Origin of the sequence: Microcystis sp. CS-574, assembly GCF_028329095.1 — a bacterium.
Classification (GTDB): domain Bacteria; phylum Cyanobacteriota; class Cyanobacteriia; order Cyanobacteriales; family Microcystaceae; genus Microcystis; species Microcystis ichthyoblabe_A.
The window spans coordinates 1-46,349 of record NZ_JAQMSY010000142.1 but is presented as its reverse complement, the minus strand read 5'-3'; the positions used below and the strand labels follow the sequence as shown (position 1 = coordinate 46,349).

The 46,349-nt window shown below is 42.2% G+C and carries 43 protein-coding genes, 1 tRNA gene and 3 pseudogenes; 27 read left to right on the top strand and 20 right to left on the bottom strand.

Going from position 1 to position 46,349, the window contains the following annotated elements:
• Nucleotides 1-141: pseudogene (locus tag PN470_RS11425) on the top strand (ISAs1 family transposase); the annotation flags it as partial.
• 282 nt (nucleotides 142-423) lie between these two features.
• Here the strand turns inward: PN470_RS11425 and arsC are convergent.
• The 4 genes from arsC to PN470_RS11405 form a co-directional block, all read right to left on the bottom strand.
• Nucleotides 424-822, bottom strand: a complete 399-nt coding sequence (arsC, locus tag PN470_RS11420) for an arsenate reductase, glutathione/glutaredoxin type (RefSeq protein ID WP_271937164.1) — start codon at nucleotides 820-822, stop codon at nucleotides 424-426.
• Between the two features lie 23 nt (nucleotides 823-845).
• Nucleotides 846-1,493: an arsenical resistance protein ArsH gene (gene arsH, locus PN470_RS11415; protein WP_002750383.1), complete on the bottom strand. Its 648-nt coding sequence runs from the start codon at nucleotides 1,491-1,493 to the stop codon at nucleotides 846-848.
• A gap of 9 nt (nucleotides 1,494-1,502) precedes the next feature.
• Nucleotides 1,503-2,648 carry an ACR3 family arsenite efflux transporter gene (arsB, locus tag PN470_RS11410; RefSeq protein WP_104396895.1) on the bottom strand — a complete coding sequence of 382 codons (1,146 nt, stop codon included), beginning with the start codon at nucleotides 2,646-2,648 and terminating at the stop codon, nucleotides 1,503-1,505.
• Between the two features lie 125 nt (nucleotides 2,649-2,773).
• Nucleotides 2,774-3,112, bottom strand: a complete 339-nt coding sequence (locus PN470_RS11405; protein WP_002737698.1) for an ArsR/SmtB family transcription factor — start codon at nucleotides 3,110-3,112, stop codon at nucleotides 2,774-2,776.
• A gap of 175 nt (nucleotides 3,113-3,287) precedes the next feature.
• Between PN470_RS11405 and psb30 the strand changes: the two genes are divergently transcribed.
• From psb30 to PN470_RS11385, 4 genes are all read left to right on the top strand, one after another.
• Complete coding sequence (gene psb30 / locus PN470_RS11400) at nucleotides 3,288-3,407, top strand: photosystem II reaction center protein Ycf12/Psb30 (protein WP_002736367.1); 120 nt, start codon at nucleotides 3,288-3,290, stop codon at nucleotides 3,405-3,407.
• Nucleotides 3,408-3,795: 388 nt separating this feature from the next.
• Complete coding sequence (locus PN470_RS11395; RefSeq protein ID WP_272104561.1) at nucleotides 3,796-6,135, top strand: NACHT domain-containing protein; 2,340 nt, start codon at nucleotides 3,796-3,798, stop codon at nucleotides 6,133-6,135.
• Between the two features lie 10 nt (nucleotides 6,136-6,145).
• Nucleotides 6,146-7,732, top strand: coding sequence for a hypothetical protein (locus PN470_RS11390; RefSeq protein ID WP_272104560.1), 1,587 nt, complete (start codon nucleotides 6,146-6,148; stop codon nucleotides 7,730-7,732).
• Between the two features lie 563 nt (nucleotides 7,733-8,295).
• Nucleotides 8,296-9,852, top strand: a complete 1,557-nt coding sequence (locus PN470_RS11385) for a M16 family metallopeptidase (protein ID WP_272104559.1) — start codon at nucleotides 8,296-8,298, stop codon at nucleotides 9,850-9,852.
• Between the two features lie 294 nt (nucleotides 9,853-10,146).
• On the opposite strand, the gene PN470_RS11380 is transcribed toward PN470_RS11385, so the two are convergent.
• Complete coding sequence (locus PN470_RS11380; RefSeq protein WP_002735395.1) at nucleotides 10,147-10,548, bottom strand: hypothetical protein; 402 nt, start codon at nucleotides 10,546-10,548, stop codon at nucleotides 10,147-10,149.
• 72 nt (nucleotides 10,549-10,620) lie between these two features.
• Between PN470_RS11380 and PN470_RS11375 the strand changes: the two genes are divergently transcribed.
• Nucleotides 10,621-10,902 carry a DUF6439 family protein gene (locus tag PN470_RS11375; RefSeq protein ID WP_002735085.1) on the top strand — a complete coding sequence of 94 codons (282 nt, stop codon included), beginning with the start codon at nucleotides 10,621-10,623 and terminating at the stop codon, nucleotides 10,900-10,902.
• Here the strand turns inward: PN470_RS11375 and PN470_RS11370 are convergent.
• The 4 genes from PN470_RS11370 to menA all read right to left on the bottom strand — a co-directional run bounded on the left by PN470_RS11370 (nucleotide 10,899) and on the right by menA (nucleotide 15,868).
• On the bottom strand, nucleotides 10,899-11,300 hold the full coding sequence (locus tag PN470_RS11370) for an ATP-binding protein (RefSeq protein ID WP_002744122.1): 402 nt from the start codon (nucleotides 11,298-11,300) through the stop codon (nucleotides 10,899-10,901). The two genes, PN470_RS11375 and PN470_RS11370, sit on opposite strands and share 4 nt — an antisense overlap.
• Before the next feature lie 341 nt (nucleotides 11,301-11,641).
• Nucleotides 11,642-13,009, bottom strand: coding sequence for a 23S rRNA (uracil(1939)-C(5))-methyltransferase RlmD (gene rlmD / locus PN470_RS11365; RefSeq protein ID WP_272104558.1), 1,368 nt, complete (start codon nucleotides 13,007-13,009; stop codon nucleotides 11,642-11,644).
• An 82-nt stretch (nucleotides 13,010-13,091) separates the two neighbouring features.
• A complete protein-coding gene (locus tag PN470_RS11360) occupies nucleotides 13,092-14,786 on the bottom strand; it encodes a helicase HerA domain-containing protein (protein ID WP_002737662.1) in 1,695 nt (564 codons plus the stop codon).
• Nucleotides 14,787-14,959: 173 nt separating this feature from the next.
• Nucleotides 14,960-15,868, bottom strand: coding sequence for a 2-carboxy-1,4-naphthoquinone phytyltransferase (menA, locus tag PN470_RS11355; RefSeq protein WP_272104557.1), 909 nt, complete (start codon nucleotides 15,866-15,868; stop codon nucleotides 14,960-14,962).
• 229 nt (nucleotides 15,869-16,097) lie between these two features.
• Between menA and PN470_RS11350 the strand changes: the two genes are divergently transcribed.
• Nucleotides 16,098-16,391, top strand: coding sequence for a hypothetical protein (locus PN470_RS11350; RefSeq protein WP_002735877.1), 294 nt, complete (start codon nucleotides 16,098-16,100; stop codon nucleotides 16,389-16,391).
• Here the strand turns inward: PN470_RS11350 and hrcA are convergent.
• Complete coding sequence (gene hrcA / locus PN470_RS11345; protein ID WP_272104556.1) at nucleotides 16,378-17,454, bottom strand: heat-inducible transcriptional repressor HrcA; 1,077 nt, start codon at nucleotides 17,452-17,454, stop codon at nucleotides 16,378-16,380. The two genes, PN470_RS11350 and hrcA, sit on opposite strands and share 14 nt — an antisense overlap.
• A 352-nt stretch (nucleotides 17,455-17,806) precedes the next feature.
• Complete coding sequence (locus PN470_RS11340; protein ID WP_272071951.1) at nucleotides 17,807-18,145, bottom strand: rhodanese-like domain-containing protein; 339 nt, start codon at nucleotides 18,143-18,145, stop codon at nucleotides 17,807-17,809.
• 347 nt (nucleotides 18,146-18,492) lie between these two features.
• Here PN470_RS11340 and sbcC point away from each other — a divergent pair, with 347 nt between their 5' ends.
• From sbcC to recJ, 3 genes are all read left to right on the top strand, one after another.
• The gene (gene sbcC, locus PN470_RS11335) at nucleotides 18,493-21,516 is read left to right on the top strand and encodes an exonuclease subunit SbcC (RefSeq protein WP_272104555.1); all 3,024 of its coding nucleotides are present in this window, start codon (nucleotides 18,493-18,495) and stop codon (nucleotides 21,514-21,516) included.
• A 19-nt stretch (nucleotides 21,517-21,535) separates the two neighbouring features.
• Complete coding sequence (locus PN470_RS11330) at nucleotides 21,536-21,790, top strand: MoaD/ThiS family protein (protein ID WP_002737297.1); 255 nt, start codon at nucleotides 21,536-21,538, stop codon at nucleotides 21,788-21,790.
• A 65-nt stretch (nucleotides 21,791-21,855) separates the two neighbouring features.
• Nucleotides 21,856-24,138 (top strand): single-stranded-DNA-specific exonuclease RecJ, encoded by a 2,283-nt coding sequence (gene recJ, locus PN470_RS11325; RefSeq protein WP_271936924.1) that lies wholly within the window; start codon nucleotides 21,856-21,858, stop codon nucleotides 24,136-24,138.
• 41 nt (nucleotides 24,139-24,179) lie between these two features.
• Here the strand turns inward: recJ and PN470_RS11320 are convergent, their stop codons facing one another.
• Nucleotides 24,180-25,127 (bottom strand): fused MFS/spermidine synthase, encoded by a 948-nt coding sequence (locus PN470_RS11320; protein ID WP_002790803.1) that lies wholly within the window; start codon nucleotides 25,125-25,127, stop codon nucleotides 24,180-24,182.
• 350 nt (nucleotides 25,128-25,477) lie between these two features.
• Between PN470_RS11320 and accA the strand changes: the two genes are divergently transcribed.
• From accA to PN470_RS11305, 3 genes are all read left to right on the top strand, one after another.
• On the top strand, nucleotides 25,478-26,467 hold the full coding sequence (accA, locus tag PN470_RS11315) for an acetyl-CoA carboxylase carboxyl transferase subunit alpha (RefSeq protein WP_002737858.1): 990 nt from the start codon (nucleotides 25,478-25,480) through the stop codon (nucleotides 26,465-26,467).
• 165 nt (nucleotides 26,468-26,632) lie between these two features.
• The gene (locus PN470_RS11310; RefSeq protein ID WP_016516799.1) at nucleotides 26,633-26,923 is read left to right on the top strand and encodes a nucleotidyltransferase family protein; all 291 of its coding nucleotides are present in this window, start codon (nucleotides 26,633-26,635) and stop codon (nucleotides 26,921-26,923) included.
• Complete coding sequence (locus tag PN470_RS11305; RefSeq protein ID WP_103112027.1) at nucleotides 26,913-27,266, top strand: HepT-like ribonuclease domain-containing protein; 354 nt, start codon at nucleotides 26,913-26,915, stop codon at nucleotides 27,264-27,266. The genes PN470_RS11310 and PN470_RS11305 overlap by 11 nt, the downstream gene beginning before the upstream one ends.
• Before the next feature lie 32 nt (nucleotides 27,267-27,298).
• On the opposite strand, the pseudogene PN470_RS11300 reads toward PN470_RS11305, so the two are convergent.
• The 3 genes and pseudogenes from PN470_RS11300 to rplU all read right to left on the bottom strand — a co-directional run.
• Nucleotides 27,299-27,391: pseudogene (locus tag PN470_RS11300) on the bottom strand (PEP-CTERM sorting domain-containing protein); the annotation flags it as partial.
• 86 nt (nucleotides 27,392-27,477) lie between these two features.
• Nucleotides 27,478-27,747 carry a 50S ribosomal protein L27 gene (rpmA, locus tag PN470_RS11295; RefSeq protein WP_002744094.1) on the bottom strand — a complete coding sequence of 90 codons (270 nt, stop codon included), beginning with the start codon at nucleotides 27,745-27,747 and terminating at the stop codon, nucleotides 27,478-27,480.
• Nucleotides 27,748-27,781: 34 nt separating this feature from the next.
• On the bottom strand, nucleotides 27,782-28,168 hold the full coding sequence (gene rplU, locus PN470_RS11290; protein WP_016516800.1) for a 50S ribosomal protein L21: 387 nt from the start codon (nucleotides 28,166-28,168) through the stop codon (nucleotides 27,782-27,784).
• A 195-nt stretch (nucleotides 28,169-28,363) separates the two neighbouring features.
• Here rplU and murQ point away from each other — a divergent pair, with 195 nt between their 5' ends.
• The 8 genes from murQ (at nucleotide 28,364) to xth (ending at nucleotide 34,525) form a co-directional block, all read left to right on the top strand.
• A complete protein-coding gene (murQ, locus tag PN470_RS11285; protein WP_016516801.1) occupies nucleotides 28,364-29,284 on the top strand; it encodes an N-acetylmuramic acid 6-phosphate etherase in 921 nt (306 codons plus the stop codon).
• 27 nt (nucleotides 29,285-29,311) lie between these two features.
• A complete protein-coding gene (locus tag PN470_RS11280; protein WP_103112025.1) occupies nucleotides 29,312-30,802 on the top strand; it encodes a site-2 protease family protein in 1,491 nt (496 codons plus the stop codon).
• A gap of 180 nt (nucleotides 30,803-30,982) precedes the next feature.
• Nucleotides 30,983-31,360 (top strand): DUF4164 domain-containing protein, encoded by a 378-nt coding sequence (locus PN470_RS11275; protein WP_002744089.1) that lies wholly within the window; start codon nucleotides 30,983-30,985, stop codon nucleotides 31,358-31,360.
• 109 nt (nucleotides 31,361-31,469) lie between these two features.
• Nucleotides 31,470-32,048, top strand: a complete 579-nt coding sequence (locus PN470_RS11270) for an esterase/lipase family protein (RefSeq protein ID WP_002750357.1) — start codon at nucleotides 31,470-31,472, stop codon at nucleotides 32,046-32,048.
• 94 nt (nucleotides 32,049-32,142) lie between these two features.
• On the top strand, nucleotides 32,143-32,502 hold the full coding sequence (locus PN470_RS11265; RefSeq protein ID WP_016516804.1) for a hypothetical protein: 360 nt from the start codon (nucleotides 32,143-32,145) through the stop codon (nucleotides 32,500-32,502).
• Between the two features lie 69 nt (nucleotides 32,503-32,571).
• On the top strand, nucleotides 32,572-33,030 hold the full coding sequence (gene rplI, locus PN470_RS11260) for a 50S ribosomal protein L9 (RefSeq protein WP_002737358.1): 459 nt from the start codon (nucleotides 32,572-32,574) through the stop codon (nucleotides 33,028-33,030).
• 99 nt (nucleotides 33,031-33,129) lie between these two features.
• Nucleotides 33,130-33,714, top strand: coding sequence for a chromophore lyase CpcT/CpeT (locus PN470_RS11255; protein WP_002737599.1), 585 nt, complete (start codon nucleotides 33,130-33,132; stop codon nucleotides 33,712-33,714).
• A 22-nt stretch (nucleotides 33,715-33,736) separates the two neighbouring features.
• A complete protein-coding gene (gene xth, locus PN470_RS11250; RefSeq protein ID WP_002744083.1) occupies nucleotides 33,737-34,525 on the top strand; it encodes an exodeoxyribonuclease III in 789 nt (262 codons plus the stop codon).
• Between the two features lie 18 nt (nucleotides 34,526-34,543).
• Here xth and PN470_RS22160 read toward each other — a convergent pair.
• Nucleotides 34,544-34,756 (bottom strand): annotated as a pseudogene (locus PN470_RS22160) (transposase); the annotation flags it as partial.
• Nucleotides 34,757-34,999: 243 nt separating this feature from the next.
• Nucleotides 35,000-36,025: a phosphoribosylformylglycinamidine cyclo-ligase gene (gene purM, locus PN470_RS11240; RefSeq protein WP_002776365.1), complete on the bottom strand. Its 1,026-nt coding sequence runs from the start codon at nucleotides 36,023-36,025 to the stop codon at nucleotides 35,000-35,002.
• Nucleotides 36,026-36,615: 590 nt separating this feature from the next.
• On the opposite strand from purM, the gene lysA reads away from it, so the two are divergent.
• The 5 genes from lysA (at nucleotide 36,616) to PN470_RS11215 (ending at nucleotide 41,504) form a co-directional block, all read left to right on the top strand.
• Nucleotides 36,616-38,019, top strand: a complete 1,404-nt coding sequence (gene lysA / locus PN470_RS11235; RefSeq protein ID WP_123230298.1) for a diaminopimelate decarboxylase — start codon at nucleotides 36,616-36,618, stop codon at nucleotides 38,017-38,019.
• Between the two features lie 22 nt (nucleotides 38,020-38,041).
• Nucleotides 38,042-38,962, top strand: coding sequence for a diadenylate cyclase CdaA (gene cdaA, locus PN470_RS11230; RefSeq protein ID WP_272104554.1), 921 nt, complete (start codon nucleotides 38,042-38,044; stop codon nucleotides 38,960-38,962).
• Nucleotides 38,959-39,708, top strand: coding sequence for an isoprenyl transferase (locus PN470_RS11225; protein ID WP_103112020.1), 750 nt, complete (start codon nucleotides 38,959-38,961; stop codon nucleotides 39,706-39,708). The genes cdaA and PN470_RS11225 overlap by 4 nt, the downstream gene beginning before the upstream one ends.
• Nucleotides 39,709-39,946: 238 nt before the next feature.
• Nucleotides 39,947-40,261 carry a DUF1825 family protein gene (locus PN470_RS11220; RefSeq protein ID WP_002738222.1) on the top strand — a complete coding sequence of 105 codons (315 nt, stop codon included), beginning with the start codon at nucleotides 39,947-39,949 and terminating at the stop codon, nucleotides 40,259-40,261.
• A gap of 130 nt (nucleotides 40,262-40,391) precedes the next feature.
• Nucleotides 40,392-41,504, top strand: a complete 1,113-nt coding sequence (locus PN470_RS11215) for a hypothetical protein (RefSeq protein WP_272104553.1) — start codon at nucleotides 40,392-40,394, stop codon at nucleotides 41,502-41,504.
• A 158-nt stretch (nucleotides 41,505-41,662) separates the two neighbouring features.
• Here PN470_RS11215 and PN470_RS11210 read toward each other — a convergent pair whose 3' ends face one another.
• From PN470_RS11210 to speB, 3 genes are all read right to left on the bottom strand, one after another.
• Nucleotides 41,663-42,712 carry a Rieske 2Fe-2S domain-containing protein gene (locus PN470_RS11210; protein WP_002735996.1) on the bottom strand — a complete coding sequence of 350 codons (1,050 nt, stop codon included), beginning with the start codon at nucleotides 42,710-42,712 and terminating at the stop codon, nucleotides 41,663-41,665.
• Nucleotides 42,713-42,792: 80 nt separating this feature from the next.
• Nucleotides 42,793-42,866: transfer RNA gene (locus PN470_RS11205), tRNA-Val, on the bottom strand.
• A gap of 46 nt (nucleotides 42,867-42,912) precedes the next feature.
• Nucleotides 42,913-43,812, bottom strand: coding sequence for an agmatinase (gene speB / locus PN470_RS11200; protein WP_272104562.1), 900 nt, complete (start codon nucleotides 43,810-43,812; stop codon nucleotides 42,913-42,915).
• A gap of 637 nt (nucleotides 43,813-44,449) precedes the next feature.
• On the opposite strand from speB, the gene PN470_RS11195 reads away from it, so the two are divergent.
• The gene (locus tag PN470_RS11195; protein ID WP_133158925.1) at nucleotides 44,450-45,688 is read left to right on the top strand and encodes an AlbA family DNA-binding domain-containing protein; all 1,239 of its coding nucleotides are present in this window, start codon (nucleotides 44,450-44,452) and stop codon (nucleotides 45,686-45,688) included.
• The last annotated feature ends 661 nt before the right edge of the window (nucleotides 45,689-46,349 follow it).

The following is a 46,349-nucleotide window of genomic DNA, read 5'->3' as shown; positions in this document are numbered from 1 at the left end:
GATTTTCAAGCGGCAAGCAATTGGTCAATTCTCACAACTATAGGATTGAATCTTTTCAGAGGTTTGGGTTTTCTCTCAATCACGGAGGGACAGAAGTGGTTAGCTGAACGTTGGGAAAAACTGATAGTTTTATCGACGTAAGAAGCAGAAAAATTAGCTAAATTAACAGGATGTACTCTCAGACAACTTCAAGAGAGATAGGCTTTTAGTGGCTTGAGAACAAGTTTTATCAATTTATTCATAATAAATATTGGCAGAGGATTAAAGATTAGTTATTGTAACTAACTCTTTTGATTAGAAAAAGATAAACTTGAGAATCTTAAGTCAAATTTATTGACTCAAAATCAGCTGTACTTAATTTAAATGAATCAACCCTACCTTAATCCCCCCTTGATAAGGGGGGTGTCTGACAACTTTTAACAACTACCTACTTAACTGCTCGATTAATCCGATAACTTTAGCCTTAATTTCATCGCGAACTCGGCGAAAAGTTTCCATGGGTTGACCATCGGGATCATCAATTAACCAATCCTCGAAAATTTCCTGCAAAACCCATCCTTCCGGCAGATTGACACCGCAACCACATAGGGAGATAACGGCATCGTAATCTTCGGGATTAAAATCCCTAATTGGTTTAGAAGTTTGGTCGGTAATATCGATACCAATTTCCCCCATAACTTCGATTGCTCCGGGGTGAACTTTGGCCGCTTCTAATCCAGAACTGGTGACAGCAATTTTGCCCACACCTAAAGTTTTAGCGAAACCTTCGGCGATTTGGGAACGACAGGAATTTTTTCTACAGGCAAACATGACTTTTTTCATGATTTTAACTCCTAGAAATTGATTTAATTAATAGCTTTATGGGCAATTGTGGCTATTTCTTGGGCGGCTTTTTCCTTTCTTTCACTATAGCGATCAGTCAGATAATCTACCTGATCTCGCAGGAGAATGGTAAACTTATAAAGTTCCTCCATTACATCAATAACTCGATCTCGATAGGGGGAATCTTTCATCGTGCCATCCTCGTTAAACTCCTGATAAGCTTTAGCCACCGAAGACTGATTGGGAATAGTAAACATTCGCATCCAACGACCAAGAATTCGCAGGGTATTAACTGCATTAAAAGATTGGGAACCTCCGCTTACTTGCATAACTGCTAAGGTGCGGCCTTGGGTAGGTCTAACCGCACCAATACTCAAGGGAATCCAATCAATTTGGTTTTTGATAATGCCGCTAATATTGCCGTGAAGTTCAGGAGATGACCAGACTTGACCCTCAGACCATTGACTTAATTCTCGTAATTCTTGCACCTTGGCATGAGTATCGGGAACACTGCCATAAATCGGCAATTCACGGGGATCAAAAAAGCGCACTTCTGCCCCATATTCAGTGATAATTCTGGCCGCTTCTTCTGCTAATAAACGACTGTAAGAACGTGGCCGCAAAGAGCCATACAGAAAAAGAATTCTTGGTTTGTGAGTCGATTGTATCATGGTGAATAATTATTTGTAAGAACTCAAGCAACGAGGATCGAGAAGGGTGGCTTTTTCTGGATCTCTGGGAAACCAAAAGGCGGTTTTTTTACAGAATTCTACCAACATTAACATCACAGGTACTTCAATCAATACCCCCACTACTGTCGCTAAAGCAGCCCCCGAATTCAATCCGAATAACATCACCGCAGTGGCGATCGCTACCTCAAAATGATTACTAGCACCAATTAAAGCAGCGGGAGCCGCATCTTCGTAAACTAAATTGAGTTTGAGAGCGGCCACATAACTAAGTAAAAAAATCAGATTAGTTTGAATAAACAGGGGAATAGCAATCAGGAAAATATGCAGGGGATTACTAACAATTAAATCGCCTTTGAAAGCAAAGAGGAGGATTAAGGTTAACAATAAGGCAGTGATTGCCACAGGACTGAGATAGTGAAGAAAACGCGATTCAAACCAGGCCCGTCCTTTATGTTTAAAAATCCAGTGACGGCTATAGATACCGGCAATAAGCGGTAAACCAACGTAGATTAACACAGAAAAAACAATGGTCTGCCAGGGGACTACAAAATTATTAGCTGCCAGTAACCATTTACCTAGAGGAGCGTAGAGAAAAAGCATCGCTAGGGAATTGACTGCTACCATAATTAGGGTATGACCCTGGTTACTGTAGGAAAGATAGCCCCACATCAAGACCATGGCCGTACAGGGAGCAATTCCTAGTAAAATAGCTCCAGCAGTGTAGGAACTAGCTAAACTTACCGTCTGTCCTCGGATAATCTCCGTTTGACTCAACCAAGGCAGAAACAGCCAGCCGAGAAAAAATTGAGCCAGCGCCACCATGGTAAAGGGTTTGATCAGCCAATTAACCACTAAAGTTAAAATAACTGGTTTGGGAGTACGGGCAGCCCTAAGAGCCTGAGAAAAGTCGATCTTAACCATGATCGGATACATCATGAAGAAAAGACAGATGGCGATCGGAATAGAAACGTTATAGACACTCATGGCATCTAAAGTCCGCGCTACGTCCGGAAATGACCGACCGAGGGCAATTCCCGCCAAAATACAGAAAATAACCCAAAGGGTAAGATATTTTTCAAAAATACTAAGGCTACCGCCAGCTTTGGCGGCTTTAGGATTGATTTGATTAGTCATCGCACAAAGGTGGAAAGAGAATAATGGGAGATTGGGTAATCCACCTTTATTATTTCAAAAAAAGTTGATATGTCAAGTGGAAAAGCTAGTTATAAAGCTTTAATATTTCTAAAAATCTTGATTGGTTACTGATTTTCCTCGCAGAAACGAGCGGGGACAAGGGCGGCAAAACGACGATATTCGGATAGATATTCTTCTAGGAGAAGAAATTGAGATAGATTCAGGCTGTAGTAGATCCAACGACCTTCTTGACGACTGCGGACTAAATTGGCTTCTTTTAGCGTTTTTAGGTGAAAAGATAATTTAGATTGGGCGATATCGAGATGATCGCGCAATTCACAGACGCATAATTCCTGATGTCGCAACAGTTGCAGAATTTGCAGCCGTAGGGGATCCGAGAGTGCCTGAAAACCAGTATAAATCTGGGTTAACGAGTCGGGAGATGTGGTCAGAGAGTTGAACATTGAGATGGTCCCTCGGTGGGAAGGAAATAGGAAAGCGGGAAAATTCAGAATTGCAACAAAACTTTATGTATTTTTGTATCGAATCAGGAAAACCAGCGAATCATCCCCTGTATGATAGACAATGGTTTTGACCAGATTAGCCTTTTAAATCATTGTAAACAGGTTAGGAGACATCATGGAATTATTTGCGGCTCTCAATTTAGAACCCATTTTTCAACTCACCTTCGTGGCGCTAATCATGTTAGCTGGCCCCTTTGTCATTTTCCTACTAGCTTTTCGTGGTGGCGACCTATAAAAATCGCCTCCCACCCATTGTTATTCGTGCTTTTTTTGACTTCTCTCCTCTTTAGGGAGAGATTTTTTGTCTAAAAGTCAGGAGTCAGTTATCAGTCATCAGTTATCAGATGTGAGTTTTCAGTTATCATACTGAATCTGGTTATTAAGTAGGTAGGCGTTAAAAGTTGTCAGACACCCCCCTTATCAAGGGGGGATTAAGGGGGGATCCCCACGCCTATCGGCACCCCCCTTATCAAGGGGGGCAGGGGGGATCGAACCTAAAATCCATTTTTAATTTAATTATAACCAGCTACTTAAAAACTGATTATTTATTCCCCCTCGTGCATGAGTGCCTCTCCTTATATGTAGCCTATACTGTATAAATCAGTGTTATATTGGTAGCCAGGATGTGGGAAAAAGGCAAAGAAACGGTACAGACAATGAAGTTTATTCACTGGAAAAAGCAGCAGTTATTGATGATTTTTGTCCTAGCACTGGCAATTTCAGTCGCGTGGGGGACAATTTTGCCTGTTTCTACTAAAAAGCCTCCTGCACCTAATCCTTGTAACCAACTTAGGGGAAAGATTCAAAATCGGGCAAAAAAAGATGCAGAAGCTGACCGTTTGAATTTTTTCAATACTGATAAAAAGAAAAAGACAAGTAGTGATATTTTAAATTTGTATAAAGAGGCAAATTCTCAAGCTTCTTGTTTTCCACAGGATGAATTATGGGATATCTATGAACAACAATATGATATTAATAAATATCCGGACTGGATACCTTGGCCTTTTATTGTTGTTGTTTCTTTTATTCTTGTTGTTTTGGTGGCTTTTATTGGTGATACCTTAAAAAAATGGCTCAATCAGTCTTTAGATGCGATTCGTAAATGGATTTATAAAACCTTCGCTGGAACACCCTTATTTGAAAATATTGCTCTTAAAAAGTATCGACAGGCATTAATTGATAAATATCAAAAACTTAATATACCTTTTCGTCCTCATCGTCCCCTAGAAATGCGGGAGATTTATGTTTCTTTAAAAGCTTTTAAAGCGAGCGATCGCTCTTTAATTGAAGCAGAAAATGCGGTGCAAAAATACCGACGCTTAGTGGTTAAAGGTGCGCCTGGTTCGGGAAAGTCGATGTTATTAAAGTATCTAGCACTTTCCTATTCAGAAGGACGATTCAAAAATTTATCGGATCGTCCCGTGCCAATTTTACTAGAATTAAATCGGCTCAATGACGCTAATTTGACAGTAGAAAAGTTAGAACAACATTTAGTAGAAGCTTGCGATCGCCATAATTTTCCCAAAGCTAATCGTTTCATCTCTCAAGGTTTAAAAGACGGACGTTTGCTGCTGCTTTTAGATGGGTTAGATGAGGTTAGTAGTGGCGTTCGCTCTTCTGTTGTTCGGTGTCTTAAGGACTTTTTAGAATTAGAAAATTATAAAAAATGTCGAGTAATTATTACCTGTCGGACGGCTGTTTATCATAATGAGTTTGTCGATAATACCAAGGAAACTTTAGAGATTGACGAATTTAGTGACCAACAAATGCGCCGCTTTTTGCAAGCTTGGAAGTCGGAAATGCCGCCGGAGAAATCAGTAGAACAATTGATTCAAAACTTGCGAGCTAAACCGAAAATTATGGCACTGGCGCGGAATCCCCTACTGTTAACAATCATCGCCTATCTCTATACGGATACTCCCTTCGTTTTACCTCATTCGCGAGCCGAATTTTACACTAAAGCTACTGATGTTTTATTAGAATTGCGCGATCAAGAAAGAAATATCCCTAATCAATATAGTGGTGTCAACAAGCGGCGAGTTCTGCAACATTTAGCACTCTATGCTCAGAATAGCGCTAATCGACAACAGCAAGATCGCCGCAGTCTTCTTGATTCTGAAGTATGGGAACAAGTTAAACAAGTCTTACCTTCATTAAATCTAGAGCATAAAGAGGCTAATTCTATCGTTGATGAAATCGTCAAACGCAGTGGATTATTGCTTCGCATTGATGGCGGACAGCGTTATCGTTTTCCTCATCTCACTCTACAAGAATATTTCGTAGCAGCAGCTTTAACAGACAAACAAGATGAATTAATTCAAAAATGGCAAAATGCTTCTAGCGACTGGCTAGAAATTGTCAAGTTATGGTGTGGATTGGCAAACAATAGTACGGATTTAATTACGGCGGTATATCAACAAGATGCACTGACAGCATTTGAATGTCTAGCAGATGCTCAAGAAGTAAAACCAGAAGTTGCTCAGGAGATTATAGATTATTTTAAAACACAATTGAGAACCGATGAATCAATTTGTAGTGCTTTTGGCTCAGTAGCGGCTGATTTTCGTCCTAGAGGGAAAGCATTATTTGATTTTTTAGTTGCTAGTTTAGATGATTCAGCCAGTCAAAAAGCAGCGGCTCAAGCCTTATCCGCCACTAATTTGCCTCAAGCAGTAGAAAAATTAGTTATTTACTATGATCCCAATCAACCCCATTTTATAGAAGTGCGAGAAGCGTTAATCAGAATGGGAGGTTTAGCAGTCAATCAACTAGAATCTTTAGCTCGAAAAGGCTCTATAGAAGCAATGGATGATCTAGTTAAAATTGCCATACCAGAAGCGGCTGAGGCACTTGAAAGATTGCAGGAAGATCCGAACTTAAGCGGAAAAGTAAGTTTTCGACTTGCAGCACTGTTGAAGGAGTTAGAAGATAGTCAAGCTGAACGCAATCGCACTCTATCATGAAGGAAAACTAATGCTATTCAGATTCATTCGCCGACTAAAAAATCGAGCCGTCAAACAAAAGCGCCAGCCACAAGAGGTAATCGAAACGGACTTAAATTGGATTTGGCAACCTTTTGAAAATTCAAGCAATTTTCAGTTCTCTGCTACTGTCAAGAAAGTTGCTGCTGCAATTATTGAAAGCTCTGCTGATGATATTCCTAAAATCACTTTTGAACTCGATCCTCGGTTAGTCATTCCTTTATGTGCGATTCAGTTACAAGATGAAATTAATCTAACTCAATTAAGTTATTTTAAAAATGAATTGGAATCGGTTTCACTTGAAAATTTAGACAATAAAATAGAGTTTGTTGATCGAGTGTTAAGTAAAATCACTCCAAACCAGCGTTGGTTATATTTATTTAATAGTCTGACACCTGAATTAAAATTTGCCTTACTGTTTCGTTTAATCAACTACCGCCGCCCCACAAGAAACGACTGGCGCAATCTTTTTGAAAAAATAGAATATGAGTTTAAAAAAGGCCGAGAATATCTAATTGTTTTAACTGTTGTCTTCTTGCTCTCTCTTGCATCTGTAATTGAAATATTCGCTATCATGTACAGTCAGCCAAAAAGTTGGGTTAATGGCTTGATGGCAATCACAATTGCTGTTGTGCTGTATTTTTTGATAGTTTTATGGCGAGAAATTATACTCGAAAAAGATACATCAGAGCCAACTTTATTGATGCAATTGGGCTTACTGGGACCCTGGACGTTTTGCCAAGAATGGTATCGACAACTCAGAAAAAACCTACTTTGGGCAGGGGTGACAGAGTATGAGCTTGCGGATGTGAATGCGGCTGTGGCCGTGGTTGTGGCTGTGGTTGGGACTGTTTTTGTGCCTGTGGTTGGGGCTGTGGTTGTGGCTGTGGTTGGGTCTAGAGCTTGGTTTATAGCTGTAGTTGGGGCTGTGGTTGGGGCTATGTATGGGGCTATGTATGGGGCTGCTTTGGTTGGGGCTGGCTCTAAATCTAAATTTGGAATCTGGGGCGCGGCTGTGTCGGTTGGGATTGTGGCTGTGTATTGGGCTGTGGTTGGGTCTATATATGGGGCTGGTTTGGTTGGGTTTATAGATGGGTTTTGGGCGGTGACTGGGGCTTGGTTTGGCGCTGTAGCTGGGTTTTGGGCTGTAGCTGGGTTTATAACTGTGGTTTGGGCTGTAGCTTTGGTTTCGGCTGTAGTTTGGGCTGTGGTTGTGGCGGTGACTGGGGTGGTGGTGGTGGCTGGATCCGTTGGGGCGGCGGCTGTAGCTGTCGCGGTGGCTGGCACGGTGGCTGGAGTTATTGTCTTTGGTTTGGGAATTTGGTATCTGGCTAAAGAAAAAACAGATTTAGGATGGGTGCGATTCTTGTCGATATTGGCTTTTCCCTGGTTTTGTTGGTTTCCCATTGTATTTGGGTTTACCTCTTTTGCTCTGTATCATCGCCTATCTTGGGAATGGCAATCAATATCCCTATTTTGGCTAGTTATCTTCGGATTTTGTACTGTCCTTTGGGTGCGAGGTAAAAAATTAGAAGAAAAAGCCCGCAACCCCCTCAGAGGCATTTTAGATGGGCAGTAATAGTCGCCCAAACAGTAATAAACTTGACGATGTTATATAAATTCTTCTACTGTTGAGATACAGTGAACAGTAAACAATGAAATGACAACTGATAAGGGACTTGCGCTTTGATAATGTACCTTTTGGGCGAACGCAGTTCGCCCCTACATTGTGGACAAAATCCGTTACTGTAGGGGCGCAAAGCTTGCGCCCTCCGATCGATTGGGATATTATTCCCACGCAAGTCCCTAAGCTGTTCGTAATTTAAATTGCTTGTTGAGACGAGGCAAAAGGCAAGAGGCTTCGGCCGTGAGCTCAGCCGAACGGCAAAAGGCAACAGTAAAGGGATTGGGGGAGGTTCGGCTAATCTAAGAATAAGCGGTTTAAATGCGTCTTAGCTTAACTGTTTACTGTTTACTGTTTACTGAAAAGCCCCCATTGCCACTTCCCCACTTCCCCACTTCCCAATTCATAATTTATAATTCATAATTCATAATTCCCACTCCCCCTCTCCTAACAATCGACTGCTAAGATCGAACAGAGCGATCGATCTCTCGCTCCCACGATACCTGATAAAACTATCTATGATCATTAAAAATAACCCCTATTATCGGGCTGTAATCGGCTTTTGGGTCGCTTTCCTTGTGTTTTGGAGTTTTGGGAGTTTCTCACCCCTTCTTGCCCAAGCGAAAGAGCAACCAGCCGATGTACAATCGATTACCCCCTACCTTAAGCAATTTCAACAAAAAATTACCGAATTTCGCCTCGACAACGGACTAAAATTTATTATCCTAGAAAATCGCGATGCTCCGGTTATTTCCTTTGTCACCTATGCGGATGTGGGAGGTGCCGATGAACCGGACGGTAAAACAGGAGTTGCCCACTTTTTGGAACATTTAGCCTTTAAAGGCACAAAAACCATCGGTACTACCGATTATCTTAGCGAGAAAAAAGTCCTCGATCGCCTTGAAGCTATAGACAAAGAACTGCAAGCGGCCAAAAAAGCGGGTAAAAGCGCAGAAGTGGCTAAATTAACGGAAGAATTTCAAAAAACTAAGGCAGAGTCCGAGAAATTCGTCCAACGCAACGAATACGGGCAAATTGTCGAAACTCAGGGGGGAGTCGGTTTAAATGCCACCACTTCCAGCGATGCAACTAGCTATTTTTACAGTTTCCCGTCGAATAAATTGGAATTGTGGATGTCTTTGGAATCGGAACGATTTTTAGAACCGGTGTTCCAACGGGAATTTTACAAAGAAAAAGACGTAATTCTAGAAGAAAGACGGATGCGGACGGATAATAGCCCCTTGGGTCTATTAATCGAAGCTTTTCTCGATCAAGCTTATACTGTCCATCCCTACAAACGTCCCGTTATCGGCTACGATCGAGATATTCGCAATCTGGAACCCTCAGATATCCAAAACTTTTTCGATAAATTTTATCCTGCCAGTAATTTAACCATAGCTATCGCCGGGGATGTGGACCCAGAACAGGTCAAACAGTTAGCTAAAGTTTATTTTGGTCGTTTTCCCGCTAAACCGAAACCCCCACAGGTGAAAGTAGTGGAACCGAACCAAACCAAAACAAAGGAAATTACCCTAAAATTAGCCTCGCAGCCTTGGTATTTAGAAGGATACCATCGTCCCGCCCTCAATCATCCCGATCATGCGGTTTACGAGGTTATCGCCACTTTAATGAGTGAAGGAAGAACTTCGCGACTGTATAAAGCTTTAGTGGAGGACAAACAACTTGCTCTCGCTGCCCAGGGATTTAACGGCTTTCCGGGGGATAAATACCCGAATTTGCTGTTATTCTATGCTCTCAGCGCTCCTAATGTCAGCCTAGAGGAAGTAGCGCAGGGTTTAAATTTGGAGTTGGAAAGATTGAAAAATGAACCAGTTTCGGAACAGGAATTAGAACGGGTTAAAAATCAACTACGGGCAGCCCTATTAAGAGGTCTTGATTCTAACATGGGCATGGCGCGATCCTTGATTGAATACGAGGTAAAAACCGGCGATTGGCGTAATTTATTTGCCCAATTAGATGCTTATAATGCTGTCACGGCAGCCGATATTCAACGGGTGGCTAAAGAGACTTTTACCCCGGAAAATCGCACTATTGGCCGAATTTTACCGAAATAGAGAGATGGGGAGATAGGCGATTTTTCAGTGAGCGGTATTAAGTGAGCATTCCCTGAAAAAAAGCTACCTTCTCTCCTCTCCAGTGCCGTCTTAACAAGTAATTTATACTAAATCCTAAGACTTTTAGACTTTTTTCCCTCAAAAAGTGCCTACCATTGGAGTGATCGGGGGTAAAATTCAGGTACTTTTTCCCTGAAAATTAGGTACTTTTTACCTGAAAATCGGTAAAACCCCACACCCCACACCCCACACCCCACACCCTACACCCCAACACCCCACTTCCGGTGCAGTTAATCACCCACTGCAGGATCGCAGAATCCAACCCAGTAAGACTCCAATACCACCAAAGCGGACAATTTGCCAAAAAACTTCCCCCAGCAGTCCGCGACGGATTCCTTCCCAGAATAGGCGCTTTAATTCCCCTTCTTTGAGTAAATTGCTTTCTAAAATTACCTCTAATTCTTGAATCTGTTCGCGAATTTGTACCAATTCCTTTTCTAGTTCAGGTAGGGGATTTTCGCGCCATTGGGGTTCTATTTGGCTAAATTGTGCCTCTAGGTCTTTTTTTTGCTGTTCTGCTTCATTGATCTGTCGATAACGGTCTTTTAGTGATGCGATCGCCGCTTCGACTTCTTCAATCGCTTCGGTAAATTCTGCCGATTCATCGTTAGGGTAGGGGTTTTCTTCTAAGGACATGGACTCGATCCGATTGCCTGCGTCTAAACTATAGTTATAGACGATTTTACGGTTTTACGAAACCTTTTGATTATGATTCCATCCCCTGTCTCTTCCTCCTCTCAGACTGTTGATGATCTATCTACCCTGGAATTGGCGCGGATTTTGGCGGAACGTTTGGCAATCGCACCGATTGACTGGCATCGTCTGAAGGCCAATCGTAATGCTCGGGCTGCTGAACAATTGGGGACGGCTTTGGTGTTTTTATTAGATAATCAGCCAGAAGAAGCACTTCCTCGGCTACAACAGGCTACAGGCTGGCTTGATCGCTCGATTTCTGCTCCTCCCTGTCCTTCTCACGGTCATGGTCATTAATTCAACCAGCGTTCCTGTTTAATTTGTTTAGAAAGTTTCAGTTGGGTTCCTGTTTGATTCCAGTGAACTTGGTCGAAGATTTGATATAACATACACAGTCCTCGGCCATTTTCCGCTTCTTCAGGGGGAAAATTGGGGCAATCGCAACTACAGCCATGATGGTGACAACCTGGCGTAAATCCACAACCTTCGTCGGTAATTACCCAAGAATACTCGTCTTTACTGCTGGAAAATTGAACAACCACGGTTTTGCTGGGATCGAGATGATTGCCGTGTTTAGCGGCATTAACTAAAGCTTCTTGCAATCCTAATCTAATTTCTGGTTCTAATTCTTCGGGAATACTAGCGGTCAATAAATCTAAAATCGGACAAAGATACAAGGTGGAAGCGAAACTCATGGTGTTCCAGCTTCGTTTGCTTGTTGGCAGTGAAATAGCAATCACGCGCTTTACCTCTAGCTTTTATTCAATGACTGTTCTCTTGCAGAAAGATTAAGGTCTCTTAACCGTCGATCTAGATGATTGCCATACCTAATAAGTCATATTTTGTCCCTTTTCTGTCTCTGAGATTGATTAGATATTTTTATGATTGATCTACACACCAATCGAAAATCAAGGCAGCTTTGAGCGAGTAGTTAATCAAAAAAGTAGTTAACTGGAACGGGGCTTAATATGCTATTATCCTTACCCATTGACTTTTCGACCATAAACGGCTAAAGGGTCGGGTTTTTCCCCTTATTTCATCCTACCATATTTGTGTTTTTTTGTCTAAGAAAAGCAGCGCATTCGACGTGGGGAGTTTGGGGAAAGAAATCGGCGGTTTGCACTTCTAGCAGTTGATAATCGCCTGTTTTACAAAGATATTGCAAGTCTCTGGCTAAAGTTGCACTTTGACAACTGATATAAACAATGCGTTGACTTTGCAGCTGTAACAGGCTATCAAGGACAGAGCGATCGCAACCTTTGCGGGGCGGATCGAGTAGAATAATGTCGGGTTTAACTGTCAGTTGCGGTAAAGTTTTTTCTACAGCCCCTAAAATAAAGGTTGTGTTGGTAATATTATTTAATTGGGCGTTAATCTTGGCTCGATCGACGGAAAAGCTATAGGATTCTAGTCCAATCACCTCTTTAACCCGTTTAGCGAGGGGTAAAGTAAAAGTACCGATACCACAGTAAGCATCAATAAGAATTTCTTCACCTTTAAGCTCTAATTTCTGGCAAATAAGCGCCAATAAAGCTTCAGCAGCCTCTGTATTAATCTGAAAAAAGGTATCGGCAGCCAATTGATAGGTTAATCCGGCGAACTTTTCGTTAATATAGTCCCTTCCGGCGATAGTTGTGGTCTGAGTGCCAAAAATAGCATTACCTCGATCGGGGTTATAATTCAGGGTTACACCGACTAAATTGCCGTATTTTGCCAGCCATTGCCGCGCTTGGGTCTCAATTCCCTGTAAATTATTATCGGTACTAATCAGGGTTAATAAAATTTCTCCCGTGTGGCGGCCAATTCTTAGGGATAAATGGCGTAATTGTCCTTGATGGGTCTTTTCATCATAAATTGACCAGCCTTGCTCCTGAATATCCTGTTTTATCTCTGCTAGAAACGGATTTAAAGCCTGATCTTGAATCGGACATTGATTGAGATTAATCAGATGATGGCTGCCGCGACGATAATAACCTGCTTGCACATTGCCGGTGGGGGAAAATCCGAGAGGATAGGTAGCTTTATTGCGATAAGCGAGGGGAGAAGTACCGGTGAGGGGAGGATAAACCAAAGGATCGGTAAAACCGCCAATTCTGGTTAATACCTCTTGTACTTGCTCTTTTTTGACCTGCAGCTGAAATTGATCCTCGATGTGTTGCCATTGACAGCCACCACATTTATCGGCAACGATGCAGCGGGGCCGGATACGATGGGGAGAAGCTTGTAGAATAGTTTGTAGTTTGCCGATCGCATGACTTTTTTTGATATAGGTGATGCGAGTTTGAATGCGATCGCCAATAACCGTATCTGGTACAAAAATCACCTGTCCTCGGTATTTTCCCACACCTTCGCCCGTATGGTTGAGGTCGGTAATCTCGATCTCGATTAAATCACCTTGTTGCATAGTTAGGGAAACCAGTTTTCATCCAGGGTTTCTTCTCAGTAAAAATAACCCAACTCTATTCTACAATCAAAAATCAATTTTTCTAAAATCCTAGATCAGCTTTGGCAATTTTGGCCGCCGCTAAAACTTCCTCATCGGGTAATTCTCGCCAGTCGGTTGCGCCTATTTCAGTATAGAATTTTTGATCGTAGGCGCGAGTACGAATTACTACCGGCATAGGGACCGCATGACCTAAAACTAAAGCCTGTTGTTTTGAGTCTAATTTCGCTAAAACAGATCGCAAACTTCCCCCTCCAGAAACCCCAGTAAATATGGCTTCGATGTCCTTTTCATCGTTTAATAAACAGGTGATTCTCGTCCCTACCTGAGACATAACTTCGTTATCAATTCCTGAAGGTCTTTGATCGACAATTAAGAGAGTAACAAAGTATTTTCGCATCTCCCTGGCGATAGTTCCAAAGATAGTTTGATGCACCACGGCAGAATCGAGAAATCGATGAGCTTCTTCAATGGTAATCACTAACTGTTGCGGTCGATCAACGGGGTTTTTAGTTTGTAAAAAATATTCAGCTTTTTTAACATAATTAGCATGAATCCGACGGGTGATCATATTGGTGGCTAACATATAGGAAAGCATATTACTTTGGGAGCCAAATTCAATGACAACGTGCTTACCCGCATCTAAAGCTTGCAACACCTGATCGATATAATTGTGGGGACAAGAACTTCTTAAATATTTCAAACTATCTAGACGCATTAATTTTCTCTGGAGGGACATGATTGATCCCGCATGGCCCTGTTTTTCCGTACAGAAGATTTTAATATCCTCGTTACTCATATTCAATAACTGAGTAATCCAAGATTCTCCATACTCGTTATAGAGAATATTGGCATTATCTAAACTAGCTTCCGAGATGCCTAATTCCCGACCGATTAAACGAATATCTTCGATTTCAATTTGATTATAACTTAAGAATAATTCCTGCGCTCCTCGTACTCCCCGGCGTTTGGTAGAATCGGGATCGAGGGTATAAATTTCTACCTGTCCGGGGAATAATTGACATAATCCTTTCACCGTAGAAACCTCCTTCCCCTCTTTCATCGCTTCCCAACCGTATTCCGAGTGCATATCAAACATGAGGTTAACCCCTGCTTGTTTGCGAATAATGCCCGAAATTAGTAATCTAGTTAAAAAGGATTTTCCCGTCCCAGATTTGCCAAAAACACCGTTACTACGTTCCACAAAGCGATCGAGATTAATACATATTGGCACGTCCATGTCAAGGGGTTGACCAATAGCAAAATTCTTTCTGGTGGGATCATCTTCCCAACCGAAAACCATGCGAAAATCCTGCTCACAAGCTTCATAAACTTGGCTAAAATGCGCGGGAATAGTTTTAACTGGCAGTAATTCTAAATCGGCGCTAGTTTGGGGTTGAAAAGAGCCTAAGGAAGTGTCGGAAACTGCCGGGGAATTACCTCCAGTCGGAGTAAACATGAGCATAGGCGATAGTTCAATAGTACCATAAGTACCGCTACCCGCTAAAACATCGCGCATAAAACTATCATCGGGATGGGGAGGATTCGCGATAATCCGGGGACTGGAGTTACCCAGGGAGACATCGGTGAGGAGACAGAAAAAACGCGAGCGAGTGCCTTGCACAACCAAAAACTTACCGACGCGCATATCTTCTACCGAAATATCCGGATAAAGACGGATTTCTAAACCTTCACTCAGGGAACCTTGAATAACCGATCCGAGGGGCTGTTCACTCATGCTAACCTTGATTTGTGGCGATCTATCTCCCTATTCTGTCACTTTTCCGTTAATCGGTGCAAACTCGATCGGGGACAGTCATCAGTGATCAGTAAACAGTAATCAGTGAACTTAAAACTCAAAACTAATAACTGATAACTGATAAAGGGGTTTAAGAAAAAAAATCGGGTTGATCAACGGGAAGCAAGGAAATAGCCAAGGGAGAAGAGAATGCCACTAAAAAAGTGAAGATTAACCGCTATAAACTTGCAGTTACTGACTAGCTGAGGTTGGTCGTGATTTTGGTTAACGTGGTGGACTAATTGCCAAGCGAAAGGGAGACTAAGGAAGATTAAAAGGGTGAGAGGGGGATAAACCTGCAGCAGCACAAAAACCACCGTTAAAACATAAACGAGAACCGTCACTACGGTTAAAACTTTAGAACCTTTTAAAGTACCTAAACGAGCAATAGGTGATTTTTTACCCGCTTTGAGATCATCGGCAACTTGATGGAAATGGGAACAAAAAAGGATGATAGAAGTGGTAATCCCGATAATAATTGAAGCTGCTAGACTAGAGAGAGAAAAAGCACCCACTTGGGAATAGTAGGCAGCCGCAATCGCCAAGGGTCCAAAAGTAAAAAAACAGATAATTTCCCCTAATCCTTGATAACCGAGACGGAAGGGAGGACCTTGATAGGTATAGCCCAAAAAACAGCAGAGGGCGATTAATTCTAGGATCATCCAATCGCCTCGCCAATAACTAATAGCAAAAATACCAGCAATACCCACTAATAGAAAAAGATTACTTAGCCAGAAAATTAAAGATTTATTGCCAGTTAAATTAACGATCGAATGTGCCTTATTAACATCGATCCCAGTATCGGCATCAAAAACATCATTACTGAGATTTAACCAAGCGAGAATTAAAATAGCTGAGAGGATAAAAGTGGCAAAAATCGGCAGGGAAAATTGACCTGTTTCCTGATAAGCGATCGCTGTTCCCAGAATAATCGGTATAATCGCCACACTATACATTGGTGGTTTAATGGCTGCTAACCAGAGTTTTTTGGGTGAGGGAGTGGTGATAGTATCGGTGGTCATAGCTGAATAATAATCAGGAAAACTCGATCGCTCTAGGGATAAAAAACGAGGGTTTAAGGTAGAATTATAGCTTTTTGTGCCTCCACTAGAAAGGCGGCATTTCCTATTTGTGATGATAAACAGAAGTTATTAAAAATGGTAGGAGTGCAGGGGATGCGCCCAAAATTTCCTATAGGGTGTTATTCTCTAGACGATAAGCTGAAAATTCCTATAACTTTCCTAGCCACCGATGAGAGCGATCGCTAAAGATGATATTCTTTATATTCACCATGAGGATGTGCCGGTTTACAAAAAAGGCGGTTCAGTGGTGAGAAATAGTTATTTTTGGGCGCTAAAATCGATCGCCTGTGGAGCGCGTCGGGGACAGGATTGGGAGTTCGATGCACAGGTGTGGGTGGCGCTGGTGCGGATGTTGCTCTGTTTTGCCAATTCTGGCTATTTGGGGGATGGTGAGACAATTTTAGAGTTTACTGTCGATTGTCCCATTCCCGAACCTTTACGGGGGATATCTACTTACTTATAGCCTCGCTGAGATAGTTAGCGGTGGATTCCACTAGGGGAATAGTATTTTCGTATAACATTCGCGTCGGTCCGATAATGCCGACACTACCGACGGGAGTATCTCCCTGTTTATAAAAAGCGGAGATAAGAGTACAAGGACGCATGGATTCCAGAGGATTTTCGGAACCAATGGTGATTTTGACTTTTTTAGCTGATTTTTCTAGTTCTGGTCTTTGTAAAATCAGGGGTAAAAGGCGATCCTGTTCTGCTTCCAATAGATGCAGTAACATTTGTACTTGTTGCCATTGGGCGAATTCTGGCTGTCGAATGACTTCAGCGACACCATGGACGATAATCTCTGGGATGGCAGTGGATTGGAGACTAGCGCTGATTTCTTGGCTTAATTGTCGGAGAAAATGGGTATAACGGGCAAATTCTCGCTCGATTTGCTGCCAATCGAGGTTAATTAAATCTGCCAAGCAATAACCTTTTAATTTTTCCCCGAGAAAATTAGAGAGGATTTGTAATTCTTCTGCTAATCCATCCTCCTTGTCCGTTGCCATAGACTCAGGAATCTCTATCATAACCGAGCGTGTTTGTAAACTATCTGTAACAATAATTAACATGATCTGCCGGTTCGAGACAGGGATTAATTGCAGATGACGCAGGGTATTAGTGAGGGTGTGGGGAAGGGTAACGATAGCGATATAACCGCTTAAACCGGCTAAAAATTGGGTAGCCCGTTGCAGCAGACTTTCGAGACTCCAAGCGGGAGATTTAGCGTTTTGATGCAGATAATAGCCGATTTTTTCGCCGATACGGTCATCGGGAGTCATTAACTCATCAACGTAGAGACGATAACCCCAATCGGAGGGAATGCGTCCGGAGGAAGTGTGGGGTTGATAGAGTAAACCTTCTTTTTCTAGTTTACCGAGAGCATTGCGAATCGTGGCGGAACTAACCGTAAATTTGTACTCCTCTAGCAGAGTTTTCGAGCCAACCGGTTCGGCTGTGGCGATATAATGTTGGATTGTCGCCTTTAAGATATGTTGATAGCGATCGCTGAGATGGGTTCTAGCGGACATAGGGGAATAATCTTAACAAAAGATTTATAACATTTTTCTAGACAGTATAACGCTTATTCAGTTATCAGTTATCAGTTATCAGTTATCAGTAGTCAGTCATCAAGGTTCTTCGTTACTTGGTATGGTTCGATCGGGTGGCATAAATCGACTATATCCTTATCTGGCAAGAGATTTAATTGATTAGTTCGCTCTAGATCAAAAACAATTGACAAAAATCGCAGCAATGTCTGTCTCTATAAGGGTTTCATTCCTTATAACCCCGTCCATTGCAGAAGACAAACCGAAGGACCGTAATCAATGGGGAGAAAGGGGATAGTTTACCCCTCTCTTTTCCCGATGGGGGCTATAAAAATTAGTAACGGGGAATATTAGGATCGACGAGGAGGGAATAAGCATCGATGCCGCCGTTAATATTTTTAACATTAGTAAAACCCTGACTTTGTAGCCATTGGCACATTTGCAGGGATCTCATGCCATGGTGACAGATAACGAGGGTTTCCGCTTGGGGGTTGAATTGGGTGGCAATAGTGGGCGACCATTCTTGGTATTGACTCAAGGGTAAAATGGTAAAACTGGCTACAAATGCCATGGCAACTTCCTCCGGTTCGCGCACATCAATAAGTTGTAAATTAGGATCATGATCGGCTAAACGGAGAGCTAGTTCATGGACGCTAATTTCGGGAATGCTCATAGATTTGGTCTTAAGAATCGGTTATCTTTCCTTTAGAGTAGCAAATCGAGGGACCCTGAGCGTTTATCTGTGAACAGTGCCTAGGTTGTGATAATGGTGAGGAGAATTCTGAGGAACAGAAAAAAGCGCATTTGTCCCCGGCTGGATTTCAGTTAAGCTTTGATTAGAGGTTATTGTAGGAGAGAGTTATTGATACCGAATAGATTCACCCAGATGTATTGCGCTGAAGCTATCTTGTCCTCGGTTTTTTGTCCTCTGATTAATTTCTAATCTGTACTGCATTCTCCCCTCTCCTTTCTCCCCATCTCCCCACTTCCCCACTTCCCCACTTCCCCACTTCCCAGCTTATGATTCCCCTACAATTAACCCTAAAAAATTTTCTCAGTTATCGCGAGGCAGTGCTAGATTTTCGCGGATTACATACTGCCTGTATTTGTGGTGCCAATGGTGCGGGAAAATCCTCTTTACTCGAAGCAATTACTTGGGTAATTTGGGGGGAAAGTCGCGTCTCGATTGCTGATGATGTGATTCATGCGGGCAGCGATTATGCGCGGGTAGATTTCGAGTTTAGTTATGGGGGAGAAATCTATAAAATTATCCGTAGTCGTCACCGGGGGGGAAAAGCTTCTAGTTTAGATTTTCAGGTGATTAATGATCAAAGTTTTCGTCCTTTATCGGGTAAAAGTATTAAAGATACCCAAGCACAGATTAATACTTATCTAAAAATAGACCATAAAACTTTCATTAATTCTGCTTATTTACGACAGGGACAAGCGGACGAGTTTATGAAACAGCCTCCTAGTGGTCGTAAACAGATTTTAGCAGAATTATTACAACTCGATCGCTATGAAATTTTAGCTAATAAAGCCAAGGAGATATCGAAACAATTTGATGGACAATCCCTCCAGATCGAGCAGCAAGTAGAAACTATCAAACTCCGTCTTCAGGAGAAAAATTCTTATCAGGAACACCTGCAAGAGTTAAGCACCCAAATTAACCAAATTAATCAAGAACAAGAGGTAAATAATCGGCGTTTACAGCAACTACAGGGGGAAGAAAATCAGCGTCAGAATTGGGAAAAACAGCTGCAGTGGCAACGAGAACAGGAGCGAGCTTTATTAGCAGAAATCGAGAGATTAGACCGGGAAAAAGTTAGTCTAGACAATCAATTAAATCAAATAAGGACTATTCTTCATCGCAAAAATGACATTATTACTGCACACGAGCGCCTAATCAATTTAGACCAGAAAGAGGCAAGTTTGTCAAGTCAATTGCAAGCTTGGCAACAGGCCCAGTATGATAAACAACAATTAGAACAGAAATTACAGCAAAAAATTAACGAATTTACCCTTCCCATCCAACAAACGAGCGCTCGTTTAGAAGAATTGCGAAGACAGGAACAAGAAACTCAAAAAATTATCGAGCAAGCGGGGGATATTCAAGCAGGATTAGAGAAGTTAAATTACCATCGTCAACGTCTTCAGGAATTGGATAGATTAGCTTTAAAATATGCTCCTTTAAATAGCCGAAAAGCTGATCTAAATATGCAGTTGGAACGGGAAAAAGCCAGGATTAATGCTCGTCGGGAACAACTGCAAAGAAATCGGCAACAATTAGAGACAGAAATCGCTCGTATTCCGCTGCTAAGAGAGGAAGCTCTCAATTTAGCCAAGCGAATTAAGGAACTAGATAAAAAACAAACCTATTGTGAACGAGTGGAAGAAAAGGAAACGGTTAAACAAGTGGATAAAAAAAGTTTATTGGATCAACAGAAAAGATATGAAGAACAACTTTTAGAGTTAACTGATAAATTGGAAAAATTAAATATTCCTGATTCGGTTTGTCCTTTGTGTGAACAGAATTTAGACAGTCATCACCGTCATCAGGTAATCAGAAAAACCCATCAACATCAAGAACAAATTCAAGAGCAAATTTGGTCTTTACAGGAACAGATGGCAGACTGCGATCGAGATTTAAAACGTTTACGCGAGGAATTAGCCCAAATTAAACAAGAATTGCCAGTAAGATCGAATCTACAACAAAAATATGTGCAGTTAGAAGTCAAGTTAGAAACTATTGAAGAAAAGGAAATAGAACTAGAGAAAACCGAGGAGATACTTGTGGAGTTAGAAGCACTTTTAAGCAGTGGCAATTATGCCCTAGAATTACAGCAAGAATTGCAAATTGTCAATCAAGAAATCGCCTTATTAAATTATGATGAACAAAGTCATGCTTTAGTCAGAGGAGAAGAAAAAAGATGGCGTTGGGCAGAAATTCAAGAATCAGAACTTAAGCAAGCAAACCGTCGTTTAGCTAATATCAAGGCTGAGAAACCTAATTTAATTAACCAATTAGCTAAACTAGAACAAGAGAAGCAAGAACTAGGTCAAAATTCCCCACTTAAACAGGAAATTGAACGCTTAGAAAAGCTTATTCAAAACTTAAATTATGATCGCAGTGAACATCAGAATATTCAAAATCTGATTCGACAATTACAGGGGGTAAGATTACAGTATCAAGACTGGCAACAAGCGGAAAAAATTTATCCAGAAATAGCCGCTAAAATCGCTGACATTGAGCAAAGATTACAGCTGCGAAATGAGGATCGCCAGAAGCTGAATCAGGAGTTAGCAAATATTATTCAAAAGATTGGTACTTTGACCGACTATCGCCAAGAAATAGCCGTGTTATCGACTAATATTCAACAGCGGAGACAGATAATTGATGGATTGCTCTCCCAAAAAGGTCGGGTTGAGGAGAAATTACATCAACTAGAAACCTTAGGTAAACAACTGACAGAAAAAGAGAGCGATTTAGCTAAAGTTAAAAAACAATATAGAGTTCATAAAGAGTTAGCCCTAGCTTTCGGCAAAAATGGTTTACAAACTCTGATGATTGAGAATGTTTTACCAGAGTTAGAAGCACAAACTAATCATATCTTAGCTCGCTTAACTGGTAATCAATTTCATGTGCAGTTTTTAACCCAAAAAAGCGGTAAAGGTACGAAGAAACAGCGAGAAAAGTTAATCGATACTTTAGACATTATTATTGGTGATACCCGGGGATCCCGTCCCTACGAAACCTATTCAGGAGGGGAAGCTTTTCGGATTAATTTCTCGATTCGATTAGCTTTAGCGAGATTATTGGCACAAAGAGCCGGAACAGCCCTACAAATGCTCATTGTTGACGAAGGATTCGGAACTCAGGATGCGGAAGGATGCGATCGCTTAATTGCGGCAATTAATGCTATATCCGCCGATTTTGCCTGTATTTTGACTGTAACTCATATGCCCCAATTTAAAGAAGCTTTTCAACATCGCATCGAAGTCCGCAAAACCGAACAGGGTTCCCAATTGATGTTATTATCCTAGGAAAAATATTGATATAAATATGGAAAAAATTACGGTAACAGTAAAACTATTTGCTATTTATCAAGAAGTCTATCAAACTTCACAATTAAACCTCGAATTTCCTGCCCACACTTCCCTTACAGAAGTGTTAAACTATATTATAGCCCCCTATCCTCAATTAGAAAGATGGCGCGATGTTACTCGTTTTGGAGTTAATCTTCAGTTTGTTTCGGGAGAGAAAGTCCTCGAAAATGGCGATGAGATAGTTCTAATTCCCCCCGTTAGTGGTGGCTAAATGGAGATAGGGAAAATCACAAAAACTGCCACCTTTTTCCCTTTTTACTTTTTCCTTGATATCCCGTGTCTAACTGGCAAATTCCCCCATCGGTAACTCTTCCCCAAGAGTTTTTAAAAATAGTCCAAGACTACACCCCAGAGTCGGATGGCAGCGTCGTGGCACAAATATTATGGCATCGCGGTGTCCGGGATGGGGCGACTCTGCGGACGTTTCTGGATGAGAAAGCTTATCAGTCAAAAACTCCCTTTGATTTTGGGCAAGAAATGAACTTCGCCGTCAAAAGACTGGAAAAAGCCCTAAATAAAGGCGAAAAAGTGACTATTTGGGGTGATTTCGATGCCGATGGTGTCACCGCTACCAGTGTCCTCTGGGAAGGATTAGGGCAGTTTTTTCCACCCTATCAACAGTTAGATTATTACATACCCGATCGCCAAAAAGAATCCCACGGCCTCAATTGTCCAGGTATCGAGAAACTAGCGCATCAAGGAACCCGTTTAATCGTCACCTGTGACACGGGAAGCACGAATATCGCTGAAATTGACTATGCAAACGGTTTAGGCATCGATATTATCATCACCGATCATCATACCCTACCCGACGAGCGCCCCGAGGTGATTGCCCTGATTAATCCCCGCTACTTTGTGGAAACCCATCCTTTCTATCATCTTTCTGGGGTTGCTGTTGCTTATAAATTAGTGGAAGCGATGTATTTAACCCTAGCAGATATTCCCAGAAAACCCCTAGAAAATTTACTTGATTTAGTTGCGATTGGTTTAATTGCCGATTTAGTCAAATTGACGGGAGAATGTCGTTATTTAGCTCAAAAAGGTATGCAAAAACTGCAAAATACTCAGCGTTTAGGAGTTAAAAAATTACTCGAGTTATGTAACAAAACCGGAGATAGACCGATGGATATATCCTTCGGTATTGGACCGCGAATTAATGCCGTCAGTCGCATTTATGGCGATGCTAGATTTTGTGTGGAATTACTCACCAGTGAAGATGAAAAACGTTGTCACGAATTAGCTGAACAAGCGGAATTAGCCAACATTCGTCGCCAAGAAATCCAACGGGATATTATTAAACAAGTTCAGAAAAAACTAGAGAGAATTGATCTTTCCACCACTAATGTAATTATTTTAGATGATCCCCAATGGCTGGCGGGAATTTTAGGATTAGTTGCGGGACAAATTGCCCAAGAATACCAGCGACCAACAATTTTATTAAGTACCAGTGAACCACCTTTTGCTAAGGGTTCCGCTCGGTCAATTCGTGAGATCGATCTCTATCAATTAGTATCCTCTCAATCCCATCTTTTACATCGTTTTGGTGGTCATCCTTTGGCCGCTGGTTTAAGTTTAACCATAGAAAATTTACCCCTATTTATTGAGGGAATTAATCAACAGTTGCGACGCACAGGAATTGATTTAACTTCCCTTTCTTCCCAGATAGAAGTGGATGCAGTGGTCAGGGTTTCCCAATTGGGAAAAAGTCTATTTCGAGAATTAAAATTACTGGAACCCTGCGGGATGGGTAATCCGACACCGAAGCTATTAATTCAAAATTGTTATTTTCACAATCTTTGGCATAAAAATCTTGAGGATTTCAAAGGCAAAAAAATCGCTTATCCCCGGACAACTTTTGATCTCTGGGATAGTTCAATCGAGCAGGGATTCCCCGGTATGTGGTGGGGTCATCAGAGAGACGAAATTGCTGTCGATACCCGTTATGATGCCGTAGTAGAATTGGATTTTAATACCTCCAAAAATCGCTATGAAGTGCGCTTAATTGCTCTGCAACTTTATCAACAAGAATCCTTAAGCTATGGCAATAAAAAAGATTTTTTAATCGACAATCGCAATCGAGAAATTAATCAAGAAGTTAACCAATTAAATCCCCTTTTTCTCCGGGAATGTCCCCGGGATTGGACAAAACTTTCTAGGGAATATCAACAGGCAATTTTACGCGATAAAAAGTTAGTTCTTGCCTATGCTAGTCCTTTAAAAAAATCCGCTCACACCTCATGGATAAACCTTGTGGGGATTGGGAAATATTTAGCTAGAACTAAAACCAGTATTTCCCGTCAACAATTACAAAACCGCTTAAACCTCAGTTATTATACCCTAGAATTAGGATTAGTTTCCCTAGCAGAAAATGGCTTTAAAGTCAAGAAAAATCAAGAAAATTTATCCTTTGAATTAGTCAATCATGAGGCAAAAATTAATAAGATTGAGCAATTTCTAGAAGCGGTGGCCTTAGAAAACTTTCTCCAGCAATACTTTGCTACTGTTCCTATAGAAATTCTGCAAACAATTCTCAATCATGAAGACTCGATCGATTTCTAATCATAACTCTTATTTACTGATAACTGATAACTGATTACTGATTACTGATTACTGATAACTCCTTGACCGAAGAATTTCGGAGGTTTTGCTAGGGTATAAACTTCCGTATTTTGTGCGATTGCTTGACGAATATAGAGAGGAGTTTGTAACATTCCTAGTAAAGTCATGCCATCAATTAAACGTAATCCTCCCGTAGTTGTATCGGTGATTAATTCATCCACCACATCGGGATCGGGACGAGTATTTAAAGGATGATTAGCACAAAGAGTAAAACCCCAAGGGGAACCATAACTAGGGGTGGGAGCGCAATAGGAATGAACGTAGGGAAAAACTGCTTTTAAAGTATTCACCAAACGAGCATGATACATCACCGAAGGAGGAGAAACCGGGCCAGATTGGACAACAACAATGCCATTTTCGGCCAAAACTCTTTGTAGTTTTTCAAAGTATTCTTTCGTGAATAGGGGGAAAGAAGGACCCTCTCCGATGGGATCAACCAGATCAGAAATAATAATATCCCATTGATCGTTAGTAGTGTCTAAAACTTCTAAAGCATCGGCCACAACTAACTCAAAACGAGGATCATCAAAAGTGCCTTGGTGCATTTCGGGAAGATGTTCCTTACAAGCTGCCACCACATCCCCATCGATATCGATCATCATCACTTTTTCGATTGTTTTCCAACGCAATAACTCCCGGGTTGTCGCACCTTCACCACCTCCCAGAATTAAAGCAGTTTTTGGTTCTTGGTGGGCAATCATTGCCGGTTGCACTAATGCTTCATGATAAATAAATTCATCCCCCGTACAAGATTGCCATTTCCCATCCAGTACCAAGGCTTTTCCATAGGCCCCCGACTCTACAATATACATCTCCTGAAAAGCGGTTTTTTTGTAGGCTAAAATCCGCGAAACCCCATGACTATAAATGTCCCAGGGGGTAATATATTCGTTAACCCATAGATCCGCTTTTAGTTCACTTCCTGCCATAACTAATCCTCCTTGGGGTGAAAAAGGCACGATCTATCATTATACAACAATTGACAAAATTCGATCGATAACCTGAAATTATCTCCCAGTCATCCCGAAGCTGCCGATAATCGATCGCTGAAAAACGTTAAGCTAGAAAAGATTAAGTAAGTAGTTATAATTAAATTGAAGATAGATTTTGCCTCTGATCCCCCCTGCCCCCCTTGATAAGGGGGGTGCCGATAGGCGGGGGGATCTCCCTTGATAAGGGGGGTGCCGATCCCCCCTTGATCCCCCGTTGATAAGGGGGGTATTTGATAATTTTTAACGCCTACCTACTTAGCGAACAGTAAACTTCTAGCCACTAACCTATGACCAAAAACGAGACTACCGAGAAAAAGATTTTTCTCCTAGATTTTGAAAAACCCCTCTACGAATTAGAATCCCGCATCGAACAGATTAAAGAATTAGCCCAAGAAAATAGCGTAGATGTCTCGGAACAAATTAGTCAACTAGACGAACGAGCTAATCAATTACGTCGTGAAATTTTTAGCAATCTCACCCCTTCCCAACGGCTACAATTAGCCCGTCATCCCCGGCGCCCCAGCACCCTAGATTATATTCAAGCCATCACCGATGAATGGTTCGAGTTACACGGGGATCGCGGTGGTTACGACGATCCCGCTCTTGTGGGTGGTGTTGCCCGTTTTAACGGTCGTCCCGTGGTGATTATCGGGCATCAAAAAGGCCGGGATACTAAGGATAATGTGGCTAGAAATTTCGGCATGGCTGCCCCCGGTGGTTATCGTAAAGCCATGCGTTTAATGGAACACGCTCATCAGTTTAATCAGCCAATTTTAACCTTTATTGACACCCCCGGCGCCTGGGCGGGGGTAGAAGCGGAAAAATTAGGTCAAGGAGAAGCGATCGCCTATAATCTTCGGGAGATGTTCCGTTTAGATGTGCCGATCATTTGTACTGTTATTGGCGAAGGTGGTTCGGGCGGTGCTTTGGGGATCGGTGTCGGTGATCGCCTGTTAATGTTAGAGCATTCTGTCTATACCGTGGCGACTCCCGAAGCTTGTGCAGCCATTCTCTGGAAAGATGCCAAAAAATCTGATAAAGCGGCAGTGGCCCTCAAAATTACCTCAAAAGATTTAAAAGAGTTAAATATTATCGATCAGATCGTTCCTGAACCCTCCAGAGGGGCCCATGCTGATCCGATTAAAGCGGCAGCCAATTTAAAAGCCGCTATTAGTGAAAATTTAGAGACTTTATCTTTGTTGACACCCCAACAACGACGCGAATCTCGTTATCAAAAATTCCGCAATTTAGGCGTATTTTTAGAAGCTACAGCTTAATCAGTGAGCAGTGAGCAGTGATCAGTGATCAGTTATCAGTTATCAGTTATCAGATGTGAGTTTTCAGTGATTAGTTTGTTTTGTAGATTTGGAAGATTTCAGCTTCAGCTTAAGGGTTGCACCGACAAAGCTATAATATTGATGGCAGGTTCAAGGACACACCAAATGAAACGGGACGAGGTGCTGGCAATTCTAGAGGCACACCGAGAACAGTTACAAAAACTAGGGGTGAAATCTTTGTCTTTATTTGGTTCAGTGGCAAGGGATGAAGCTGATGCCGATAGTGATGTAGATTTGTTAGTAGAATTCGATCGACAAGGTGGTTTTTTTCAACTTCTGCAAGTACAGTATTATTTAGAAGATATTCTGGGATGCTCTGTGGATTTAGGAACTCAGGATGCCTTAAGAGAACATTTACGAGAACCTGTGCTTGAGGAGCTGATCAATGCCTTCTAGAGATTGGCGACTTCGCCTTCAAGACATTTTAGAATCTATCAGTGAAATTGAACAGCGAACAAAGGCAATGACGTTTGAGGAATTTGCCAAGAATCAAACAAATATCAAAGCGGTTCTCTATGATTTTATTATTATCGGAGAAGCAACTAGAAATGTACCGAAGGAAATTCAGTCTCGCTATCCTCTTATTCCTTGGCGTTTAATGGCAGGAATGAGAAATGTTGCAACTCACGAATATTTTCAAGTTAATTTAAGTAGAATTTGGGCAACAATTCGAGAAGATTTGCCGACCTTAGTACCACAACTACAAGAAGTATTGTCAAGGGAAACAGACCCGGAATAGTTGCGGGGCATTTGTCATATTTATCGGGCAATTTAGCCTACTTTTGTGGTTTCTTTTTCGCTGGATTGGGAGGGTTTTAGTTTGCCCTTGATGGTTGAAGCTGCAGGGAGAGTAGCGAGGGTAAGGAGGACTTGAGTCCTACGCCCCCTCATAACAACTAATATGTAGTAATGTCGGGGCGCAATTGACACCATGATGTCGAGAGAGTCGATTAACTAGCGCTAACTTCAGCAGGATAAACGCTAACTTGACGGCGACTTTTATCCTTGTATTCAAATTTGACCACACCATCAATTAAAGCGAATAAAGTATCATCGCCACCACGACCAACATTTTTACCCGGGTGAACTTTAGTACCCCGTTGACGGATGAGAATATTTCCCGCTTTTACCACTTGACCACCGTAGCGCTTAACGCCTAGTCTCTGGGAACGAGAATCGCGTCCGTTGCGGGTACTACCCGTACCTTTCTTATGAGCCATAATTTCTCTCCAAATGCTTTTTTGATTCTAAAAGTTATTCTTCTTCATCGCCACTATCTTCTACAACTTCAGCGACGGAGGTAGCAGTGGCCACCAGGGTTTTACCGTTATAATTGATTGAATCAATCATAAAACGGGTAATTTCTTGACGATGACCGCGTTTTTTACGGGTTTTCTTTTTCGGGCGCATTTTATAGACAATAACTTTTTTGCCCCGACGATGTTGCATGACAGTCCCTTCCACGCTGGCCCCTTCGATAAAGGGCTGACCGATGCTAATATCATCCTCATCATGGATTAATAGCACTTTGTCGATGGTATGGGTACTTTGTTCATCAACGGGAAGAAGTTCGATATCGTAATAGCGACCAGGTTCCACCCGAATCTGTTTGCCACCGGTCTCAATAATTGCGTAACTCATGAATTTTCTGCGCTCGTTTTGCCGTACAGGTAGCTGAAAAAAATTCCAGCTTTTGTGCTAATGTCTTCACCTGATCCGAGCAGGAATTGACACGATTTACTATTGTCTAATATCTAGGGGGCAGTTGTCAAGCCTTTAGCCCACCGATTCGCTATATACTAAAAATAATCTTACGAAAAGCTCAATTAAACCGTTATGGAACAGTGGGAAAGCAGAGGACACCTGTTAACCGAACAAATTAACCCAAACAGCCTAAATTTAGACCAATTAAACCCGCTCGAATTGGTGGATCTCTTCAATCGCGAGGATGCCCAAACCCTAAAAGCGATCGCCATAGCCCGGCAAGAATTGGCCCTAGCAATCTCCCTGACCAGTCAAGCTCTGGCTAAGGGTGGTAGGCTCTTTTACATTGGGGCGGGAACCAGTGGCCGGCTGGGGGTTTTGGACGCGGCCGAATGTCCTCCCACCTTCTGCACTCCCCCGGAATTGGTACAGGGAATTATTGCCGGTGGAGCGGCGGCGCTGGTGCGTAGTTCCGAAGATTTGGAGGATAAAGCGGAAGATGGGGCGGCGATTATTGCCCAGCGAGAAATTCACGAATTAGACGTGGTAGTCGGGATTACCGCCGGGGGGACAACCCCCTACGTTCACGGGGCTTTACAGGCGGCAAAACAGCGAGGTGCGACGACGATTGCCATTAGTTGTGTCCCCGCCGAACAGGTGGAGATCGCCGTGGATGTGGATATCCGCTTATTGACCGGACCAGAACTTTTGGCTGGCTCCACCCGCCTGAAAGCGGGAACGGTGACGAAAATGGCTTTAAATATCCTTTCCACAGGGACAATGGTAATGTTAGGCAAGGTTTACGGCAACCAGATGGTCGATGTGGCTGTTACTAATCATAAACTCCATGACCGCGCCCTACGGATTATCTGCCACCTTAGCGATATTAGTCGTGAGGAAGCGGCAATTTTACTGGAAAAAAGTGGCCGCCGGGTTAAACTGGCTTTGTTAATGCAGAAAACGGGACTTTCGGCGGATTCAGGACAAGAATTGTTACAAAAACATCGGGGTCAATTACGGGCCGCTCTGCAAGCTTATAATCAAATTGATTGATAAAAACCTATTGATTTTGACTTTCCTATGGTTAATATTTCTTCGGAAATTGCTGCGGTCGCTGTTATTTTCCTCGTCGCTGGTGCTATCTTGACTTGGAGTTTTTATCGGTCTAAACCCTACGGCCAACTGGGAATTTTACCTTGGTTACAATCCTTGGTACTAATAGCTCCTTGGTTAATTTTTTTCGGGCTATTTGCGGCGGGAATTGCTCTCAATCTAGCGGTAATTCTCTTTTTACTGGTTGCTTCCACAATTATCTATATTTATTTAGGCAACCGTTTACGCTTACTGAAAACCAATCAGATAATTGAACCAAAAGTTAACCCAGCAGTTAGCCAGTCCGTTACTCCCCTAGAAACCCCGGCAGCGGTGACAGTAATTGTGCCGGATGTGATGCCAATTTCCGAACAGGATCTAAAAGTTATTCAGAGTATTTTTGGGATAGATACTTTTTTTGCCACCGAAACTATCTCTTTTCAGGAAGGGGCAATTTTTAAAGGCAATTTACGGGGAGAACCGGATATAGTTCACTCGCGCTTAACCCAGAAATTAAGTAATCATTTTGGTGATAAATATCGTTTATTTCTGGTGGAAGGAACCGAGGAAAAACCAGTGGTAATTATCCTTCCCAAAACTAATGATCCTAGTCCTGCAACTCTTGCTCAAAAAAATCTCTCTTTAGTTTTGTTAGTCGCTACCATTGTCACCAGCTTAGAAGCGGCGGGAATTTTATTAGGTTTTGATTTGTTTAGTAATTGGCAGAGATATCGAGAAGCAATTCCCCTCAGTTTGGGTTTATGGTCGGTATTAATTGCCCACGAAATTGGTCATCTAATTATCGCTAAACGCCATAATGTTCGTCTCAGTTTACCCTATTTTCTTCCCACTTGGCAGATTGGTTCTTTTGGGGCGATTACTCGTTTTGAATCTTTATTACCTAACCGCAGTGTCCTATTTGATATAGCTTTTGCTGGTCCTGCTTTGGGAGGTTTGGTTTCTTTAATCTTGTTAATTGTTGGACTGACTTTATCTAATTCTGCCAGCCTTTTTCAAATCCCTAGTACCTTTTTCCAAAGTTCAATTTTAGTGAGTTTTTTAGCGCGGATAGTTTTAGGTGACGAGTTACAAAATGCCGTTATCTCCGTGCATCCTTTAACTGTTATTGGTTGGTTAGGATTGGTGATTACTGCCCTTAATTTACTGCCCGCCGGACAGTTAGATGGTGGCAGAATTGTTCAGGCTATTTATGGTCGCAAAATTGCCCGCCGTACCACTGTGGCCACTTTGGTTATTTTGGGCATTATTTCCTTAGTTAATTCTAGCAATCCCATTCCTCTCTATTGGACAATTTTAGTCGCTTTTTTACAAAGAGAGTTGGAAAGACCTAGTTTAAACGAGTTGACCGAACCCGATGACACCCGCGCTGGTTGGGGTTTATTACTGCTCTTTTTAATGTTAGCGACTCTGATTCCTTTAAGCCCTAGTTTAGCGGGACGTTTAGGCATTGGTGGCTAAATACTTCCCCGAAATTCTTGCCATTGATTGCCGTCAAAAAAAAGCTTGACAAAAACTCAAGTCTTGACTTATTATTTTATTATAATGGGAATCCGCGTCCGCCTATAGACCCCTGATTTTTCGGTAAGATATAGCCCCCAGCATTTAGCCCTGGAGATTTGACTTTTGGAGTTGCTCAAAATGTCTAACGAAACTGTCACTTATTCCCTAGAAGCTGTCCTGACAAGAATTGAGGGGAAAATCGACTCTCTGGAAAAACGCCTTGACGAGAAAATCGACTCTCTGGAAAAACGTATTGACGAGAAAATCGACTCTCTGGAAAAACGTATTGATGAGAGATTTGACAAGATAGAAGACCGGTTAACTAAAGTAGAAATAGGACAGGCCGAACTCAAGGGAGAAATCAAAGCTCTGGATGAACGAGTAAGTACAAAAATCGAGGGATTAACTGCAAGGGTTGCCTATCAGGAATTCACCAATCGAGGGATTCTGATAGCATTGGTAGTCGCTATTTTAGGAGGTGCCGCTAAACTTTTTGGTTTTTTCCCTAATCCTTAGAAGTTGCCGGTAGCCGCACCTAGTAGATAGGCTCTTCCCAAAAATTTTTCCCTCATTACCCCGATCATCCGTTAGAATAGATTCAGAATTTAAGGATAAAACCTCATCTATGAATCCCGTTGTTTTGGTGCATGGTTTTCTGGACACTACGGCTGTTTTTAAACCGATGAGCGAGTATTTAAACTATCATGGTTGGCAGGTGCATAGTTTTAATCTAATTCCCAATCATGGTTACGAAAAGTTAGAAGTTTTAGCCGGTCAGGTGGACAATTATATCGAGAAAAACTTTGCTAAAGAGCAGAAAGTAGATCTGATTGGGTTTAGTATGGGAGGATTAATTACCCGCTACTACCTGCAAAGATTAGGAGGGGTGGCAAGAGTGCAACGTTACCTAAATATTTCTGCCCCGAATCGAGGCACTTTAACCGCATATAGTTTACCCTTAGATGGGATTAGACAAATGCAGCCAGGGAGTCAATTTCTAGAGGATTTAAATAAAGATTGTCAACAAATTTTAAATAAAATTAAAACCACAATTATCTGGACTCCCTACGATTTAATGATATTTCCTGCCCATAGTTCCCGTTTATCGGTGGGGAAAGAAATTTCGATTCCCGTATTGCTTCATGCTTGGATGGTCAAAGATAGCAAAGTTTTAACAACAATTAAAGAGACCTTATTAGAATAGAAATACTGGTTGTCTCCAACACTGGAACAAGGTCAAAATATTACCGACAAAAAAGTTAATTTTTATCAAAAAAGCTTGACTTAAGGTTATAATTGTGTTAGGCGATCAAATTCCCCAAGGTGTCACCATGTCCACTCAAGAACCCACCCTAACCGATGTTCTCAACGAACTGAAAAGCTTCCAAACAGCAGTAAATCAACGTTTTGAGGCGATAGATCTACGTTTTGAGGAAATAGACCAACGTTTTGATGCTATGGGGCAACGCTTTCAGGAAATAGACCAAAGATTAGACAAGCTCGACTATAAATTTGACACCTACGAAAAAGCCTCCGAGAAAGTGCTGAGATTGGCCACGACAATTATTATCGCAGCCGCCACCGTAGCGGTTTTACCCTCGGCCTTTCAGGCAATCGGTCCCCTATTAACCCAAATAATCGCCGCCAGCAATAACTAACTTGTGATCAACACTTGACGATTGCATGGTATGATAAAGGTTTTGGAACTATTGTTTTAGGTCAAGATCATGGCGAAACGAATGCAGGTTATCCTCAATCAAAAAGTCAGCAAATTAGGTGAAAATGGCGATGTGGTGGAAGTGGCACCCGGTTATGCCCGCAATTACCTTATTCCCCAAGGTGTGGCCGTTTTAGCCACCAAAGGCGCGATTAAACAGGCAGAATTTAGGAAAGAAAAAGAGCGTCAACGTCTCCTCGCCGAAAAACAAGAAGCGGAAACCAGAAAAACTGCGATCGAAAAACTCAGTCCCTACACCATCCCTAAACAGGTGGGTGAAAACGAGGCGATTTTCGGTACTGTCACCAGTCAAGATGTGGCTACGGTTATTCTAGAAAATGCCAAATTAGAAATTGATCGCCGTGGTATTACCGTTCCCGATATCGGTCAATTGGGAGTCTATAAAGTACAAGTCAAACTCCATCCCGAAGTTAGTGCCGATATCGAAATTAAAGTAATTGCACAATAAAAATTGTCGGGGCATAGTTATCAGTAATCAGTGAAAATTTATCAGAGCGATTAACTAGCTGATCGCTGATAGCTAATAGCCATTAAAATATCAAAAATTATGACTCATTCTACGGATATAAAAACCCTAGCACGCTGGATGGCGGCCGATTTTAGTAATCAAGAACAAGCTTTTGCTAATCCGCCTTTTTTTGCCCATATTCGCGTGTGTATGCGTCCTTTACCCGATGAATTACTGAAGGGAACCAGTTTATTTTTAGAGCAGGCCTACGATTTTATGCTCAATACTCCCTATCGTTTACGAGTATTTAAATTATCGGTAGTCGATGACCATATTGAACTAGAAAACTTTAAAGTTAAAGAGGAAGCTAACTTTTTTGGTGCTTCTAGAGAACCCCAGCGTCTCAAAAATCTCAGCTTAGAGTTATTAGAACCGATGCCGGGTTGTGATATGAATGTAACTTGGACAGGTAACAGTTTTAAAGGGGTGGTGAAACCGGGGAAACAATGTTTAGTCTTTCGCAAAGATAAAATGACTTATTTGGATAATAGTTTTGAAATTAGTGAACAGGGATTAATTAGCGTTGATCGCGGTTTAGATCCCGAAACCGATCAATTAGTCTGGGGTTCGATCGCCGGTCCCTTTGAGTTTGTGCGTCGCAGTAGTTTTGCTGAGGAAGTGTGAGAAAAATTCTCGGTTTTTAGCTATGAAAATCGCCACATGGAATGTCAACTCGATTCGCAGCCGACAAGATCAGGTAATTAATTGGTTACAACTCAATCCCGTTGAGGTTTTATGCTTGCAAGAAACCAAGGTAATTGATCGAGATTTTCCCAGAGAAGCTTTTGAATCTTTGGGTTATCATCTCTATATTTCTGGACAAAAAGCCTATAATGGTGTAGCGATTTTTAGCCAGAAACCCCTGGACGATATCACTGTGGGATTTAGTCCGATTATCGGCGAAAATTTAACGGGAGAACTAGACGAACAAAAACGTTTAATTACTGGAGTAATCGGCGATATTCGGATTATTAATCTCTACGTTCCTAATGGTTCTTCCCTAGATAGTGATAAATATATTTATAAGCTTAAATGGTTAGAAACTCTTAGGAAATATCTAGATAAAATTATTAATTCTCAACCCCAAGAATTATGTATCTGCGGTGATTTTAATATTGCCTTAGAAGATAAAGATATTTATGATCCCAAAGGCAAAGAAAATCATATTATGTCTTCAGCTAAAGAAAGAGAAGCTTTAGAAAAGGTCTTAGAAATTGGTTTACAAGATGCCTTTAGAAAATTCACCTCAGCAGCAGGACATTATAGTTGGTGGGATTATCGCAGCGGTGGTTTTGCTCGTAACCGAGGTTGGCGAATCGATCATCTTTATTTAACTCCTCAGCTATACGAAAAAGCCGTTAATTGTCTGATCGATCGAGAGCCCAGAAAACAAGAAAAACCTAGCGATCATACCCCCGTTATTCTCGAAATATAAGGCAAAAATAGCTAACTTCAAGGAGGGTTTTTTCGGCTGGTGACAGTAAGCAATCAAACCACAGAGAAGATTAACGCAAAAATTAACAGGACTGCGGTGGTGGGAATGTTCAATCCCAGAGATGTTCTTGAGTTGGTCAATAATAGTCTCGACAATAGAACGCTTACGGGATAAAAGCTGGTCATGAAGGCGGATTAAGCGATTTTTCAGGTTCCGTTTGGGTTTAGCAAAAAACTCAATATCCGTCGTCGACAGGACAGAAAAGAGCTTCTCGACTAGACATAGATGGGTTGGGGGTGCTGAGTTTATATATTTTTCAGCTTACTAGCCCCCGCCTTTTCTTTCCACCCTTATCCCGAACTGACGTTAATATAAATTGGGTTAGGGATAGGCCGAAACGCTGCTGCTATCCCAGCCAGTCAACCTGATTTTTTGGTGGAATTGATGGCAAAATCTTCTTAGCCTCAACTAACTTTAATCAAGCCCAACAATTTCTCCCTTACCGGCAATCACTTCGCCGATTTGGTAGGCATTAATCCCAGAGGATTGTAGTTGATTAATAGTCAATTGCGCCACATCTGATGGGACAATGATCACAAAACCGATACCCATATTAAAAGTATTAAACATGGCTTCGGCATTAACCGAACCCATCTGGGCTAACCAGTGAAAAATTGGCAAAACTGGCCAACTTTCGCGGTAAATCCGCACAGACTGCCCTTTACCCAAGCAGCGGGGCAAATTTTCCGGGATGCCACCCCCAGTAATGTGGGCCATGGCGTGAATATCTAACCCAGAGCGTAGCAGTTCTAGCACAGGTTTAACATAAAGTCTAGTGGGAGTTAACAAAACTTCACCTAAGCTAGAGCCGGCTAAAATTGCGGGGCAATCTTGCCAATTTAAGCCCTGGGTGTCGATAATCTTACGAACAAGACTAAAACCGTTACTGTGAACCCCACTACTGCCTAAACCGATAGCCACATCGCCGATTTGCACCTTACTGCCGTCGAGTAATTGACTTTTTTCGACAATACCGACGCAAAAACCCGCCAAATCGTACTCTCCCGCCGAATAAAACCCCGGCATCTCCGCCGTTTCCCCTCCCAAAAGAGTACAACCACTATCACGACAGGCACTAGCGATTCCCGATACCACCGCCGCTAACTGTGACGCTTCCAGTTTACCAGTGGCGAGATAATCCAAGAAAAATAAAGGTTCGGCCCCGGAGGTTAGGACATCGTTGACGCACATGGCCACCAGGTCAATTCCCACCGTATCATGGCAATTGAGACTATGGGCAATTTTCAGCTTGGTTCCCACACCATCAGTTCCCGATACTAACACCGGTTGCTGATAACCAGAAGGTAACTGAAAATAGCCGCCAAAACCGCCTAAACCGCCGATAACTTCGGGACGGAAGGTACTTTCCACATTTTGGCGAATTTTCTCGACGAAAGCGCGTCCCGCTTCCACATCCACGCCTGCTTCTTTATAATCCATGCCCAATTGACCGATTGTATCTCTCAAATTTTACCCAGATTTCAGTCCTATGGGAATTATGAGTTATAAATTATGAATTATGAATTATGGTTCTTCGGTTTGTCTTATGCAACGGACAGGGTTATAAGGAATGAAACTCTTACAGAGAAAGGCATTTGGCAATTTAGGCATTTGGCAATAAGCAAAGGAGAATAAATAATCAGTTTTTAATAACCAGATTTAGTAAGTAGTCGTGCAAAATTAATTTCCTAGTGAAGATAGGCAAGAGGCAAGAGGCAAGAGCGGGGTTAGATATGTGTAATTAATTTTGCTTAGGTACTTAGCAGGATTTCCCAAGGATTTTTACTGATCAGAGAAAGGTTAGAACTGGTCGTAAAGTGAAAGAGATAACTATTTTGGTTATCGTCATTTCAGATAAGTCTGATACAATCTAGACTGGTTGAATCCTTATGAACTCTGGCATTGATATTCTCAATCTGAATTGAAATGACTATATCTAGATCACCGACGGTCAAAATTCCCTTGACTGAATCGGGGATGCGCGGAGATTGTAACAAAAATTATCGATTTCTTGACAAAAAACACCGATCATGCTATCAACTGAACCTAAAATCAGCAATTCCGGACAAAAATATTTAGCCTATCAAGATTGTCTATCCCCGAATCAAACCCTGTTACCCCTGACAGCCAAGGTTAATAACCGCGATTGTCTAGAAATCGGTGGTTGCGATGTGACCACCCTAGTGGAACGTTTCGGTTCACCCTTGTATATTATCGATGAAGTCACCCTCCGCACTGCCTGTGGTCAATACCTGCAAGGTTTCCAGACCCATTATCCCGGAGAATCTAGGGTAATTTATGCCTCGAAAGCGTGGAATTGCCTGGCCGTATCGGCCGTGGTCGCTAGTGAAGGATTAGGTTTTGATGTGGTGTCGGCCGGAGAAATTCACACGGTGTTAACCGCTTTAGACCAGATCAATAAAACCGCTGTGCCAATATACTTTCATGGTAATAACAAATCGATCGCCGAATTAGAATACGCGATCGAGCATAACTGCATTATTATCGTTGATAACTGGCTAGAGTTAGAAAATCTGGTTAAATTAGGCGAAAATCGTCCTGATACCCCTATTCCGGTTCTATTGCGGTTAACCCCCGGTATCGAGTGCCACACCCACGAATACATTCGCACGGGTCACTTAGACAGTAAATTTGGTTTTGACCCCCATCAAATCGAAGCAGTATTTGACTATGTTTTAGCTCATCCGCAGCTGAATTGTCTGGGTTTACACGCTCACATCGGTTCCCAGATTTTTGAACGTCAACCCCACCAAGACTTAGCCTCTGTCTTGGCAGATTGGTTTAAATTAGGTTTAGAACGGGGTTTACCCCTAGAGCAATTAAACGTCGGTGGTGGTTTAGGGATTCGCTACCTTGAAAGTGATGACCCCCCAAGTATCGAGGAATGGGTACAAGCGGTGTCCTTAGCAGTGGCCAAAGCTTGTCAGGAAAGAGGTATCGCTTATCCGCTGCTTATTGCCGAACCGGGACGCTCTCTGATTGCCACCGCTTGCGTAACAGCCTATACAGTGGGTAATCGCAAAGAAATCCCCGAAATCCGCACCTATATCGCCGTCGATGGCGGAATGTCCGATAATCCCCGACCGATTACCTATCAATCGGTTTACCGGGCCGTGGTCGCCAATAAAATGAGTCAAGAATGTCAGGAAGTGGTGACAATAGCTGGAAAACATTGTGAATCTGGCGATATTCTAATTAAGGATATTGCGCTACCGAAAACCAACCCAGGGGATATTTTAGTGGTTTTAGCCACGGGGGCCTATAACTACAGTATGGCTTCTAATTACAACCGCTTACCCCGTCCGGCGGCGGTAATTGTCCAAAACGGAGAAGCTAATCTGATCCTTGAACGGGAAAACCTGGCGGATCTGCTGCGTCAAGACCGCTTACCCAATCGACTCTCCTTAATATAAACCTCATCGCTATTGTCCCCCCATGTCGGGTTTTTTTCTAGACCCTCGCCGGTTATTGTCCTGGATTCTCAGCCATGGTCTGTCATTCCTAGACTTTGGGTTAGTTCTCCTCCTTACCTATATGCTGCTGCTAATTATCGGCGAGCGGCGTACCTTTTGGATGGTGCGAGGACTAATCTACTTAATGCTGGCCTCGGTGATTAGCGATGCTCTAGGATTGCGCTTGCTGGGGTTAGTCCTAGAAAAATTGATTTTGGGGGCAGCTGTGGCGATCGCTGTGATTTTTCAGTCGGAATTCCGCCGTTTTTTAGAATTATTGGGCAAAGGTCAAGTGTGGGAATTATTTCAGAAAAGTTCCCCCACTCCCAAGACCGATAATGTCATTGATGAGTTAGTGGACGCGGTGAAGGATCTATCTCAAAATCGCACCGGTGCGCTGATGGTATTAGAAACCAGTGGCAATCTCGACACCAAGGTGTTTGTCAATCCGGGGGTGATGCTAAATGGCCAAGTATCTAAGGAATTAATTCAAACTATTTTTCAAACTAAAACTTTACTGCACGATGGAGCCGTATTTATTCGGGGCGATCGAGTGGTGGCCGCTGGTGTTATTCTACCCCTATCGGAGCGCAGTACCTCTAGGCAATTAGGCACCCGTCATCGGGCAGCCATGGGCATTACCGAAAGGCTAGATAATTGCATCTGTATTGTGGTTTCTGAGGAAACTGGCTCGATTTCCCTCGCGTCGGGGGGGAATTTGGATCGGCCTTTAACCAGTAGTAAACTAAAAGAGCTGCTCGAAGCGAAGTTTTCTCCGTCGGGAGAGGGGGAAGTGGTCGCACCGAGTTGGGGACGTTTAGGGCGTACAATTGGCTTAAAAGGCCGTCTAATCTTAGAAAAATTCTCCCGTTCGTCTAGCGCAACCCCCAAAGATAAAAAATGACTGTTAAACCGAGCTTGTCACCAGAATTACCTACGGATTTAGATAAAAACCGTTTGCCTCAGCACGTCGCAGTGATTATGGATGGGAACGGTCGTTGGGCGAAAAGTCGTGGTTTGCCACGGACTATGGGCCATCAACGGGGAGTAGATGCACTCAAAGACTTGCTGCGCTGTTGTGGTGAGTGGGGGATTCCCGCTTTAACCGCTTACGCTTTTTCTACGGAAAATTGGGGTCGTCCCCTTGAGGAAGTAGAATTTTTAATGACTCTACTCGAGCGGTTTTTGCAGCGGGAATTGCAAGAAATGATGCAGAAAAATGTCAAAATTCGCTTTATTGGTAATTTATCAGCCTTGCCAGAGTCTTTAAGACGGGAAATTGCTAAATCTCAAGCAGAAACTAGCAAAAATTCCGGTATTCAATTTACGGTGGCTGCTAGTTATGGTGGCCGAGAGGAGATCGTGCAAGCTTGTCAGGCGATCGCTCGTCAGGTGCAACAGGGTTTAGTCTCCCCAGAAGCGATCGATGAATCTCTCTTTGCACAGTATCTTTATACTGCTGGGATTCCTAACCCAGACCTGTTAATTCGCAGTGGTGGGGAAATGCGAATTAGTAATTTTTTACTATGGCAAATGGCCTACGCAGAAATCTACGTTACTGACACCCTCTGGCCCGATTTCGATCGAGTGCAATTTCACCGCGCTTTAAAAGATTATCAGGGTCGTCATCGTCGTTTTGGCAAATTATAAGGGCTACAGCCCAAATTTAGCGAAATAGCCCCTGTGGGGCAGTTAAAGGACAATTTTTGATTTTTCACTTTTCATCTTAAACTCCCTGAGACAACGGTTAAACCGTGACGGGGGCCGTTTGTGATCCTCTCCATTTCCCCAATACGGTAATCCGTAAATCGGCCAGAGCTAGACTTTTTCCCCGGCTAAAATAAAATAGGATGGAAAATAACTATCGACGATAAGCCGTTTTAAGATTATGGGATTCTTTGACTCAGAAGTGGTTCAACAGGAAGCTAGACAGCTATTTGAGGATTACCAGTCTCTCACACAACTGGGCAGCGAGTACGGGAAATTCGATCGAGAGGGTAAAATCATCTTTATCGATAGGATGGAGGAGTTAATGGAACGCTACAAGATATTTATGAAGCGTTTCGAGTTATCTGAGGATTTCTCCGCCCAAATGACCGTAGAACAGCTAAAAACCCAACTAGGTCAATTTGGCATGACTCCCCAAATGATGTTCGACCAAATGCAGCAAACCCTTGAGCGGATGAAGGCAGAAATTCGCTAAAATTGCCGATATTTATCGGGTATTGGCTGTCTTTTGCCCGATAATGCTCTCTCCAGTTTACTGCTCGGAAAATTGGGGTTTCTGCGGTTTTTCGAGAACGATGATCTAATAATTTTAAGTAGGTTAGCTGATGAACTCCAGGCCAGATTCACAGGAAAATATTGAGCCACCTCAGTATAGTGAAAAAACTAACCGTATTCAGGCAATCAGTCAACTGATTAAGGCGATCACCCCGTTAATTTGGGCTATAGTTGTTCTAGTGGTTATCGTGCCTCTTTTAGGGAAAATTTGGCTAGGAACTACCAGCAATGAACCGTTAAAAACTAGGGTTGCTACCGAAACTAACCTAGAGATTCCCATCACTATACCCCAAAAATCTAACAGTAAAATTGATCGAGAAATTAGCCAAGCTTTACAGACAGCGAGAGCCAATTCTCAAAACTTCGCCCTAGGAGAAATTGAGGGATGGGTGGAGGAGTTGATGACACGAGTAGATCAGGGTTTTTTGCCTTGGTATTTTAACTATTTCAATCAAAAACAATTTGAGGGTAAGGCCTTTTTAAGCGGATTATACTCCTCGATCGCTCACTGGGTCAATACAGATAATCCACCCCCGGAACAGGTGGTGGCAGAAAATTTGACCAAAACTATTCAAACCGAGTTTACTAAACGGGTAATTCGTCCCCAAGAAGCACAATTACGTCTAGAGAGAATTACTAGGGATGCTGTTAATTTATATGTCAATAATTTAAGCAATGAATTAGAGAATATTCAGGCCAGTTATCAAATTCCCCAAGGTAAATGGGATCGTTATCTTAGCGATATAGCCATAACAATTCAAGATACCGAGGGCAATATTTCTAACACATCAATTAAACTTTTAGTCGGTGGTGCCACTGCTTTGGGAGTTAAATCTCTCATCCCAGTGGTGAAAGTGGGCAGCACAGTTTATTTGTCCCTAGCGGGAAAAACCGGGGCGAAAATTGCCACTAAAACCGGTGGAGCAGTAGCGAGTAGTTTTGGCGCAGAATTAATCGATCCAATCGTGGGAATTGGTTTGATAGTTTGGGATTTATGGGACTATCAGCACACGGTAAACATTGAAAAACCGATTCTGCGGGATGCCATTTTTAATTATTTACAAGAAGTCAAATATGATCTAGTCAATAATCATCAAGGTAGCGTCCTTTCCTCTATTTATCAAATTGAAACCAGTGTCAATAAATCCCTAGGCAGAACCTAAATAAAATCATCTAAGTAGGTAGGCATTAAAAATTATCACATATCCCCCTTATCAAGGGGGGATTAAGGGGGGATCGACACCCCCCTTATCAAGGGGGGACTAAGGGGGGATCGAACCTAAAATCCATTTTTAATTTAATTATAACCAGCTACTTAATTCTAACTGCGCCACCGTAAAATTTGTGCTTTAATGGGGTTGACAAAATCCCGCTTTTCTGCTTGAGATTTTTCGTATTCTTGTTTGAGGCGATAATACCATTTGGCCTGGGTATCGGCATCATCAATTAACATCAAAGCTGGATGATAACTAAGTCCTTCCTGTTGTTTAATCACCACATCGCGATCCTGTTTGAGGAATTGTAGAGTTAAATAACGCAAAAGAGGGGTTAAAAATGCCAACCAAGGAATCGTATAGTATAAACTTTGATGGACTTCGCAGTGATTTTCATCGATGGGAGTAATTGCCGTAAAAGCACAGGCCAAATAGCGATCGCCTCGTAGTATTTCTGTACGCACCGAGGGCAATTCAAAAACAATTTCAATCGATACTTTATTACCCAAAATTTTATAGGGTTTCGCACTTACTGGCATATCATAGGGGGCAAGACGAAAACCGAGGGGAACAGGTTCGTATTGTTTTTCCTTGACCCGAAATTTGCGCGGACCGCTGCGCCACCACCAAGAAGTATGAACGTAGGGACCGTGGGCCGGATCCATCAATCCCACCACTGCATGGTCAATATTGCAGTCAAAAGTGATAGTTTCGGCTATTTTGGGGGTAAGTTTGCCAAAATCGGCAATAGTCGGCACAGGGGGCAGATTTTCTCGATTAATTTCTCTTTTTGAGTCTGCTGGAATAAACACCCAGATATGACCTTGTATTTCACGACAGGGATAACTGGTGACACAAATTCTGCTAATATCAAGGCGATCGTGTTCCGTTAATGAGGGAATCTCAGAACAAACGCCATCGCTAGTGTTAAATTTCCAGCCATGATAGCAACAGTACACCCCATCCCCTTCAATCCAACCATGGTGCAGCGGAATGCCACGATGGGGGCAAATGTCCCGCAATGCGAACACTTCTCCATCCTCTCTCCTGCCGACAACAATCGGTTCACCTAGCATTTTTTTGGCCATTAGCTGACCGGGTTTAAGTTTATTTGCCGGTGTGGCCACATACCAAAAGTCGCGCAGTAAGCTAGTCATAGGGTTTGTCTGGAGAGCTTCGATCGTTCATCCTATCATCAGAGATGAAGGTTATGACCAAGACTAGGGCAGATAATTTATGGACGTAACTGGATTCGAACCAGTGACCCCATCGATGTCAACGATGTACTCTAACCAACTGAGCTATACGTCCGCACGGATCGCTATTATAACACGATTGCTCCTAATTAGGCAAGCCCCTAGGCAGTAAATTGATAGCCAATTAACTTATAAATTAACTTGGCAGTGGTAAATTCCGAGACCACCGAATCACTAATCGGGGCCAATTCCATCACATCGCAGCCAATCACCTGATGAGTTTGGAAAAGACGACGGAGAAAGTTTAGGGTTTGATGCCAACTTAACCCCCCCGGTTCCGGTGTTCCCACCCCCGGAATTAAAGCGGGATCAATGCCATCCACGTCTATGGTTAAAAATACCTTCTCGGTGGTAATTTTGGCGATCGCTTTTTCGATCCAATTCGGATCACCGGCGATATCTCGATCCCAAATCACAGGAATCTGCTGTTTAGCGATTAATTCCGCTTCTTCCCGACAAATAGCCCGAATTCCCACGGGTAAGGTCGGTAAACCCATTTCTAACACCCGACGCATCACACAGGCGTGGTTATGGTGCGATCCTTCGTACTCAAAACGCATATCGCCATGAGCATCAATTTGAACCACCGTAAAAGGTTCCGATAAAGCTTGTCGATAAGCTTGTACTACTCCCGTGGTGATAGCGTGTTCACCCCCGACGGCGACGACAAATTTATCATCGGCAATTAAACGAGAAACTGTAGCTGTGGTGACGGCTAACATCTCCTCGGCGGACAATTGCGGTTGCTGACGGGTATCGGCGATCGCATCATGGGTATAGATGCCCACTTCTAAACAGGTTTCCCTCTTAAGTTCCTCGTCATAGGCTTCCAATTGTTGGGAAGCGGTAATCACCGCCGCCGGTCCGGTTTCACAACCCTTGCGATAGGTGGTGGTGGCCTCGTAGGGAATCGGCAGGATCACGGCCTTAGCTGTGGCGTAAGATGCGATCGCTTCACTCCCTAAAAATTGTTCGCTACCGGTGGCGCAAGACAATAACATGGGCAAGTCACAGAAAATTTTAGTCCAATTTTCCATTATAAATATTTTGACTATTTTTGTCTATCTCAACTGACCCAGACATATCTACTACAATAGCCAAAACCCCGTATCTATCAATAGATACATCCCTCGATTTCTCGCTCAAGATTGGTTTGTTGCGGGCGATAATCTGGACATATAGCCATCAGTTAGGCTGCTCCACACTGCTGTAACAAAAAACAATTATCCCCTGATAGCGATCGCTAAAGGTCGAATAATTATAAATTTTTGTCAAGGGGTGCGGTCAGATATAGGAGTCATCGCTAGAATAAGCCTAATTTGTCAGGAATTTAGTTACACAAGGTTTTTGGCAAGATGCTAATCTGGCTAACAAGCTTTTGGGGGTGATATAGGGAAAAGTTCTGGTGATTGCGCTTAAATGAAGTAATATACAGAAAGTTGACCCGTATCGTTACTCTGGAGAGTGTTATACAGAAATTTTCCGTGTAATATGTAGTTAGACCACAAAGCCAAAGCAATTGGTTTTTCAATGCAGAGTTTTGTCGTAGGGGGATCGAGTTTACATCCGCAAATAGTATAATTTGATTGATAAGAAGCCAAACATTTTTTACACTACTTGTCCGCCTTTTCACATCTTATGAAAATTGACCTAGGAAATTTTGATCTCACTCAGCTTCCATCCGCAGAGGATGATAACTTTGAATTCAAATCAAGTCGCACTTGTCTGGGAGACCTCAAGAAGAAACTAAGCTGTGCGGTATCTGCCTTTGCAAATTCTGGAGGTGGGTGTTTTATTGCTGGTGTGGACTCTCATGGTAATGCTGATAATGGCCTACATCTAAAAGATTTTGGAAGACAAGATTTACGCGACTGGGCTGATCAGATTGTTAATCAAGTAGAACCAGTTCCTAAATATGAGATTAAAATAATATCTGATTCAGTAGGACGAGGAGTCATTCAGTCCGATTCGGCTGTTTTGCTTGTTGCCGTTTATGAGAGCCACGCTGGGCCACACATGGCTCATGATAATTGCTATTACATTCGAGCAGGTGCTCATACAGTCAAAGCCAAGCATTTTATTGTTGATGCAATCTGGGCTAAAAGACATTTCTCCAAACCACGTTTAACACACTTATTTAGACTTAAACCAGAAAAAGAGCAGGCTATTCAACTTGGAATTCTTTCACTTACAGATGCCCCAGCAATTGAAGTCAAGGTTAATATTTCGCCCTTGCCCAAAATCATGAGTAATTTAGGAAATTTATTTCCTCTCCAAATATCTGTTATTGATCAAGATAATCCATTCTTTTTTGACGTGGCGACTCACTCTCAAGCAGATAAGCTTTTTGGAGAAAATGTACTACTTGAAGTAGAGTATAAGGATCTTTCTGGCCACTCTTATAATTACAATACTAGATTAGGAATTTCTGGTTCAGTACCACCTGTTACACTTACAATAAATGACGCTTCAGCAAAAATAGTAACAGCACTTGAATCAATTAACAAAGCTCTTTTGAAACTCGCAGTTCCGCACAAAAATATTGCTAAACCGAGCTTTCTACTGCCACAGCCTTCGGAAAGTGTATTTCTAAATATTGAGAGTCTAATTCCCGAACTTCTAGCAGATATGAGAAGTGATCTACAAAACTGTCCATTTGCTCGTCAGTTTATCATTATGAATAAGGGTGTAATGTATTGTGAAGATACCAATAACTTCACTCTCAAATATTACTTTGAGGATCATGCTTACCTTAGAAATAAGCTGAGAATTTTGGAGAATCAGGCGTTAGTTTATGAAATCACCTATAATGATGCTCCTCGTTTCGTAATTTCTGAAGAACTAGCTGCTTATCTAAGAAAACCTCAGACAGATTAGATGATATATAGCGTTTTTCAGTCTGCTGAGGTACAAAAGTTATGGGTTTTAGGCAAAAGGCAAGAGGCAAAAGGTAAGAAAAACAGGTGTACCTCACTAGCGTAGGAAACGCTATAGTTTAGGTGGGCGATCGTGGTTTATTTAATTGGTGGAGATGCGATCAAATTATTCCGTTATGCAACTGTAGTGTGATCGCCGATCTTGTCTGGTACGTTCCCTAATATGACTCCTACCGCTCCACAGATCGATTTTTGGGGAACGCACCATGCCTATTGATTGAAGCTGTAAGTCTAGGCGTTGCAGAATCAAGGTATGATACTAAATCCGTTGAGTACAGGCTAGTTATGAGGAGAGGCAAAAGGCAAGAGGTAAAAGGCAAAGGGGAATAAATAATCAGTTTTTAATAACCAGATTTAGTATGAATGCCAACTGTGCATCGTATCCAAAAGTTAGTTTGGGTCTAGCGGCAAGATGTAGGCAGAGTAGTCAAGTGAAGTGTCCCATGCCTGAGCCTCACCTTGTATTGTAAAGTTTTGTAAAAAATATATGCAAATGACTGCAAACAACTGCTAATATGGTTAGTACAAGTTTACGTTGCAGTTCACATGAAACTATCAGATTATGCTAAGAAAAAAGGGATCAGTTATGACACTGCTTGGAG

Bases quoted from the DNA above. Each gene is read 5' to 3' on its own strand.
- arsC (WP_271937164.1), bottom strand. From the start codon at position 822: ATGAAAAAAGTCATGTTTGCCTGTAGAAAAAATTCCTGTCGTTCCCAA.
- arsH (WP_002750383.1), bottom strand. From the start codon at position 1,493: ATGATACAATCGACTCACAAACCAAGAATTCTTTTTCTGTATGGCTCT.
- arsB (WP_104396895.1), bottom strand. From the start codon at position 2,648: ATGACTAATCAAATCAATCCTAAAGCCGCCAAAGCTGGCGGTAGCCTT.
- PN470_RS11405 (WP_002737698.1), bottom strand. From the start codon at position 3,112: ATGTTCAACTCTCTGACCACATCTCCCGACTCGTTAACCCAGATTTAT.
- psb30 (WP_002736367.1), top strand. From the start codon at position 3,288: ATGGAATTATTTGCGGCTCTCAATTTAGAACCCATTTTTCAACTCACC.
- PN470_RS11395 (WP_272104561.1), top strand. From the start codon at position 3,796: ATGTGGGAAAAAGGCAAAGAAACGGTACAGACAATGAAGTTTATTCAC.
- PN470_RS11390 (WP_272104560.1), top strand. From the start codon at position 6,146: ATGCTATTCAGATTCATTCGCCGACTAAAAAATCGAGCCGTCAAACAA.
- PN470_RS11385 (WP_272104559.1), top strand. From the start codon at position 8,296: ATGATCATTAAAAATAACCCCTATTATCGGGCTGTAATCGGCTTTTGG.
- PN470_RS11380 (WP_002735395.1), bottom strand. From the start codon at position 10,548: ATGTCCTTAGAAGAAAACCCCTACCCTAACGATGAATCGGCAGAATTT.
- PN470_RS11375 (WP_002735085.1), top strand. From the start codon at position 10,621: ATGATTCCATCCCCTGTCTCTTCCTCCTCTCAGACTGTTGATGATCTA.
- PN470_RS11370 (WP_002744122.1), bottom strand. From the start codon at position 11,300: ATGAGTTTCGCTTCCACCTTGTATCTTTGTCCGATTTTAGATTTATTG.
- rlmD (WP_272104558.1), bottom strand. From the start codon at position 13,009: ATGCAACAAGGTGATTTAATCGAGATCGAGATTACCGACCTCAACCAT.
- PN470_RS11360 (WP_002737662.1), bottom strand. From the start codon at position 14,786: ATGAGTGAACAGCCCCTCGGATCGGTTATTCAAGGTTCCCTGAGTGAA.
- menA (WP_272104557.1), bottom strand. From the start codon at position 15,868: ATGACCACCGATACTATCACCACTCCCTCACCCAAAAAACTCTGGTTA.
- PN470_RS11350 (WP_002735877.1), top strand. From the start codon at position 16,098: ATGAGAGCGATCGCTAAAGATGATATTCTTTATATTCACCATGAGGAT.
- hrcA (WP_272104556.1), bottom strand. From the start codon at position 17,454: ATGTCCGCTAGAACCCATCTCAGCGATCGCTATCAACATATCTTAAAG.
- PN470_RS11340 (WP_272071951.1), bottom strand. From the start codon at position 18,145: ATGAGCATTCCCGAAATTAGCGTCCATGAACTAGCTCTCCGTTTAGCC.
- sbcC (WP_272104555.1), top strand. From the start codon at position 18,493: ATGATTCCCCTACAATTAACCCTAAAAAATTTTCTCAGTTATCGCGAG.
- PN470_RS11330 (WP_002737297.1), top strand. From the start codon at position 21,536: ATGGAAAAAATTACGGTAACAGTAAAACTATTTGCTATTTATCAAGAA.
- PN470_RS11320 (WP_002790803.1), bottom strand. From the start codon at position 25,127: ATGGCAGGAAGTGAACTAAAAGCGGATCTATGGGTTAACGAATATATT.
- accA (WP_002737858.1), top strand. From the start codon at position 25,478: ATGACCAAAAACGAGACTACCGAGAAAAAGATTTTTCTCCTAGATTTT.
- PN470_RS11310 (WP_016516799.1), top strand. From the start codon at position 26,633: ATGAAACGGGACGAGGTGCTGGCAATTCTAGAGGCACACCGAGAACAG.
- PN470_RS11305 (WP_103112027.1), top strand. From the start codon at position 26,913: ATGCCTTCTAGAGATTGGCGACTTCGCCTTCAAGACATTTTAGAATCT.
- rpmA (WP_002744094.1), bottom strand. From the start codon at position 27,747: ATGGCTCATAAGAAAGGTACGGGTAGTACCCGCAACGGACGCGATTCT.
- rplU (WP_016516800.1), bottom strand. From the start codon at position 28,168: ATGAGTTACGCAATTATTGAGACCGGTGGCAAACAGATTCGGGTGGAA.
- murQ (WP_016516801.1), top strand. From the start codon at position 28,364: ATGGAACAGTGGGAAAGCAGAGGACACCTGTTAACCGAACAAATTAAC.
- PN470_RS11280 (WP_103112025.1), top strand. From the start codon at position 29,312: ATGGTTAATATTTCTTCGGAAATTGCTGCGGTCGCTGTTATTTTCCTC.
- PN470_RS11275 (WP_002744089.1), top strand. From the start codon at position 30,983: ATGTCTAACGAAACTGTCACTTATTCCCTAGAAGCTGTCCTGACAAGA.
- PN470_RS11270 (WP_002750357.1), top strand. From the start codon at position 31,470: ATGAATCCCGTTGTTTTGGTGCATGGTTTTCTGGACACTACGGCTGTT.
- rplI (WP_002737358.1), top strand. From the start codon at position 32,572: ATGGCGAAACGAATGCAGGTTATCCTCAATCAAAAAGTCAGCAAATTA.
- PN470_RS11255 (WP_002737599.1), top strand. From the start codon at position 33,130: ATGACTCATTCTACGGATATAAAAACCCTAGCACGCTGGATGGCGGCC.
- xth (WP_002744083.1), top strand. From the start codon at position 33,737: ATGAAAATCGCCACATGGAATGTCAACTCGATTCGCAGCCGACAAGAT.
- purM (WP_002776365.1), bottom strand. From the start codon at position 36,025: ATGGATTATAAAGAAGCAGGCGTGGATGTGGAAGCGGGACGCGCTTTC.
- lysA (WP_123230298.1), top strand. From the start codon at position 36,616: ATGCTATCAACTGAACCTAAAATCAGCAATTCCGGACAAAAATATTTA.
- cdaA (WP_272104554.1), top strand. From the start codon at position 38,042: ATGTCGGGTTTTTTTCTAGACCCTCGCCGGTTATTGTCCTGGATTCTC.
- PN470_RS11225 (WP_103112020.1), top strand. From the start codon at position 38,959: ATGACTGTTAAACCGAGCTTGTCACCAGAATTACCTACGGATTTAGAT.
- PN470_RS11220 (WP_002738222.1), top strand. From the start codon at position 39,947: ATGGGATTCTTTGACTCAGAAGTGGTTCAACAGGAAGCTAGACAGCTA.
- PN470_RS11215 (WP_272104553.1), top strand. From the start codon at position 40,392: ATGAACTCCAGGCCAGATTCACAGGAAAATATTGAGCCACCTCAGTAT.
- PN470_RS11210 (WP_002735996.1), bottom strand. From the start codon at position 42,712: ATGACTAGCTTACTGCGCGACTTTTGGTATGTGGCCACACCGGCAAAT.
- speB (WP_272104562.1), bottom strand. From the start codon at position 43,812: ATGTTATTGTCTTGCGCCACCGGTAGCGAACAATTTTTAGGGAGTGAA.
- PN470_RS11195 (WP_133158925.1), top strand. From the start codon at position 44,450: ATGAAAATTGACCTAGGAAATTTTGATCTCACTCAGCTTCCATCCGCA.